53 protein-coding genes (2 of these 53 only partly in view) are annotated in these 57,516 nt (G+C 61.2%); 17 read left to right on the forward strand and 36 right to left on the reverse strand.

Annotated features, from left to right (window positions below):
• From cobT (BMZ35_RS08810) to BMZ35_RS08820, 3 genes are all read left to right on the forward strand, one after another.
• Positions 1–1,593 carry the 3' portion of a cobaltochelatase subunit CobT gene (gene cobT / locus BMZ35_RS08810; RefSeq protein WP_093093074.1) on the forward strand. The gene continues 282 nt to the left of window position 1, outside the view, so only the last 1,593 of its 1,875 coding nucleotides appear in the window; its start codon lies beyond the left edge, outside the window; its stop codon occupies positions 1,591–1,593.
• Positions 1,594–1,717: 124 nt separating this feature from the next.
• Positions 1,718–3,514, forward strand: a complete 1,797-nt coding sequence (locus BMZ35_RS08815; protein ID WP_093093076.1) for an aminopeptidase P family protein — start codon at positions 1,718–1,720, stop codon at positions 3,512–3,514.
• 77 nt (positions 3,515–3,591) lie between these two features.
• The gene (locus tag BMZ35_RS08820) at positions 3,592–3,936 is read left to right on the forward strand and encodes a DUF427 domain-containing protein (protein ID WP_093093078.1); all 345 of its coding nucleotides are present in this window, start codon (positions 3,592–3,594) and stop codon (positions 3,934–3,936) included.
• 9 nt (positions 3,937–3,945) lie between these two features.
• On the opposite strand, the gene BMZ35_RS08825 is transcribed toward BMZ35_RS08820, so the two are convergent.
• The 16 genes from BMZ35_RS08825 to BMZ35_RS08900 all read right to left on the reverse strand — a co-directional run bounded on the left by BMZ35_RS08825 (position 3,946) and on the right by BMZ35_RS08900 (position 21,471).
• Positions 3,946–5,634 (reverse strand): chloride channel protein, encoded by a 1,689-nt coding sequence (locus BMZ35_RS08825; RefSeq protein ID WP_093093080.1) that lies wholly within the window; start codon positions 5,632–5,634, stop codon positions 3,946–3,948.
• A gap of 93 nt (positions 5,635–5,727) precedes the next feature.
• Positions 5,728–7,374 (reverse strand): DNA repair protein RecN, encoded by a 1,647-nt coding sequence (gene recN, locus BMZ35_RS08830; protein ID WP_093093082.1) that lies wholly within the window; start codon positions 7,372–7,374, stop codon positions 5,728–5,730.
• Positions 7,375–7,403: 29 nt separating this feature from the next.
• Positions 7,404–8,258: an outer membrane protein assembly factor BamD gene (locus tag BMZ35_RS08835; RefSeq protein WP_093093084.1), complete on the reverse strand. Its 855-nt coding sequence runs from the start codon at positions 8,256–8,258 to the stop codon at positions 7,404–7,406.
• Positions 8,259–8,365: 107 nt separating this feature from the next.
• Positions 8,366–9,289 (reverse strand): UDP-3-O-acyl-N-acetylglucosamine deacetylase, encoded by a 924-nt coding sequence (gene lpxC / locus BMZ35_RS08840; protein ID WP_093093086.1) that lies wholly within the window; start codon positions 9,287–9,289, stop codon positions 8,366–8,368.
• A gap of 210 nt (positions 9,290–9,499) precedes the next feature.
• Positions 9,500–11,128, reverse strand: a complete 1,629-nt coding sequence (gene ftsZ, locus BMZ35_RS08845) for a cell division protein FtsZ (protein WP_093093088.1) — start codon at positions 11,126–11,128, stop codon at positions 9,500–9,502.
• 347 nt (positions 11,129–11,475) lie between these two features.
• Positions 11,476–12,810: a cell division protein FtsA gene (gene ftsA, locus BMZ35_RS08850; protein ID WP_093093090.1), complete on the reverse strand. Its 1,335-nt coding sequence runs from the start codon at positions 12,808–12,810 to the stop codon at positions 11,476–11,478.
• Positions 12,803–13,681 carry a cell division protein FtsQ/DivIB gene (locus tag BMZ35_RS08855; protein ID WP_093093092.1) on the reverse strand — a complete coding sequence of 293 codons (879 nt, stop codon included), beginning with the start codon at positions 13,679–13,681 and terminating at the stop codon, positions 12,803–12,805. Before BMZ35_RS08855 ends, ftsA begins: the two co-directional genes overlap by 8 nt.
• Complete coding sequence (locus BMZ35_RS08860) at positions 13,669–14,583, reverse strand: D-alanine--D-alanine ligase (RefSeq protein WP_207502938.1); 915 nt, start codon at positions 14,581–14,583, stop codon at positions 13,669–13,671. The genes BMZ35_RS08855 and BMZ35_RS08860 overlap by 13 nt, the downstream gene beginning before the upstream one ends.
• Before the next feature lie 108 nt (positions 14,584–14,691).
• On the reverse strand, positions 14,692–15,615 hold the full coding sequence (gene murB / locus BMZ35_RS08865) for a UDP-N-acetylmuramate dehydrogenase (RefSeq protein ID WP_093093096.1): 924 nt from the start codon (positions 15,613–15,615) through the stop codon (positions 14,692–14,694).
• A gap of 103 nt (positions 15,616–15,718) precedes the next feature.
• On the reverse strand, positions 15,719–16,036 hold the full coding sequence (locus BMZ35_RS08870) for a hypothetical protein (protein ID WP_093093098.1): 318 nt from the start codon (positions 16,034–16,036) through the stop codon (positions 15,719–15,721).
• Positions 16,033–16,278, reverse strand: coding sequence for a DUF2484 family protein (locus BMZ35_RS08875; RefSeq protein WP_093093100.1), 246 nt, complete (start codon positions 16,276–16,278; stop codon positions 16,033–16,035). The genes BMZ35_RS08870 and BMZ35_RS08875 overlap by 4 nt, the downstream gene beginning before the upstream one ends.
• Entirely contained in the window at positions 16,275–16,532 is a 258-nt protein-coding gene (locus tag BMZ35_RS08880; RefSeq protein ID WP_093093102.1) for a DUF2484 family protein, read from the reverse strand. The genes BMZ35_RS08875 and BMZ35_RS08880 overlap by 4 nt, the downstream gene beginning before the upstream one ends.
• Entirely contained in the window at positions 16,529–17,716 is a 1,188-nt protein-coding gene (locus BMZ35_RS08885) for an APC family permease (protein WP_093093104.1), read from the reverse strand. The genes BMZ35_RS08880 and BMZ35_RS08885 overlap by 4 nt, the downstream gene beginning before the upstream one ends.
• 81 nt (positions 17,717–17,797) lie before the next feature.
• Positions 17,798–19,207, reverse strand: a complete 1,410-nt coding sequence (gene murC / locus BMZ35_RS08890; RefSeq protein WP_093093106.1) for a UDP-N-acetylmuramate--L-alanine ligase — start codon at positions 19,205–19,207, stop codon at positions 17,798–17,800.
• Positions 19,208–19,210: 3 nt separating this feature from the next.
• A complete protein-coding gene (locus BMZ35_RS08895) occupies positions 19,211–20,308 on the reverse strand; it encodes a UDP-N-acetylglucosamine--N-acetylmuramyl-(pentapeptide) pyrophosphoryl-undecaprenol N-acetylglucosamine transferase (RefSeq protein ID WP_093093108.1) in 1,098 nt (365 codons plus the stop codon).
• Positions 20,305–21,471, reverse strand: a complete 1,167-nt coding sequence (locus BMZ35_RS08900; protein WP_093093110.1) for a peptidoglycan glycosyltransferase FtsW — start codon at positions 21,469–21,471, stop codon at positions 20,305–20,307. Before BMZ35_RS08900 ends, BMZ35_RS08895 begins: the two co-directional genes overlap by 4 nt.
• A gap of 133 nt (positions 21,472–21,604) precedes the next feature.
• Between BMZ35_RS08900 and BMZ35_RS08905 the strand changes: the two genes are divergently transcribed.
• The gene (locus tag BMZ35_RS08905; protein ID WP_093093112.1) at positions 21,605–22,798 is read left to right on the forward strand and encodes a BaiN/RdsA family NAD(P)/FAD-dependent oxidoreductase; all 1,194 of its coding nucleotides are present in this window, start codon (positions 21,605–21,607) and stop codon (positions 22,796–22,798) included.
• Here BMZ35_RS08905 and murD read toward each other — a convergent pair.
• The 8 genes from murD to mraZ all read right to left on the reverse strand — a co-directional run bounded on the left by murD (position 22,795) and on the right by mraZ (position 31,964).
• Entirely contained in the window at positions 22,795–24,198 is a 1,404-nt protein-coding gene (gene murD, locus BMZ35_RS08910) for a UDP-N-acetylmuramoyl-L-alanine--D-glutamate ligase (protein ID WP_093093114.1), read from the reverse strand. The genes BMZ35_RS08905 and murD overlap by 4 nt on opposite strands.
• Positions 24,199–24,343: 145 nt before the next feature.
• The gene (gene mraY, locus BMZ35_RS08915; RefSeq protein WP_093093116.1) at positions 24,344–25,426 is read right to left on the reverse strand and encodes a phospho-N-acetylmuramoyl-pentapeptide-transferase; all 1,083 of its coding nucleotides are present in this window, start codon (positions 25,424–25,426) and stop codon (positions 24,344–24,346) included.
• Positions 25,427–26,869, reverse strand: coding sequence for a UDP-N-acetylmuramoyl-tripeptide--D-alanyl-D-alanine ligase (locus tag BMZ35_RS08920; protein WP_093093118.1), 1,443 nt, complete (start codon positions 26,867–26,869; stop codon positions 25,427–25,429). It lies immediately after the preceding gene.
• Entirely contained in the window at positions 26,866–28,338 is a 1,473-nt protein-coding gene (locus tag BMZ35_RS08925; RefSeq protein ID WP_423227751.1) for a UDP-N-acetylmuramoyl-L-alanyl-D-glutamate--2,6-diaminopimelate ligase, read from the reverse strand. The genes BMZ35_RS08920 and BMZ35_RS08925 overlap by 4 nt, the downstream gene beginning before the upstream one ends.
• Positions 28,339–28,368: 30 nt before the next feature.
• A complete protein-coding gene (locus BMZ35_RS08930) occupies positions 28,369–30,153 on the reverse strand; it encodes a peptidoglycan D,D-transpeptidase FtsI family protein (protein ID WP_093093122.1) in 1,785 nt (594 codons plus the stop codon).
• The gene (ftsL, locus tag BMZ35_RS08935; RefSeq protein WP_165610033.1) at positions 30,150–30,497 is read right to left on the reverse strand and encodes a cell division protein FtsL; all 348 of its coding nucleotides are present in this window, start codon (positions 30,495–30,497) and stop codon (positions 30,150–30,152) included. The genes BMZ35_RS08930 and ftsL overlap by 4 nt, the downstream gene beginning before the upstream one ends.
• Positions 30,497–31,471 carry a 16S rRNA (cytosine(1402)-N(4))-methyltransferase RsmH gene (gene rsmH / locus BMZ35_RS08940; RefSeq protein ID WP_093093126.1) on the reverse strand — a complete coding sequence of 325 codons (975 nt, stop codon included), beginning with the start codon at positions 31,469–31,471 and terminating at the stop codon, positions 30,497–30,499. The genes ftsL and rsmH overlap by 1 nt, the downstream gene beginning before the upstream one ends.
• A 1-nt stretch (position 31,472) precedes the next feature.
• Entirely contained in the window at positions 31,473–31,964 is a 492-nt protein-coding gene (mraZ, locus tag BMZ35_RS08945; protein WP_093093128.1) for a division/cell wall cluster transcriptional repressor MraZ, read from the reverse strand.
• Between the two features lie 724 nt (positions 31,965–32,688).
• Between mraZ and BMZ35_RS08950 the strand changes: the two genes are divergently transcribed.
• The 6 genes from BMZ35_RS08950 (at position 32,689) to BMZ35_RS08975 (ending at position 39,409) form a co-directional block, all read left to right on the forward strand.
• Entirely contained in the window at positions 32,689–33,162 is a 474-nt protein-coding gene (locus tag BMZ35_RS08950) for an NUDIX hydrolase (RefSeq protein ID WP_242654744.1), read from the forward strand.
• A gap of 75 nt (positions 33,163–33,237) precedes the next feature.
• Positions 33,238–33,684 (forward strand): DUF1178 family protein, encoded by a 447-nt coding sequence (locus tag BMZ35_RS08955; protein ID WP_093093130.1) that lies wholly within the window; start codon positions 33,238–33,240, stop codon positions 33,682–33,684.
• 32 nt (positions 33,685–33,716) lie between these two features.
• On the forward strand, positions 33,717–34,361 hold the full coding sequence (locus BMZ35_RS08960) for an SDR family NAD(P)-dependent oxidoreductase (protein ID WP_093093132.1): 645 nt from the start codon (positions 33,717–33,719) through the stop codon (positions 34,359–34,361).
• A 142-nt stretch (positions 34,362–34,503) separates the two neighbouring features.
• The gene (locus BMZ35_RS08965; RefSeq protein WP_093093134.1) at positions 34,504–35,796 is read left to right on the forward strand and encodes an O-acetylhomoserine aminocarboxypropyltransferase/cysteine synthase family protein; all 1,293 of its coding nucleotides are present in this window, start codon (positions 34,504–34,506) and stop codon (positions 35,794–35,796) included.
• A gap of 240 nt (positions 35,797–36,036) precedes the next feature.
• Positions 36,037–38,448, forward strand: coding sequence for a hypothetical protein (locus BMZ35_RS08970; protein WP_093093136.1), 2,412 nt, complete (start codon positions 36,037–36,039; stop codon positions 38,446–38,448).
• A 106-nt stretch (positions 38,449–38,554) separates the two neighbouring features.
• The gene (locus BMZ35_RS08975) at positions 38,555–39,409 is read left to right on the forward strand and encodes a lysophospholipid acyltransferase family protein (RefSeq protein WP_093093138.1); all 855 of its coding nucleotides are present in this window, start codon (positions 38,555–38,557) and stop codon (positions 39,407–39,409) included.
• Between the two features lie 73 nt (positions 39,410–39,482).
• On the opposite strand, the gene hppD is transcribed toward BMZ35_RS08975, so the two are convergent.
• Positions 39,483–40,580: a 4-hydroxyphenylpyruvate dioxygenase gene (gene hppD / locus BMZ35_RS08980; protein WP_093093139.1), complete on the reverse strand. Its 1,098-nt coding sequence runs from the start codon at positions 40,578–40,580 to the stop codon at positions 39,483–39,485.
• 154 nt (positions 40,581–40,734) lie between these two features.
• On the opposite strand from hppD, the gene BMZ35_RS08985 reads away from it, so the two are divergent.
• Both BMZ35_RS08985 and BMZ35_RS08990 read left to right on the forward strand, forming a co-directional pair.
• Positions 40,735–41,190 (forward strand): Lrp/AsnC family transcriptional regulator, encoded by a 456-nt coding sequence (locus BMZ35_RS08985; RefSeq protein ID WP_093093141.1) that lies wholly within the window; start codon positions 40,735–40,737, stop codon positions 41,188–41,190.
• A gap of 22 nt (positions 41,191–41,212) precedes the next feature.
• Entirely contained in the window at positions 41,213–43,093 is a 1,881-nt protein-coding gene (locus BMZ35_RS08990) for a cation:proton antiporter domain-containing protein (protein ID WP_093093143.1), read from the forward strand.
• A 6-nt stretch (positions 43,094–43,099) separates the two neighbouring features.
• Here the strand turns inward: BMZ35_RS08990 and cobT (BMZ35_RS08995) are convergent, their stop codons facing one another.
• Positions 43,100–44,110, reverse strand: a complete 1,011-nt coding sequence (cobT, locus tag BMZ35_RS08995) for a nicotinate-nucleotide--dimethylbenzimidazole phosphoribosyltransferase (protein WP_093093145.1) — start codon at positions 44,108–44,110, stop codon at positions 43,100–43,102.
• Positions 44,111–44,192: 82 nt separating this feature from the next.
• On the opposite strand from cobT (BMZ35_RS08995), the gene cobS reads away from it, so the two are divergent.
• Positions 44,193–44,939, forward strand: a complete 747-nt coding sequence (gene cobS / locus BMZ35_RS09000) for an adenosylcobinamide-GDP ribazoletransferase (protein WP_093093147.1) — start codon at positions 44,193–44,195, stop codon at positions 44,937–44,939.
• A 3-nt stretch (positions 44,940–44,942) separates the two neighbouring features.
• Here the strand turns inward: cobS and BMZ35_RS09005 are convergent, their stop codons facing one another.
• The 6 genes from BMZ35_RS09005 to BMZ35_RS09030 form a co-directional block, all read right to left on the reverse strand.
• Positions 44,943–45,716 carry a potassium channel family protein gene (locus BMZ35_RS09005; RefSeq protein ID WP_093093148.1) on the reverse strand — a complete coding sequence of 258 codons (774 nt, stop codon included), beginning with the start codon at positions 45,714–45,716 and terminating at the stop codon, positions 44,943–44,945.
• Between the two features lie 103 nt (positions 45,717–45,819).
• Positions 45,820–46,329 carry a CarD family transcriptional regulator gene (locus BMZ35_RS09010; RefSeq protein ID WP_093093150.1) on the reverse strand — a complete coding sequence of 170 codons (510 nt, stop codon included), beginning with the start codon at positions 46,327–46,329 and terminating at the stop codon, positions 45,820–45,822.
• 290 nt (positions 46,330–46,619) lie between these two features.
• The gene (fdxA, locus tag BMZ35_RS09015) at positions 46,620–46,958 is read right to left on the reverse strand and encodes a ferredoxin FdxA (protein WP_093093152.1); all 339 of its coding nucleotides are present in this window, start codon (positions 46,956–46,958) and stop codon (positions 46,620–46,622) included.
• A 50-nt stretch (positions 46,959–47,008) separates the two neighbouring features.
• A complete protein-coding gene (locus tag BMZ35_RS09020; protein WP_093093154.1) occupies positions 47,009–47,386 on the reverse strand; it encodes an RNA-binding S4 domain-containing protein in 378 nt (125 codons plus the stop codon).
• A 3-nt stretch (positions 47,387–47,389) separates the two neighbouring features.
• Positions 47,390–50,185: a helicase-related protein gene (locus BMZ35_RS09025; protein WP_093093156.1), complete on the reverse strand. Its 2,796-nt coding sequence runs from the start codon at positions 50,183–50,185 to the stop codon at positions 47,390–47,392.
• 31 nt (positions 50,186–50,216) lie between these two features.
• The gene (locus BMZ35_RS09030) at positions 50,217–50,828 is read right to left on the reverse strand and encodes a tetratricopeptide repeat protein (protein ID WP_242654745.1); all 612 of its coding nucleotides are present in this window, start codon (positions 50,826–50,828) and stop codon (positions 50,217–50,219) included.
• 40 nt (positions 50,829–50,868) lie between these two features.
• Here BMZ35_RS09030 and BMZ35_RS09035 point away from each other — a divergent pair, with 40 nt between their 5' ends.
• The 4 genes from BMZ35_RS09035 (at position 50,869) to BMZ35_RS09050 (ending at position 55,117) form a co-directional block, all read left to right on the forward strand.
• Complete coding sequence (locus BMZ35_RS09035; RefSeq protein ID WP_093093158.1) at positions 50,869–51,159, forward strand: SCP2 sterol-binding domain-containing protein; 291 nt, start codon at positions 50,869–50,871, stop codon at positions 51,157–51,159.
• Positions 51,159–52,097 carry an alpha/beta fold hydrolase gene (locus tag BMZ35_RS09040; protein WP_093093160.1) on the forward strand — a complete coding sequence of 313 codons (939 nt, stop codon included), beginning with the start codon at positions 51,159–51,161 and terminating at the stop codon, positions 52,095–52,097. The genes BMZ35_RS09035 and BMZ35_RS09040 overlap by 1 nt, the downstream gene beginning before the upstream one ends.
• Before the next feature lie 138 nt (positions 52,098–52,235).
• Entirely contained in the window at positions 52,236–54,056 is a 1,821-nt protein-coding gene (locus BMZ35_RS09045) for a M3 family oligoendopeptidase (protein WP_093093162.1), read from the forward strand.
• Between the two features lie 134 nt (positions 54,057–54,190).
• Positions 54,191–55,117 carry an endonuclease V gene (locus tag BMZ35_RS09050; RefSeq protein WP_207502940.1) on the forward strand — a complete coding sequence of 309 codons (927 nt, stop codon included), beginning with the start codon at positions 54,191–54,193 and terminating at the stop codon, positions 55,115–55,117.
• Here BMZ35_RS09050 and BMZ35_RS09055 read toward each other — a convergent pair.
• The 4 genes from BMZ35_RS09055 to rpoH form a co-directional block, all read right to left on the reverse strand.
• Positions 55,080–55,349, reverse strand: a complete 270-nt coding sequence (locus BMZ35_RS09055) for a DksA/TraR family C4-type zinc finger protein (RefSeq protein WP_093093164.1) — start codon at positions 55,347–55,349, stop codon at positions 55,080–55,082. The two genes, BMZ35_RS09050 and BMZ35_RS09055, sit on opposite strands and share 38 nt — an antisense overlap.
• A 99-nt stretch (positions 55,350–55,448) precedes the next feature.
• Positions 55,449–56,420, reverse strand: coding sequence for a Gfo/Idh/MocA family protein (locus BMZ35_RS09060; RefSeq protein ID WP_093093166.1), 972 nt, complete (start codon positions 56,418–56,420; stop codon positions 55,449–55,451).
• A gap of 8 nt (positions 56,421–56,428) precedes the next feature.
• A complete protein-coding gene (locus BMZ35_RS09065; RefSeq protein WP_093093168.1) occupies positions 56,429–57,382 on the reverse strand; it encodes a capsular polysaccharide export protein, LipB/KpsS family in 954 nt (317 codons plus the stop codon).
• A gap of 87 nt (positions 57,383–57,469) precedes the next feature.
• On the reverse strand, positions 57,470–57,516 hold the final stretch of the coding sequence (gene rpoH / locus BMZ35_RS09070; protein ID WP_093093170.1) for an RNA polymerase sigma factor RpoH. 850 nt of this gene lie beyond the right edge of the window; only the last 47 of its 897 coding nucleotides appear in the window; its start codon lies beyond the right edge, outside the window; its stop codon occupies positions 57,470–57,472.

Consider the following 57,516-nt stretch of genomic DNA (forward strand, 5'->3'; position numbering starts at 1 on the left):
TACGAAGCCATGGAGACCGCCCGTTGCGAGGCGATGGGCGCGCGCGACATGCCCGGCACGGCCAGCAACATTGACGTCAAGATCGCGCATGAAGCAACCGGGCGCGGCTATGGCGAGATCACCTCGACCGAGCAGGCCCCGCTGCCCGTTGCCGCAGGCTATCTGATCCGCCACCTTGCCACCGGGCGCGACCTTCCCCCGGCGGCGGCCAATGTCATGGAGCTGTGGCGTGGCTTTATCGAGCAAAGCGCCGGTGAGCATCTGGATGACCTGCAGGAAATGCTGTCCGATCAACAGGGATTTGCCAAGTTTGCCCGCCAGATCATCGAAGACCTCGGCTATGGCGACCAGCTTGGGGACGATCCGGACGAGATCGACGATGAGGATCAGGACGACTCCGAGGAAAACGCCGAGGAACAGGACGATCCGGACAGCACCGGCCAGGATGAGAGCCAGGACGAGAGCGAGGCTAATCCCGAACAGGCGCAGGAAGAGCAGCAGGACATGTCCGAGGCGCAGGTCTCGATGGATGACATGGCCGAAGAGGAAATGGGCGATGAGGCCGAGATGCCTGATGGTGAGGCCCCTCTCGAGCCCCCGCCCCCGCCGCCAGTCTCCGAGGCCGACCCGGATTACACGGTCTATGACACGACCCATGACGAAGAGATTGATGCTCAGGAGCTGGCCGAGCCGGTCGAGCTGGAGCGTTTGCGCGCTTATCTTGATCAACAGCTGGAACCGCTGAAGGGCGCGGTGAGCCGTCTTGCCAACAAACTGCAGCGCCGTTTGCAGGCGCAACAGAATCGCAGTTGGGAATTTGACCGGGAAGAAGGCATTCTTGACGCCGGGCGACTGGCGCGCGTTGTCGCCAACCCGACGACGCCTCTTTCGTTCAAGGTCGAGAAGGATACCGAATTCCGCGACACGGTGGTGACGCTGTTGCTCGACAATTCCGGGTCGATGCGCGGGCGGCCGATTTCGATTGCGGCGATCTGTGCTGACGTTCTGGCCCGCACGCTGGAGCGTTGCAACGTCAAGGTGGAGATTCTGGGCTTTACCACGCGTGCTTGGAAAGGCGGTTTGAGCCGTGAGAAATGGCTTAATGACGGCCGCCCGCAGCAACCGGGGCGCCTGAACGATCTGCGCCACATCATCTACAAAAAGGCCGATGCCCCGATGCGCCGGTCGCGTCAGAATTTGGGTCTGATGATGAAAGAAGGGCTGCTGAAGGAAAACATCGACGGCGAGGCGCTGGAATGGGCGCATCGCCGGATGCTGGCCCGCCGCGAGGCGCGCAAGATCCTGATGGTGATCTCAGATGGGGCGCCGGTGGATGACAGCACTTTGTCTGTGAACCCGGCCAACTATCTTGAAAAACACCTGCGCGACGTGATTGCCATGGTGGAAAAGCGCAAGCAGGTTGAACTTCTGGCGATTGGGATCGGGCATGACGTGACGCGCTATTATGACCGCGCCGTAACGATCACCGACGTCGAGCAGCTCGCCGGGGCCATGACCGAGCAGCTGGCCGCCCTGTTTGACAGCGACCCACGCGCCCGTGCACGGGTGATGGGCATGCGTAAGGCCGGGTAAGGGGGCGCTGCACCCGCCGCCTTTTTTGGGCGACTCCCCCGGAGTATTTCCGGCGATATGAAGTCGAGAAGCGCTTGCCTTTGGGGAGCGCGTTGATAGCCTGCGGGTCAGCAAGAGGGACGAGATGTTTCAAGATTTCAGTGTTTTGGCGCGCCCCGAACAGGGCCCGGCGCGGTTGGATCGGTTGCGGCAGGAGATGCAGGCACAGGGTTTGCAAGGCTATCTTGTGCCACGCGCCGATGCGCATCAGGGGGAATATGTCGCGCCGCGCGATGACCGGCTTGCGTGGCTGACCGGATTCACCGGGTCAGCCGGGTTTTGCGTGGTTCTGATGGATCAGGCCGGGGTTTTTGTCGACGGGCGCTATCGCGTGCAGGTGCGCGAACAGGTGGCAGGGTGTTTCACCCCGGTGGACTGGCCCGAAACGAAACCGGGCCCGTGGATTTTGCAGGCGCTTGGGACCGGGCGCGTCGGGTTTGATCCGTGGCTCTACACGATCGGCCAGATCGCGGAACTGGAAGAGGCCCTGGCGGGTAGCGGGATCACCCTTGTGCCCGGCGACAATCTGATTGACCAAATCTGGGAGGACCAGCCCGGCCCACCAATGGCGCCGGTTGCGGAGCAGCCGCTTGAGTTTGCCGGCGAGGCCCACAGCGAAAAACGCGCACGGCTTGCAAGTGATCTGTCGGCGGCGGGGCATCGTGCTGCGGTGATCACGCTGCCCGACAGCATCGCCTGGCTGCTCAATATCCGGGGCAGAGACATTCCCCGCAATCCGCTGGCGCATGGATTTGCCATTCTGCATGATGATGCCAGCGTTGATCTATTCATGGCAGATGAAAAACTAGCATCGGTGCGCGGCCATCTCGGCGCGCAAGTGCGCGTGCACGCGCCGGATGCCTTTGTTCCCGGTCTCCGGGCGCTGCAAGGTCCCGTGCGGCTCGATAAGGTGAGCGCCCCGCTTGCGGTGCACCATGCGCTTGAGGGCGCCGGATGCGAGGTCGCCTTTGGTGCCGAACCCTGCGTACTGCCAAAGGCGCGTAAGAATGCCGCCGAGATTGCCGGAATGGCCGAGGCCCATTTGCGCGACGGCGCCGCCGTTGTGAATTTCCTGAGCTGGTTTGACCGCCACGCGCAGGGCGGGATCAGCGAAATCGACGTCGTGACCAAGCTCGAGGAATGTCGGCGCGCCAGCAATGCGTTGCTCGACATCAGCTTTGACACAATCGCCGGCACCGGACCGCATGGCGCGATCATGCATTACCGGGTCACAAACGAAAGCAACCGTGAGCTGGCCCCCGGAGATCTTCTCGTGCTGGACAGCGGAGGTCAGTACCAGGACGGTACTACGGATATCACCCGCACCCTGCCTGTCGGAGAGGTAGGCGAGGAAGAGCGCCGTGCCTTTACCCGTGTACTGCAGGGAATGATCGCCATGTCGCGCCTGCGATGGCCCAAGGGCCTGGCCGGGAGCCACATCGAAGCCATTGGTCGTATGCCCCTGTGGATGGCCGGACAGGATTTTGATCATGGTCTGGGGCATGGAGTCGGCGCATATCTCTGCGTGCATGAGGGACCGCAGCGTCTCAGCCGGGTCAGCGACGTGCCGTTGGAACCGGGCATGATCCTGTCCAACGAGCCGGGTTACTACCGCAATGGCGCCTTCGGCATCCGTATCGAGAACCTGATCGTGGTGGAACAGGCCGCCGCGCTGCCGGGAGGGGATGACCATCGCGACATGTTGTGTTTCCGGACCCTGACCTATGCACCGATTGACCGGCACCTGATCGTCGTCGACATGCTGAGCGCCGAGGAGCGTGTCTGGATCGACCGCTATCATGAAACGTGCCGTCAGGTTATTGGCCCGCGGCTGGAACCCGACGCGCGTTTGTGGTTGGATGCCGCCACCGCCGCACTCTGAGTGCGCGTGCGCCAATGTGACATGCCCCTGTCACACGCCGCGCTGATATAAGGGCGGCAAAACGAAGGATAAGACGGATGAACAAGCTGATCACCATTCGAAAGGCCGATGGAAAATGGAGCGTTCGCGCGGGCGGCGCAGTTCTGGGCGAAAGCAACAATGCACTGGAACTGAGTGAAGGCGATTTGGAACCCGTCATTTATTTCCCGCGCGAGGATATCGCGATGGCTTTCCTTGATACCAGCACGCACCGCACCCATTGCCCGCACAAGGGCGATGCGTCCTATTTCTCGATTGTCACTAAGAGCCAGACCATCGAAAACGCGGCTTGGAGCTACGAGTCGCCAATTGAAGACGTGGCGCGGATCAAGGATCACGTGGCATTTTACAAAAGCGACCTGGTCACGGTCGAGCGCATCTGAGCCCGCCTCTCAACTATGTTCTTCTGCCGCCGTCGCCGCCAGAGCGCGATTGTAGGCACGCAGGGCATCCACATGAAACAGCGCCCCCCAAAGCTCGGGGGGCGCATCCTCACCCGTGAGGGTAACGACCGGAAGAAATGGTGTTCCGGTGGTCTCGAAGATCGGCATCGCGCTTTCCAATGTGGCATTGCCATCAATATAGGTGCCCTCGGCGATCATCTCCCACAGGCGGTCTTCGGGCGCAGCGCGCGGATGATCCTTGGGCCGCATGACCTTGGCCACGCGGAACATGCTCAGGAGATAGGCCTGCGGGCCTGCCGCGACGTGCACATTGCGGCGTTCAAGCTGTGTAAGAAAGAACGAGCGATCCACGAGTCGCGAGCCAAGCGCGGTGGAGATCGACACGCTGACCATTACTGCAAGCCCGGTCTGCCAGTCACCGGTCAGCTCGAATACGATCAGGGTTGTCGAAATCGGTGCGCCAAGCACGGCTGCGGCGACGGCGCCGGTACCCGCCAGTGCGTATAGCGTGATGGTGCCCGACACGTCCGGGAAGACGGCTGTGGCGATCATCCCGAAAGCGAGACCAGTCAGCGCGCCAACCATCAGCGAGGGCGAGAACACCCCCCCGCCCATGCGCCCGGCCATGGTGATCGACACCGCGATAACCTTGAGCACGGCAAAGACAATCGCTTCGTGCAGGACGAGTTGCCCGGTGAGCGCTGCGGAGGTGGTTTCATATCCCACGCCGATGATATGCGGGAACCAGATCGCCAGCGCCCCCAAGAGTGCGCCGGACACCGCCGGGCGCAGCCAGCGGGGCATTTTCAAACCGGCCTGCACATGATTGGCCATGTCTTCGGCCCAGAAGATTGTCCACATCAACGCGACGGCAACGAAACCACACACACCGCCCAGCAGAAGAAAGGCTGGCAGTTCCTGGTAGAATTGCAGCGCCGAGGCCATCGGCAGGTGGAATTCTGTCACGTCTCCGAATTCCAGACGGTTGATCACCGTCCCGGCGACGCTGGCAATGACGATGGGGGCAAAAGCATGCACGGCGAAATGGCGCAAAACGACTTCGAGCGCAAATAGAGCTCCAGCTATGGGGGCGTTGAACGACGCCGACACGGCGGCCGCAACGGCGCAGCCCAAGAGATCGCGCCCGGTGATGCCGTCGGCCTGAATGCGATTGCTGACCCAACTGGCGATCACACCAGCCATGTGCACGACCGGACCTTCGCGCCCGGTCGATCCCCCCGAACTGAGTGTGATGAGCGAAGCGAGCGCCGAGGCCACCCCTTCGCGCCCCTCGACCCGGCCTTCGTGCAAGGCGGCGCCCTCGATCACGTCCGCAACCGAGCGCACCCGGCCATCCGGTGTGAAGCGATGCAGGATCAGGCCAACGACCAATCCGCCCATGATCGGGATCAGCAACAACATGTACCACGGCAGGGTGTTGGCGAAACTGTGCAGGTGGGTCAGGTCATCGGTGCCATAAAGCGTCGATTGCAGCCAAGCGATACCTTTTCGAAATCCAAGCGCGGCAAAGCCCGCCGCGATCCCGATAATCAGCGCAATCAGCCAAAACTGAAACTGGCTTGGCCCCTTGTCCAAGAGGATGCGCCAGCCCCCTTTGCAGGTGCTGACCGCCTGTTGCGCGCTTTCTGACAGGAAAGATCCGACCGACTTTGCCATGCCGCCCCGACTAGTTGGGTGTTTGTTCCAGATGTAGAGGGAAAGCCTTGGAAAGGCAAAGTGTTAAGGAATTTTTCGGCCCGTGGAGCCAGATCAGTCCAGAAGTGCCTTGGCAGCGGCACGGGCTTCGTTGGTGATCGTATCTCCAGACAACATGCGGGCGATCTCGTCCACGCGTTCATCCGGAGCGAGCGGGACAACGCGGCTAAGCGTCTGGTTTTCGACGACCTGCTTTTCCACGCGCCAGTGATGTGCCCCGAGGGCAGCGACCTGCGGTGAATGCGTGACAACCAGCACCTGCCCCTGCCCGGCCAAGGCCGCAAGTCGACGGCCAACCGCGTCGGCAGTCGCCCCGCCGACACCCCGGTCGATTTCATCAAAAATCAGGGTCAGCCCGCCCACGTCCTGTGTCAGACAGACCTTAAGTGCCAAAAGGAAGCGACTGAGTTCCCCGCCCGAGGCGATCTTGGCCAACGGACCGGCAGGTGCGCCCGGATTGGTCGCCACCACGAATTCGACCTGATCACGCCCATCCGGGCCAGCCTCGCCCGGTGCGAGGCGGGTTTCGAATACGGCGCGTTCCATCTTGAGCGGCGCCAGCTCGGCCATGACCGCGGCATCAAGCTTGCCCGCCGCATCCCGACGCGCCAAGCTGAGCGTGTCCGCCGCGCCTTCATACGCCGCCTCGGCTGCGCGCAGGCCTTGTTGCAACGCCGCGATGTTTCCTTCGCCCGCATCCAACGCGGACAGCCGTTCGCGCAGATCCTCGGCAAAGTCCCCCAATGCATCCGGCGCAACCCCGTGTTTGCGGGCCAGCCCCCGGATCGCAAACAGGCGTTCTTCAACCTGTTCAAGCTCGTGCGGATTGAACTCGAGCGCCTCAAGGCAGCGTTCAACCCCGTCCGAAGCCTCGGCGAGTTCGTTCATGGCGCGTTCAAGCGCTGCCAACGGCGCCTCCAGATGGCCTTCGGTCTCGGCCAGTGCCCCTTCAAGCCAGCGCAACGCATCACCCATTGCGCCCTCAGCCCCGTCAAGCCCCAGCGCGGCGTGCGCCCGCCCAACACTTTCACGCACCTTTTCGGCGCCCTGCATCATACGTCGGCGGCTATCGAGCTCGGCCTCCTCTCCCGGCTTCGGGTCCAGCGCATCCAGCTCACCAACCGCGTGGCGCAGGAAATCTTCTTCAGCGCGCGCAGCGGTAAGAGCGGCTTCGGCTTCGGACAGCGCCTTGCGCGCCTTGGCCATTGCCCCCCATGCCCTTCGTGTCGACTCGCGCGCGGCGTCGGTTCCGGCGAAGCTGTCCAGCAAGGCGCGGTGCCCCCGCGGGTTGAGAAGCCCCCGGTCGTCATGCTGTCCATGCAGTTCAACCAACGTTTCGGAAAGCTGCCGCAACACCTCGCCGGAACAGCGCCGATCGTTGACCCAGGCGGTCTTGCGCCCATCCTGACGATTGACGCGCCGCAGGATCAGTTCGTCTCCGCCGGGCAAACCCGCGTCTTCCAGAATCGCATGGGCCGGATGATCCGAGGGAAGGTCGAACACCGCTACCACTTCGCCTTGTTCGGCACCCGTGCGCACCAGTTCGGCGCGTCCACGCCACCCGAGAACGAAGCCAAGGCTGTCGAGCAAGATGGATTTGCCGGCCCCGGTTTCCCCGGTCAGCACGTTCAGACCCGGTTGGAAGCCAAGCTCCAACCGGTCGATGATCAACATATCCCTGATATCGAGCGTGCGCAGCATCGCCGCCTACTCCCAGACCCGCAGCCCCGTCAGAGCCACTTGCCCTGAACGGTCTGGCGATACACCTGGTTCAACCAGCTGCTGCCTTCAGCCTTCATTTCGAGCCCCTGCTGTGCCAGCAGGCGATAGCTGTCCTCGTACCATTCAGTCGACTGGAAGTTGTGACCCAGAATGGCCCCGGCGGTCTGTGCTTCGTTGGTCAGACCAAGTGCGAGATAGGCTTCCACAAGGCGGTGAAGGGCTTCGGCGGTGTGGGTCGTGGTCTGGAAATCCTCGACAACGACGCGGAACCGCTTGATCGCCGCCGCATAATGATCCCGGCGAAGGTAGTAACGCCCGACCTCCATCTCCTTGCTGGCGAGGTGATCAAAAGCAAGGTCGAATTTCAGGATTGCCGAACGGGCATATTCGCTGTCCGGATAAACCTCGATCACCTTGCGCAGCTCCTGTAGCGCCTGGAAGGTCAGCCCCTGATCGCGCCCGACCTCGTCAATCTGGTCATAATAGCTCAGCGCCAGAAGGTATTGCGCATAGGCCGCATCTTCGTCCGCCGGATAGAAATCAATGTATCGCTGCGCGGCGGCGCGGCTTTCCGGGTACATTTTGTCCTGGTGATAGGAAAACGCCTGCATGATCACCGAGCGTTTGGCCCATTCCGAATAGGGATAAAGGCGTTCGATCTCTGAGAAAAAGAAAGCGGCGTCTTCGCCCTTGTTGCGGGCAAGCTCGTATTCACCACGCTGATAGATTTGCTCGGCGGTGAACTGTTCCATGGCAACGTCGCCGCGACGGGCTTTCTCTGCCGTAGAGGTGGCACAAGCGGCCAAGGTGGCGATGGCCAGAACCGACCCGACAAACCGAATGCGCGCCCCGAAGCCTGTCATGCTGCTCAACCTCTTGTTCCCCGGCAGGCAAACCCCACCCTTTGACAAGCTGTTAGCATAGAAAATTCCGGTGCAAAATGACTTTGGAAGGATTTGTACGCCAAGGATCAGGCGACGGCAGGAAATTCCGCCATATGGACACCTGCGCCCGGCAGGCGGGCGGCCATCTGGTGATCGCACTCGACATAGCGCCAAGCGGAAGGATCGGCAAACAGGACTCGCAGAAGTTCATTGGTCAATGCGTGTCCGGCCCGTGTTCCAAGGTAACGCCCGAGGATCGGCGCACCTGCAAGTGCGAGATCGCCCAAGGCATCCAGCATCTTGTGACGCACCGGTTCGTCAGCGTACCGCAGTCCGCCCGGGCTCAGTACCTTGTCTCCGTCGAACACAACTGCGTTCTCCGCCGGATCGCCGCCAAGCGCGAGACCATTGGCCTGCATCGTTTCGACGTCGGCCTGACGGCAGAAAGTGCGGCTGTCGCACAATTCACGTACGAAGCTGCCATTGGCCATGTTCAGCCCCTTGGTCTGCTGGCCGATCGCCGCGTCAACGAAATCAATGTGGAAATCAATGCGCAACTCGTCCGCCGGAACCAGTTCGGCACGGGCATCGCCCCGTTCGACCGAGATCGGCTTGAGGATTTCGATGGCACGCACCGGCGTATCCTGCGCGACGACACCAGCCTTGAGAATGGCGCGCACGAATTCTGCAGCACTACCGTCAAGAATTGGCACTTCGGGGCCATCGATCTCGATCAGGGCGTTGTGGATGCCGCAGCCTGCAAGCGCAGCCATCAGGTGTTCGATGGTGGCGACCGACACACCGGCGGAATTCACGATCCGTGTGCACAGCGGGGTCTGCTCCACCACGTCCCAGCGCGCCGGAATCATGGTGTCGCCCAGAAGAATGTCAGTGCGCTTGAACCAGATGCCATAGTCGGCAGAAGCCGGGTGAATGACAAGGTGCACCGCCGCGCCCGAATGAAGGCCGGTTCCGGTAAATCGTACAGATGATTTCAGCGTTGCTTGCACGGTTTTCCCCAAATGACGCGGTGCTCCCCATTGCGCCGCAACCTTGAGGTAATCGTTTCACTTGTGCATCACAATTCAATCTTTGTAACGAACTGAAACATGGCTGAAACAAATCGGCAAAACACCGCGCACCAGCACTTAGGGCTTTGATAAACATAACAAAAAGGGCCGCCCTGCGGCGACCCTTACTAACAGGATATCCTGTGTTTATTAGTTCGCCTGACGGCGCAGGAAGGCCGGGATTTCAATCCGTTCCTGATCTTCATCGGCCTCGGGCTGGGGCTCGACGGCCTGCATGCTGGGCTGCTGGCGGGCTGTCTGTGCCCCGCGCGGAGCCGTTTCGCCACCATGGCCAGTCATGCGGTTGATCAGCGAGTTGATGCCAAAGCGGGCACGCTCTTCTGGCTGGGCCTGGCGGTCCACGGCAACAGGGCGCGCGGGAGCAGCAGCCGGAGCCTTGTCAACGGCAGCCTTGAGGCGTTCGATCATCTGCGGTGTCGGTGTCCCGGCTGCAGGGCGCTGCGGAGCAACAAAGTCTTGCGCTTCATCCTCATCGACCAGTTCCGGCTCGAACGGCTGTACCGGCGCGGGCTGATATGCAGGCGGCGGCAGGTCATCATCCAGGGAGGCCGCCGGGGCATAGGCCGGTGCGGTTTCTTCCTCGAAGATGTCCTCCATCTGATCCTCGGCAGCAGCAGCCTGAGCATCCAGCTCCGAGAACAGCGACGGTTCCTGGGCATTCTGGGCCACGTAGGCTTCCGGGGTCTCTTCCGCAACAACTTCAGCCGTTTCTTCGACGGTTTCCTGCGAAACCTGCTGGGTCAGCGGCTGTTTCAGCGAACGGCGCGGGATCGGCATGGGCGATGTCGCTTCGGCGGCGTCGATCCCGGTGGCAACCACGGACACGCGCATGCCGCCTTCGAGGTTGTTATCCAGGGTCGAGCCAACGATGATGTTGGCATCCGCGTCCACTTCCTCGCGGATGCGGTTGGCCGCTTCGTCCAGTTCGAACAGGGTCAGGTCGTGACCGCCGGTGATGTTGATCAGCACACCCTTGGCACCACGCAGGCTGATTTCGTCCAGCAGCGGGTTGGCAATGGCTTTCTCAGCCGCCTGGATGGCGCGATCTTCGCCCTCAGCCTCGCCCGTGCCCATCATCGCCTTGCCCATCTCGTCCATCACGGCGCGCACATCGGCAAAGTCGAGGTTGATCAGACCCGGACGGACCATCAGGTCGGTCACGCCCTTCACACCTTGATAGAGTACGTCATCGGCCATCGAGAACGCTTCGGTGAAAGTGGTCTTTTCGTTGGCAAGGCGGAACAGGTTCTGGTTTGGAATAATGATCAGCGTGTCGACCATCTTTTGCAGGGTTTCGACCCCCTCTTCCGCCTGACGCATGCGTTTGGCGCCTTCGAACTGGAAGGGTTTGGTCACGACGCCGACGGTCAGCACGCCGAGCTCACGCGCAGCCTGCGCGATGATCGGCGCGGCGCCGGTTCCGGTGCCGCCGCCCATACCGGCGGTGATGAAACACATATGCGCGCCGGCCAAGTGATCGACAATCTGTTCGATGCTTTCCTCGGCAGCAGCGGCCCCGACGCTGGCCCGCGCACCGGCGCCCAAACCTTCGGTGACTTTTACGCCAAGCTGAATACGGTTGGTCGCATCGCTTTGCTGGAGAGCCTGCGCATCGGTGTTGGCCACGACAAAGTCGACGCCATCAAGTTCCTTCGCAATCATGTTGTTGACCGCGTTGCCACCCGCACCGCCTACACCAAATACGGTGATGCGAGGTTTCAGATCCGCCTCTTCGGGCATCGTCAGATTCAATGTCATAGAACTGTCCGCCTGTTGTTTTACCCGCGTCAGCGGGGGTTATTCTGCCTACTCAACACCCATTATTAACTCTGCTTTCAGGAATCGTCATCCCCAAAAGGTATTTTCACCACAAAATATGGGTGAAAAAGCAATGATAACGGCGGCATCTTGCCAGTTTTGACAGATTTTGCGGAAATCTCGTACCGCGACACAACAAAGAAAAACGGGGGCGCTCTCCACAAGAGGCGCGTCGATGCTTATTTCGTTGTGTCAGGTGCCTACTGCCCGGCTCTCCCATCCGTCCTTTTCGGACGCGTTGGTAGAAGATTAGCGCGCCTCGCCGGGCGCGTCACCCCTCAAATTGCCTACCAGTTGTCGCGGAACCAGCGCACCGCGCGGCGTAACGAACGTACTGGATAGCGTTCCACCGGCAGGTCGAAATCCCACCATTCATCCTGTGGATGGGTCGCAAAGAGGCACATCCCCACCGCACTGGCAAAGCCCGGACCGGTTGCGGCCTGCGGCAGACCGTGCACCCGCATCGGGCGGCCAAGGCGCACCTGCTGGCCCAGAATCTTGGACGCCAACCCATCAAGTCCCGGAATCTGGCTGCCGCCACCGGTTAGCACGATCTGCTGACTTGGCAGGTGATCGAAGCCAGCCGCATCCAGTCGGGCGCGTACCTCTTCGAGGATCTCCTCGACGCGCGGCCGCATGATCCCGATCAGTTCTGCTCGGCTTACCGTACGCCGGTCATGTTCCCAATCGCCCGTGTCCCCTTCAAGCTCGATCATTTCCCGGTCATCCATGCCGGTCGCCACGACACCGCCATAGAACGTCTTGATCCGTTCCGCGGTCGCCATGGGCACCTGCAACCCCATCGAGATGTCCCCGGTCACGTGGTCCCCACCCATCCGCACAGTGTCGGCATAGATCATGTGTTTCTTCATGAAAATCGACAGGCCTGTCGCACCACCGCCCATGTCAATGCACGCCGCGCCCAGTTCCTGTTCGTCTTCGACAAGCGCCGCCATGCCCGACACGTAGGAGGAGGACGCAATCCCGGCAAGTTCGAGATCGCAGCGCTTGACACAATGCGCAAGGTTCTGCACCGCCGCTTCGTCAACGGTCAGCATGTGCATGTCCGTCGTCAGGGTCTGGCCCATTTGGCCACGCGGATCGGCAAGCCCGGAGCGATGATCGAGAGCGAAATTGACCGGCTGGGCGTGCAACACTTCGCGATGCGGACCGAAATCGGGCACATCACAAGCAGACAAGACGCGCGCCACGTCCTGTTCCGTCACGACATGGCCTTCGAGTTCGATACTGCCATCCAGTCCGTAAGACCGCGGATCCGCCCCGGCGAAACAGGCAATCACGTGGTCAACCCGGATCTTGGCCATCTTCTGAGCCGCCTGAATGGCGGTGCGGATGGCGCGCTCGGTTTCCTGCATGGCGTTGATCTCACCAAAGCGCACGCCGCGCGACCGGGTTGTCGCAGCGCCGATCACTCGGAACCCGCTTTGCCCGGCCATCGAGCCGACACCGTCCATTTCGGCCAGCCTGTCGGTGCCGTCAAAGCGCAGGACAAGGCAGGCAATCTTGGAACTGCCCACGTCCAGAACCGCGACGACACCGCGCTGCATGGCGGCTTTGCGCATGTTGCGCATGGCGCGCTGAGATTCATAAAGCTCAATCATTGTTGCTTTTCCCAAATGACAACTGGCTGATACGCCACCATTCTTCCACGGCGGCCTCGGCAAGGCGGATGGTCGGGCGTGCGGCCAAGCGCATGTCGACGACCAAGAGATTACGTTCGAGCAAATCCTGCGCCTCGCTGAGCGCGATCACCCGCTCAAGCGCCTGCACCGCTCCGATTTCCGGCAGAAGGATGCGTTGCCCGCGATCCAGAACCACGTCCCAGCGGCGTTCACCCACACGCACAAGGCCACGCACCCGCGCCGCCAGCGGTCCAGCAGCGGCATAAAGCTGAACCGCCTCGGCGACCTGGCGATCCGCCCCTTCGCCTGCCATCAAAGGCAAATCGGGGTGTAGGGTTCGGGCGCGGGCCGGGCCGGTAACATAGCCTTCGCGATCCACAAGGGCCAAACCGTCATAGGTACGCCACAGGATCACCGGGTCACGCTCCACAACCGCGACCTGGAGAATGCCGCCCGGACGCACCCGGACAGAAGCCTTTGCCACGGCGGGCAACTCGGACACGCGTTCCTGAATCTCTCCCAATTCAAGATCAAACGAGCTTGTCGGAAAGTCGATCGGCATGATTTCACGTATGTCTTCGGCGATCCCCTTGGATGCCCCGTCAATCGCCATCGCATTGACCATGAACTCTGGACGTGTCGCGATTTCGGTGCGCAGGTCGTTATAGGCCATGGCCAGTTGATCGCGCCGATCCTGATCCGAAAACCACAACAGGGTCAGACCGGCCACCAACAGAAACGGCACCACCACGCGCAGGGCAAACCGGAACAATGGTGTCAGCAACAGACGTTGCAGACGGTAGGCCCAACGGGACGGGGCCGGATCACAGCGTTGCCCTACCGATTGCACGATGCGTCCTCCACCATCCAGGCGCAGAACTGCGCAAAACTCATGCCAAGGTGGGCGGCCTGTTCGGGTGCAAGCGACGTCGGTGTCATGCCGGGCTGGGTATTTGTTTCCAAGAGCACCAACCCATCCAGTCCGCGCGCCTCATCCCAGCGGAAATCGGTGCGGCTAACGCCACGGCACCCAAGCGCCTGATGCGCGCGCAAGGCATAGTCCATGCACGCCTCGTAGATTTCCTGAGGGATGTCCGCGGGGACCACGTGACGCGACCCACCTTCCTTGTACTTGGCGTCGTAGTCATACCACCCGTCGGTGATGATGTCCGTCACTGACAACGCCCTGTCGCCCATCACGGTCGTGGTCATCTCGCGCCCGGGTGCATAGGCTTCGACCATCACCTCGGCGGGCATGTCATCGGACAATTGCGGCGGCCCATTGGCGGCCTCGTGCACGATATAGATACCGACCGACGAGCCTTCGTTGTTCGGCTTGACGACATAGGGCGGCGCCATCACATGTCCGGCGCGGACGTCTTCGCGGCTGCGGAGTACGCTTTCCACCACCGGCAGATCAGCGGCGCGGTACACGTCCTTGGAGCGCTGTTTGTCCATCGCCAGCGCTGACGCCAACACCCCGGAATGTGTATAAGGCAGACCCATCCATTCAAGGATTCCCTGAACGCACCCATCTTCGCCCCAGCGGCCATGCAGGGCGTTGAAACAGACATCGGGTTTGATTTCGTTCAGACGTGCAACAAGGTCGATGCCAGCATCGATCTCAACCACGTCATATCCCGCTTCCCGCAGTGCGGTTGCGCATTCGCGCCCCGACGTCAGCGACACCTCGCGTTCCGCCGAGGGGCCACCCATCAATACCGCCACTTTGGGGTTTGCCCTGCTCGACATACCCACCGTGCCTCAATGTCCCGGGTCAATTGTTGACGGTTTTCCGTCTTTCTGACCCTGATTTATTGTTCTTGATCCGACCTGATTTTGCCTGTGGCCGGAAGATTTTCACGCCGCCGGTTCGCCGACGCGCATGATTTCCCATTCTAGCTGTATTCCGCTGTTTTGGAAAACCCTTTTTCTTACATCTTCACCCAGATTTTCCAGATCCGCGGCGGTGGCGCCCCCGGTGTTGATCATGAAATTGGCATGCATCTCGCTCATTTGCGCCCCGCCAACGCGCGCACCACGCATGCCTGCATCATCGATCAGTTTCCATGCCTTGAGGTCGTGCACATCATCCGCCTGCCCGGTCGAGGAAAACCCCGCCGGATTGCGAAAGGTGCTCCCGGCGGAGCGGTCCTTGGTCGGTTGCGTCGCGTTGCGCTTGGCCAATTGCGTCTCCATCCGCTCGGCAAGCGTGTCCGGATCATCGGATGGCCCTTCGAACACCGCTTCGGTGATCACCCAGCCCTCGGGCAGATCAGTCTGGCGGTAACGGAAGTTCAGGTCTCGCGCACTCAAGGTCACGATTTCGCCTTTGCGTGTCACCGCCTTGGCTTCGACAAACACGTCCGCGACATAGGTGCCATAGCAGCCTGCGTTCATACGAACAGCTCCCCCGACGGCCCCGGGGATGGTGCGCAGGAAGGTCAGATCCACACCGGCCGCCCCTGCCCTACGCGCCACATGCGCATCCAGTGCGGCGACACCTGCACGCACGCGGTTACCTTCGATCTGGATGTCGTTGAAACCACGCCCCATGCGCACCACCACGGCGCGCAAGCCCCCGTCGCGCACGATCAGGTTCGACCCCACCCCCATCGGGAATACGGCCACATCCTTGGGCAGATCGCGCAGAAAGTCGGCAAGGTCCCGGGTGTCGGCGGGCTGGAACAGCCAGTCGGCGGGGCCACCCACCCGCAGCCAGGTCAACTCGGCCAGCGCCATGTCCTGTGTCAGCTTTCCGCGCGGTGTCGGCATGTTGGTCATGTAAGTCTCGCGTCCCCGGCGCTTTTCCTGTGCATCTCGCCCAAAGGCCCGGCACGGATACCGAAGCCCCGCCCGACACGCAAGCTCTGCGCCTGCGCGTCGCCTATCCCTTGCGCGCCGCCAATCTGCGCCCGACAAGGAACAACCCCCATCCCAATGCCGAAGAAATCGCCAGACAACCGATGACCCAGGGGCGATACGATCTCACCTCCGCCACTTCGGCGGCTTCCTCCGGCAAGGCAGTAAACTGCAACCCTTCGGAAACGGCGATCAACAGGGCAAGCAGGCACAACAGGATCAGCTGCGCCCGCAGCAGGACCGGACGTTGATCGTAATACCCCTTGGCAAAGCCGAAAGCCGGAAACAGCAATGCGGCGAACCAGATCACCGCGTTTAGCCCTAGCGCTACATCCAGCATCATCCCACCCGTTTCCTGACCCAACGCACCAGATAGATCACCGGCCAGCGCATCACCCATCCTGCCATGAAAAGGATCAGCAATGCCATCCAGATCCCATTCTGAATCGCAACGCCGATCAGGATCGGAATTCCGATCGCGATCATGACATAGGCAAACTTCCACAAATTGTCCCGCGACGGGAACATGGCCCGAAGGTTGGCGGCCAGAAGCCACAACAGGGCAAGGATCATCGAAATCGTCATCGGCGCGCCTCCGCCTCCGGAACGCCGCGCGCGCGGCGGTAGAAATAACGTAACGGACGGCGGAACATGCTTAGAAAGCCAAAGAGGGCCACGCCCCCCAGCCACGCCCCATGCTGAACCCAGATCACCCCAATCAGGATAGGGGCCGCGATCAACAGGGCCACACCGGGCAGGTATTGGTGGCGCATCGGCAACATTGCAACGATGGCTGCGGCAAGCACCCAGAGACAGGCAAGGATCAAGGCGAAACTCATAGGGCCGCTCCAATGTTAAAGGCCAATGCCCCTGCAGAAAGGACAAACCCCGCCACGGGCACCGCCATCGGCACCCGGAAAGGCGCCTCGGGCGCGCGGCGCTTGAGGGCGATCAGCGCGAGGTTCACGATCACGAAAACACCCAAGAGTATGGACGAGGTGACTTCGGCCAACGTGGACACCGGCAAAAGCAGCGCCGCCCCGATGACCGCCCCCCCGATAAGGACCGTCGCCAGCACCGGCGTGCCGCGTGTCGGATGCGCATGATAGAACACCCGGAGGACCTCACTGCGTTTACCAAGGCCAAACAGGACCCGGCTCGCCATAACGATCTGGGCCAACACACCATTCAGCGCCGCGAAAACGGCAATCGCGGCAAGAAACTGCCCCTCACCGCCGCGCCCAGCCTGCCATACCAGCGCCAGCGGTCTTTCGCTTCCTGACAAGGCATCCACAGGCACGGCCCGCACGGTCGCCACGGTCACAAGCGCATAGATCACGGTTGTCAACGCCAGCCCGATCAGGATCGCGCGCGGCATGGTGCGCTCGGGATTGGACACCTCCTCGGCCATGTTCACGATGTCCTCGAACCCGATGAAGGCAAAGAAAGCCAGTACCGCCCCGGCCCCGACACCGGCCCAGATCACTCCCGGCGGTGTGGCCCATTCGGCAACGGCGGGGGCCCCAAACCCGGCCCAGACCACAAGGCCAAGCCCCAAAAGCTCGATCACGGTAAAGATGGCGGCAAGCGCAAGGCTCTCCATGACACCATAGACGGCCACCGCGGTGAGAACTGCACCAATGCCGACAATGGCCCACAACTCGGGCCAGTCGAACACCACTAACAAATACCCCACACCGCCGCGCAACACGGCTGCAGCCGAGATCATACCCGTCGCGACAATCCCAAGCCCCACCAAAACCGCGAGGCCCTGACTGTTGAATCCCTGATGCACGAAAGCCGCCTCACCGGCGGCCTCGGGAATACGGGTGCTGAGTTCCGAATAGCTGAGTGCGGTCGGCGCCGCGATGACCCCTGCCAACAGAAATGACAGCGGCGCCCAGACACCGGCCTCTCCGGCCACGGCCCCGACCAGCACATAGATGCCAGCCCCCACCATGACTCCGACGCCATAAGCCGTCAGCAGGCCAAGGCCGATCCGTCTCTTGAGATGTTCCGCCACTCCCGCACCCCCGGCTTCATGTTGCCAAAAATACTCCCGCCGGAGGCTCCCACGTTCAAATCCGTTTGAAAAGCCTTATGTTTATCCCAATCGCTTGGGCAGGTTGTTGGCCCATGCACTGATTGTCCCTGCGCCGAGGCACACCACGATATCCCCCGGCTTCGCCTCAGCACGCACCAGCGCTTCGAGGTCGTCCTCGCTGTCGATTGCAACCGCCTTGCGATGTCCGTGCGCCACAAGACCGGCCACAAGATCGTCGCGGCTGGCACCAGCGATCGGGTCTTCGCCCGCGGCGAAGACCTCGGCAATCCCAACCACGTCGGCCTCGTTGAAACAGGCACAGAAATCCTCGAACAGGGAATGCAGGCGGGTATAGCGATGCGGCTGGTGCACTGCAATCACGCGCCCACCACCGTCTTGCCCAATCGCCTGCCGCGCCGCCTTGAGCACAGCGGCAATCTCGACCGGATGGTGTCCATAATCATCGATCACAGGCACGCCGCCGTTGACCTCACCCACCTTTGTAAAGCGGCGGTTCACCCCGCCAAACGCAGCCAGCGCTTCGCGGATTTCTTCGCGCTTCATGCCAAGGTGGCGCGCCACGGCCACCGCCGACAGCGCGTTTGAAACATTGTGATCCCCCGGCATCGGCAGGGTGCAGCCTTCGATCACCGTTCCCTCTGCCTGAAGCGCCACGTCAAAGTGCGCCACACCGGCCTCGTAGCGCAGATTGATGGCGCGCACGTCGGCCTGGGCATTGAAACCGAACGTGACCACGCGCCGGTCCGTCAGTCGCCCGACAAGCGCCTGTACTTCGGGGTGATCCGTGCAACAGACCGCGAGACCATAAAACGGAATGTTCGAGACAAATTCGTCAAACCCGCGCCGCAGGTTCTCGATCGAGCCCCAATGCTCCATGTGCTCAGGGTCGATATTGGTGACGATGGCAATCGTAGCGGGCAAACGGTTGAACGTGCCGTCGCTCTCGTCAGCCTCGACAACCATCCACTCTCCATCCCCTACGCGGGCGTTGGAATCATAGGCGTGGATGATGCCGCCATTGATCACCGTGGGATCGAACCTGCCATGATCCAACAGCGCCGCCACCATGGTTGTCGTCGTGGTCTTGCCGTGTGTGCCGGCCACGGCCACATTCGACTTCAAACGCATCAGTTCGGCCAGCATCTCGGCGCGGCGCACCACCGGAAGGCCGCGTCGGCGCGCCTCGTCCAGTTCCGGATTGCCCGGTTTGATCGCCGATGAAATCACAACAACTTCCGCGTTTTCAAGGTTTTCCGCCTTCTGCCCCACGAACAGAGTCGCACCACGGGCTACCAACCGATCGGTAATCTTGCTGGTTTTGAGGTCGGACCCCTGTACCGTGTAGCCATGGTTCAGCAGCACTTCGGCAATGCCAGACATGCCGATCCCGCCCATGCCGACAAAATGAATCGGGCCGACGTCACCGGGGAGTTTCGTTGCTGCATTCATGTCTCAGTCTTCCTTGCTTGCCAGCATCTCAACAAGCGCCACGAGGTTTTCCGTGGCATCAGGCTTGCCCACCGACAACGCTGCCCGCGCCATCTGGGTCGCCCCATCAGGATTGCTGAGAATGTTGGTGATCTGATCGGTCATGGTTGAAACCGTCAGTTTACTTTCCGGGATAAGGATCGCACCCCCGGCCTTGACCAAACCACGCGCGTTGGCGGTCTGATGGTCCGCCGTTGCGGCGGCATAGGGGATCAGAATCGAAGGCCGTCCGATCACGCTGATATCGGCCACGCTTGACGCGCCAGACCGAGAGATCACAAGCTGTGCTTCGCTCAGACGGGCCGGAACGTCGTTGAAGAACGGTTGCACATCCGCCGCAATCCCCTGTTCCGTATAAAAGGCCGTGACCCGGTCGAAATCTTCAGCGCGCGCCTGATGGCTGACACGCACATTGCGCCGAAGCCCTTCGGGCAGCGCGGCGATGGCCATCGGCACCGAGTCCGACAGGATACGCGCGCCCTGAGAGCCGCCGATTACGAGAATCGACATCGGGTAGTCCCCCGGCGGGATATAGCCCGACGCAGCCCGGTCCAGCACCGCCCGGCGGACCGGGTTGCCGGTATGGATGCCTTCGATCCCTTCGGGCAATGCGGTGGGCCAGGTGCCGCAGGCAATCGCATCGACGCGGCTGGCGAATTTTTCGTTCACGCGCCCAAGGACACCATTCTGTTCATGAATCATGCGCGGCAACTTCAAGAGCCACGCTGCTCCAAGCGCGGGAATGCTCGGATAGCCGCCAAAACCGACCACGACCTCGGGACGATCCTTGCGGAATTTCAACACACTCGACAGCACGCCGCCAAGAATGCGGAACGGCACCGCCAGCTTGGCCAATGCGCCGCCGCGCGCGAAGGTCGCACTTGAGACTTCCTCGATTTCGACCGTATGCGGAAAGCCACCCGTGTAGCGCGCGCCGCGCGCATCCGTGCTCAGCTTGACCCGCCAACCCTTGCGCAGCATGACCTCTGCCAGCGCCTGCGCGGGGAACATATGCCCCCCGGTGCCGCCGGCTGCAATCACCAGCAATGGCTGCTTGTTCATCTCACGTGTCCCCGCAGAATTTCACCGATCTCGCCCTGAGGCCGGGTGCGGGTAAACGCCAAAATCATGCCGACTGCAATCCCCCCCGCGATCAGCGAAGAGCCCCCGTAGCTGACGAAGGGCAAGGTCATGCCCTTGGAGGGCAGAAGGCGCACGGCTACACCCATGTTGACCATCGCCTGCACCCCGAAAATCGACACGAGGCCGGTGCCAGCGAGGCGGATAAAGGGGTCCCGTTCGCGCATCAAGCGGAAATAGCTGCGCAGCACGATCGTGGCGTAAAGCGCGATGATCACCATCACCAGGATCAACCCATATTCCTCTGCAGCAACGGAAATAATGAAATCCGTGTGGGCGTCCGGCAGGCTCCATTTCACCTGTCCCTCGCCCACACCGACGCCAAAAAGCCCGCCTTCACGAATGGCGTTGGTGGCGTAACCGATCTGGGTTGTCGGATCGAGCGACCGGTCAAGAAAGCCGTCAATCCGGCGGGCGAAATGTTCGGAGTTCGAATAGGCGAACTGTGCCGCAGGGTAGATCGCCAGCAAGATCCCGCCGATCAGCACCATTGGCGCGCCGGAAACGAAGTACATGACGCTCCAACCAAACAAGATCAGACAGGCCTGCCCGAAATCCGGCTGCAGCGCCAGCATGACCACGATGGTGATCATCAAGAGGAAAGACCACATGCGACCGGGTGGCCCGTTGATCTCTTCATTGGCCGCCATCAGCCACGCGGCCACGACCACGAAGCCGGGTTTGAGAAATTCGGAGGGCTGGAGCGAGCCGAACCCGAGCGAATACCAGCGCACCGCCCCCTTGCCGAAATCGGTTCCGAAAAACGGAAGCATCGCGGTAGCCAGAAGGGTGACGATGAACCCAATCACCGCAAGGCGCCGCACGAGGATGGGTGACATCATCGAGGTGAGCAGCATCGCGACCATCGCGGCACCGCCGAAAATCACCTGTTTCTTTACATAATGAAAGGCTTCGAAGCCGTTCTTTGCCGCCAGCGGTGGTGAGGCCGCCATGCCCAGCAGGATGCCGATTCCGAACAGCAAAAGAATGGACGTCATCGTCCATTTGTCCAGCGTCTGCCACCACTTGGGAAGCACTGGTTCGCGCTCCTGTACAGGAAGCGCGCCATAAACCATCTCTGTCATCGGGACCCGCCGATATCTGCCTCAAAACGCCCGTTTTCCGGGTCTGAGTGAGAGCATAGCATCGAAGCCCTGCCTTGGGAACCCACACTGCCCCCACTTGACCGAAAGCGCGGCATCAGGCAGGGGCGGTGCAATGCAGTACGACACGATCATTCTGGGGGCCGGCGCAGCCGGCATGATGTGCGCCACGCAATGTGGCGGCAAAACACTTGTGCTGGACCACGCCAAGGCCCCGGGCGAAAAGATCCGCATATCCGGCGGCGGGCGCTGCAATTTCACCAACATGTATGCCGGACCGGAGAACTTTCTGTCGCAGAACCCGCATTTCTGCAAATCCGCGCTCAGCCGGTACACCCAATGGGATTTCATTGACCTCGTAGCCCGTAACGGCATCGCCTATCACGAAAAGACTCTGGGTCAGCTGTTTTGCGACGACAGCGCGCGCGACATCATCGGGATGCTGCGCACCGAAATGGACCGGACCGGGGCCGAACTTCGGCTGAACACGCAGATTGTCAGCGTGTCCCACGACGGCACGGGGTTCGGCGTGGAGACCGAGACCCACGGCCAGCGCGCAACGCTGCGCTGCCAGAACCTCGTTCTTGCGACGGGGGGCAAATCCATTCCCAAGATGGGTGCCACTGGGCTTGCCTATGACATCGCCCGCCAATTTGGGCTTTCCGTCACCGAAACCCGGCCTGCCCTTGTGCCTTTCACCTTCTCGGACAATCCCTTCAAGGCGCTGTCGGGTACCGCGCTGCCGGTTCGTGCCGAAGCCGGGTCGACCCGTTTCGACGAAGCCATGCTGTTTACTCATCGCGGCCTGTCCGGTCCGGCCATGCTGCAGATCAGCTCGTTCTGGCGCGAAGGGGACGACATCACCATCAATCTGCTTCCCGAACACGATCCGTTTGAAACCCTGCGCGCACGCCGCCAAAGCGACGGGCGCCGCAACCTTTCGACGATCCTGGCGCAGATGTTGCCTGCGAAGCTGGCCGATCATCTCTCGTCCGACTGGCGGCTTTCGGGCAATATCGGAGATCAGAGCGACGCGTCGCTGCGCGCCCTGTCCGAGCGCCTGACCCACTGGACCCTTCGGCCGACCGGGACCGAAGGCTATCGCACCGCCGAAGTCACCTTGGGCGGAATCGACACGGATCACCTGTCCTCACGCACAATGGAGGCCAAAACCGTGCCGGGGCTTTACGTGATCGGAGAAGCCGTTGACGTAACCGGCTGGCTGGGCGGGTTCAATTTCCAATGGGCGTGGTCTTCGGGCTGGGCCGCCGGACAGGCGATCCGTACAAATCTCATCCCGGCGACCTAGAACCCAAGCGCGCGCTTCACCTCGGCGCCGAAATCCTCGCCGCGTTTTTCAAAGCTGTCATACTGGTCAAAACTCGCCGCCGCCGGGGCCAAAAGCACCGTATCCCCGGCCTCGGCCTCGGCGACAGCCTGGCGCACGGCCTCGGCCATCGTGTTGCAAACCACGGCCTCGACCCCTTTGAGCTGCATGGCAAAACCAGCTGCCTCGCGCCCGATGACATAGGCCTTGCGCACCGCCCCCGTTGCCTCGGCCAGATCACCAAGCCCGCCTTCCTTTTCCAGCCCGCCGCAAATCCAGCGGATGTTGTCAAAGGCGCCCAGTGCCTTTTTTGCAGCATCCACATTGGTGGCCTTGGAATCGTTCACATAGGTCACGCCATCCCGTTCGGCGATGATCTGGCTGCGGTGCGGAAGGCCGCCAAAGCTGGCAAATCCCTTTTCGATCACCTTCGGCGCAAGGCCCAGAGTGCGCGCCACCGCATAGGCGGCACAGGCATTCTGATGGTTGTGCGTGCCCGGCAGCCCCCGGATCGGACGCAGGTCGATCGACCCCACTTGCCGTCCCTTGCGCCACTCGCTCAGGAAGCCCTTGCGTGCAAAAACCTGCCAGCCCGGCCCCGAGAGCTTTTCCGCCACTGACACGCGGATCACCCGGTCATCACCTGGGCCTTCGGACAGCTGGTCGGCCAGAAACAGCCCCTCGGCCTCATCCACGCCGATCACCGCGCGATCCGGGCCACCTTCTGCGAAAAGGCGACGCTTGGCTGCGAAATAGCCGCCCATGCCTCCATGGCGGTCAAGGTGATCCGGCGAAAGATTGGTAAAGACAGCAACGTCCGTGGTCAGCGCGCGGGCAAGGTCGGTCTGGTAGCTGGACAGCTCCAACACGATCACGTCCCCGTCCACGGCCGGGTCCAGATCAAGCACCCCGCGCCCGATATTGCCTGCCAGCTGCGTGCCCCGCCCGGCCTGCTCCAACACGTGATGGATCAGGGCCGATGTGGTCGATTTGCCGTTTGATCCCGTAACCGCCACGACTTTGGGGGCGATGTCGAAATTCTGCCATTCAGCCGTGGCGAAAGAGCGAAAGAACAGTCCGATATCGTTGTCGACGGGCACCCCGGCCCGGAGCGCTGCTAAAACCACCGGATTGGGTTTCGGATAGAGATGCGGAATCCCGGGGCTGACAATGAGCCCGGATACGTTTTCGAATGCGCCCGGCCGGGTCAGGTCGGCACAGGTGAAGCCTTCGCTTTCAGCAACGTCCCGCGCCGCCGGATTGTCATCCCAACACAGCGCCTCTGCCCCCCCGGCGCGAAGCGCGCGCGCGCTTGCCAACCCCGAGCGGCCAAGGCCCAGCACGGCCACGGTTGCGCCTTCAAAACCCTGTACCGGAATCATCTCAAGTTCCCTTCCGCCGATTTCCCCGACAGTGCCTGTCTCGTCCCGCCGGGACAAGTGGTCCCGTCGGGTGCCTCCGGAGGTGGTGTTTCCGGAAAAAGAAAGATCGGGAGGCTCCGAGCGCGTCCGGCATGTGCCAGACGCCTTAGCGGATTTTCAGCGTGGCGAGACCGATCATGGCGAGGATCAACGAGACGATCCAGAAACGGATCACGATCTGCGGTTCGCTCCAGCCCTTCTTCTCGTAATGGTGATGGATTGGTGCCATGAGGAACACGCGTTTACCGGTGCGCTTGAAATAGAGCACCTGAATAATGACGGAAAGCGCCTCGACCACGAACAGGCCGCCGACGATCCCCAGCACCAGTTCATGCTTGGTGGCCACCGCGATCGCGCCAAGCGCGCCGCCAAGGGCCAGCGAGCCCGTATCGCCCATGAAGACGGCCGCGGGCGGCGCGTTGTACCACAGGAAACCCAGTCCGCCGCCCGCGATACCGGCGGTAAAGATCAGGATTTCTCCCGTTCCAGGAACGTAATGCAGGTCAAGATACTCGGTAAAGTCGACGCGCCCCACCGCGTAGGCGATGATGCCCAGCGTTCCAGCAGCAATCATCACCGGCATGATGGCCAAACCGTCCAGACCGTCTGTTAGGTTCACAGCATTCGCCGCCCCCACGATCACGATCATCGCGAAGGGGACGAAGAAGAAACTGAGATTGAGCAGGACATCCTTGAAGAAGGGCAGCGCCAAATGCATCTGCATCGCTTCGGGTTGCAGGAAGGTCGCCCACCAAGCGGCAATCGCGGCAATGACAAATCCCAGCAGCAGACGGATCTTGCCTGACACACCGTCGGTGTTCTGTTTGGAAACCTTGGCATAATCGTCGGCAAACCCGATTAGCCCATACGCCAGCGTCACGAACAGCACCAGCCAGACGAACCCGTTGTCCAGCCTTGCCCAAAGCAAGGTGGACGTCATCAGAGCCCCCACGATCAACAATCCGCCCATCGTTGGCGTGCCTGCCTTGACGAAATGCCCCTCGGGACCGTCGTCGCGGATCGGTTGGCCCTTGCCCTGCTTGCGCCGCAATACGTCGATCAGCGGGCGCCCGAACAGGAACCCGAACAGCAATGCCGTCAGGAACGCCCCACCGGCGCGGAAGGTAATGTAGCGGAACAGGTTGAAAATATCCCCGCCATCCGACAGCTCGGTGAGCCAGTAGAGCATTCAGGAGTCCTCGTCATTTGATTGCGGGGCGGGATGGCCCAGTTTGCGTACCGCGTCAACCACCTTGGCCAGGCCCATGGACAAAGACCCCTTGACCAGCAAACAATCGCCTGCATCCACCAGATGCCGTATCTCGGCCGCCATTTCCGCGCTGGTTTCGGTCCACATACCACGTTTCTCGGGTGGGAGTGCTGCATAGAGGTTCTGCATTAGTGGGCCGATGCAGTGCACCTTGTCGATACTAGCCATCGCCGGATGGTCGGCGAGCGCGGCATGCATCTTTGCCTCTTGCGGTCCCAGCTCCTTCATGTCCCCGACAAAGGCGGTCCGACGGCCACGCCCAATGCGCCCGACACCGTCAACCGGGTTGGCAGCAGCCAGAACATCCAGCGCAGCGCCCAGCGACGTCGGGTTGGCGTTATAGGCATCATCAATCAGATCAAGGGTGCGATCCGTTTCCACCGGATCAAGCCAGATCGTCTCGCGAACGCCGCGCCCTGCATAGGGTTTCCAACGCCCAAGATCGCCGGTCGCCATCGCGAGGTCGCCTCCAAGCGCCTGCACGGCAGCCAAGGCCCCCAGGGCATTCATCGCGAAATGCGCCCCGGCGCTGTTGATCTTGTAAACCGTCTTTTCTCCGTCGACCCGCGCCCGCGCCACGGTGATATCTCCGGTCAGTGTCACATCGAGAAGCGTCCAGTCCGGCGCTTGCCGGCCAAAATCGATGCGCGCCACCGCCAAATCGTCCGCGTGTTCACGCAACACATCCGCCGTGTCGATATCAGTGTTGACGATGGCCATGCCCCCCGGCTCCAGCCCATCGAAGATCGCCGCTTTCTCCGCGGCGATCCCGGCGACATTCTCGAAGGCTTCGAGATGTACGGCGGCCACGGTTGTGACCAAGGCCACATGCGGGCGCGCCATCCGCGCCAGCGGCGCGATCTCTCCGGGATGGTTCATGCCGATCTCGATCACGGCAAAGTCGGTCTCTTGAGGCATGCGTGCCAGCGTCAGCGGCACCCCCCAATGGTTGTTGTAGCTCGCGACGCTGGCATGGGTTTTTCCCTGCCCCGACAGCATCGCACGCAGCATTTCCTTGGTGGAGGTCTTGCCCACCGATCCGGTCACGGCCACCACGCGCGCCTGTGTCCGTGCACGCGCAGTGCGACCCAAGGCCTCCAGCCCGGATAGCACATCCTCGACAATAAGGAGCGGCGCATTTTCGGCTACCCCTTCGGGAATACGCGAAACCAGCGCCGCAGCTGCCCCGGCCTCCAGCGCCTGTGCAACAAAATCATGCCCGTCACGCGCCGCCGTCAGGGCCACGAACAAGTCTCCGGGTTCGAGCGTGCGTGTATCGATCGAAACGCCGGTGCACGTCCAGTCACAGGTTGTGCGGCCACCGGTTGCCTCGGCTGCCGCCGCAGAAGTCCAAAGGCTCATGCCATTCCCCCATCCAAGGCCGCCACAGCCACGCTGGCCTGCTCGCAATCATCAAAGGGCAACACGTCATCCCCGACGATCTGCCCGGTTTCATGCCCCTTGCCCGCAATCAGCAACGCATCACCGGCCTGCAACGCATCCACCGCACGCAGGATTGCTTCGGCGCGGTCACCCACTTCGGTTGCCTCGGGGGCGCCCTCCATCACCATGGTCCGGATCGCTGCCGGATCTTCGCTGCGGGGATTGTCATCCGTCACAAAAACCACATCGGCATTGCGCGCAGCGGCCTGTCCCATCAGCGGGCGCTTGCCCATATCGCGGTCCCCCCCAGCGCCGACCACAGCCACAAGGCGCCCCATCACATGCGGGCGCATCGCTTGGAGTGCCGTTTCCACCGCATCGGGCGTATGGGCATAGTCCACGAAAACAGCCGCACCGTTGGCGCGCGTCGCGGCCAGTTGCATGCGCCCGCGCACGGTCTTCAACTCTTGCAGGACTTCGAAAACCCGCTCGGGCTCGGCTCCGCAGGCAATGGCCAGCCCCGAGGCCAACAAAACGTTTTCCGCCTGAAACCCGCCAATCAGGTTGAGCCGCGCCAAGTAGGCCCGCCCGCGAAAGGTAAACCGGATATCCTGCCCGGTTGCGTCAAACCGCTGCGTTGTGAGCTCAAGATCGGCCCCTGACCGGCCCACGGTGATCACCTCCTGCCCACGCGCACGGGCAATCGCCGCCATATCCACGCCGCGCGGGTCGTCGATATTGATCACGGCGCCCCCTTCCTCCGGCAGGACACGGGCAAACAACCCGGCCTTGGCGTCGAAATACTCTTCGAAACTGTCGTGGTAGTCGAGGTGATCCTGCGTGAAATTCGTAAACCCGGCAGCGCGCAAATGCACTCCGTCAAGCCGCCGCTGGGCCAAACCGTGGCTGGACGCTTCCATGGCTGCAAACTGCACACCAGCGGCGCTGCACTCTGCCAGCACCCGGTGCAGGGTAATCGGTTCTGGCGTGGTGTGCTTCAAAGGGGCCTGATAATCGCCCTCCACCCCTGTCGTGCCAAGATTGACCGCTTCGAGCCCCAATTCCTGCCAGATCTGGCGCAGGAAAGTGGACACCGATGTCTTGCCGTTGGTGCCTGTCACCGCCGCCATGACGCCGGGCTGTTCGCCGAACCAGAGAGCGGCGGTATAGGCCAGCGTCTGGCGTGGGTCTTCGCAGACAACAAGGGCCGCCTCTGAAGCCGCCAGTTCCGCGGCAGCGATTTCAGCGCCTTCGGCGTCCGTCAGGATCGCAGACGCGCCCATACGCAAGGCGAATTGAATGAACTCCCCGCCGTGCACCCGCGTGCCCGGGAGCGCCGCGAAAAGAAAGCCGTCCTTCACGTCACGGCTGTCCACTGCCAACCCGGTAATAACGGGGTTGGCTCCTTTCGCGGCCGTCAGCCCCAGTTGTGAAAGCTGTCGTGCCATGCCTGCCATCTGCCCTGCCCTTGATCTGGCTTAATTCGATGTCAGCGTTATATCAGCCAGAAGCCCGGGTTCAATGTCGGGCCGCAGCCCCAAAAGCGGTGCCACGCGGGTGATCATTTCGGCAGCCACGGGCACTGCTGTCCAGCCAGCCGTCCGGCGCGGTTTCGGACCCGAGGTCTCGACCGGCTCGTCCAGCGACACGATCAGCACGTATTTGGGATCATGCGCCGGAAACATCGAGGCAAAGGTGGCAATCACCTTGTCCTCGTAGTATCCGCCGCCATTTTCCTTGGGCTTGTCTGCGGTTCCTGTCTTGCCGCCCACGGCATAGCCGGGCACATCGCCAAAGCTGGCCGTGCCTTCGGTCACGACGAGCCGCAACATCCGCCGCGCCGCCGCCGCGCTGTCTTCGGTCATGATACGCGGCCCGTCCTGCGCGGCATTTCGCTTGAGCAGGGTCGGCAACACACGTTTTCCGCCATTAGCAATCGCCGCGTATCCAGCGGCCAGGTGCAGTGGGCTGGCCGACAGGCCATGCCCGTAGGAAATCGTCATGGTCGAAAGCTCGGACCAGTTTTTGGGCAACAGGGGCTGTGCGCCACGCGCCTCGACCAACTCCACGGGTGTCGGTTCAAAAAAGCCCAGGTCACGCAGGAACCCTTGCTGGCGCACCGCCCCGATCAACTGCGCCATACGCGCCGTTCCGATGTTGGAAGATTTTACGATCACCTTGGTCAAGGTCAGCTGCGGTCCGTAATTGTGAAAATCACGGATCTTGAACTTACCCCACCGCAACGGCCCGGCTGTCTTGATCAACGTGGCCGGGTTGGCGAGCCCCAGTTCCATCGCCTGAGCTGCTGTGAAAATCTTGAAGGTCGATCCAAGCTCATACAGGCCCTGCACCGCGCGGTTGAACAGCGGACTGTCGCTGGCATGGCCCTTGGTAGGCGGGCGTGGACGATCATTCGGATCAAAATCCGGAAGGCTGACCAACGAGATGATCTCACCCGTATGCACGTCCATGAGCACTGCTGCGGCACCCTTGGCATTCATCAGCTTCATGCCCCCATAGAGCACGCGCTCAGTCGCGGCCTGCACCGTCAGGTCCAGCGACAGGGTCAACGCCTTGCCGCCATTCGCCGGATCGCGCAGCGCTTCGTCAAACTGTTTTTCGACACCGGCAACGCCGATCACCTCGGCGGCATGCACGTCTTCCTTGCCAAAACTCGCGCCACCCAGAATGTGCGCCGCTAGGCGACCATTGGGGTACAGACGCATCTCGCGTGCGCCGAACTGCAGGCCCGGATCACCGATATCATGCACGGCCTGCTTTTGTTCGGGACTGATTTTCTTCTTGATCCACAGGAATTTGCGCTTGCCCGTGAAATCTTTGACAAGCCGTTCTTCCTCAAGGTCTGGGAAAATGTCGACCAATTCCTTGGCGACCCGCTCCTTGTCAATCATGTGTTGTGGCTGAGCATAGAGCGAATGGGTTTCCAGGTTGGTCGCCAGAATGCGCCCCTTGCGGTCCACGATGTCAGCGCGCTGCGCAACGATCCGGTTGGCCGAATAGTTGGCGCGCGGCTCGACAGCCTCGGAATAGCTTACGATTCCCATGCGCGCGCCAACGGTGATGAAGGCGCCCAGAAACAGGATCGACATGATGAACAGGCGCCCCTCGGCGCGCGCGCGGCCCTTGTCACGCATCTCTTCATGGCGCTGGCGGATGTTTTCGCGCTCGATCACATCGGGGTTCTCCCCGGCGTCGCGCGCACGAAGGATCGAGGCCAGCGGGCGAAGCGGTTTGCGGATCATGGGCGCTCTCCTTCGCTGGACACATCCACGGCGCCGTCCAGATCAAATTGCAACCCACTCGGCGGATAGGCGACCTGATCGACCTTGCCGAATTGGTCGGGACGCAAGGGAAGAAGCTGCAGATCGTCATAGTTGATCTCGGCCAGATCCCGCAGGCGCTCAGGGCGGTTAAGATAGGCCCACTCGGCATTCAACACGGACAGCCGGGCGCGTGCCTCGCCGATCTGGCGCTGCAACTGGTGGGTTTCGGCAATCGCGTTCTGGGTACGGTAGTTTTCCTGATACGCCCAGACCGCCAGCCCGATTACCGCCAGCGCGGTCACGACAAACAAGATTGCCCGCATCAGTTTCGCCCCCCAAGTGTCGGCATTCCAATGTCTTTTCCTGAAATCTCACCTGCAGGCGCATCGGTGCGCCGTGCCACGCGCAGCTTGGCGGACCGGGCGCGCGGGTTGCGGTCCAGCTCTGCCTCATCCGGCCCAACGGCCTTGCGCGTGATCAATTCAAAGGCCGGCGCTTCGCGCTCTACCTCAGGCGCATAGCGATTCACATTGCCTTTACGCCCCGCGCGGGCCTGCAGGAACCACTTGACCATGCGGTCCTCGATCGAATGGAACGTCACAACAGCCAGCAACCCGCCCGGCTTCAGGGCGCGCTCTGCCGCCATCATACCCCGGAACAACTCGCCATATTCATCATTGACCGCGATCCGCAGCCCCTGAAAGCTGCGTGTCGCCGGGTGGCTCTGCCCCGGTTTGGCGCGTGGCAGGCACCCTTCGACAATGTCGGCCAGCTCCAATGTCGTGGTAATTGGCTGCGCCGTCCGCGCCCGCACAATCGCGCGCGCAATGCGTCGGCTGGCCCGTTCCTCGCCGTAATGGAACAGGATATCGGCAAGCTCCGCCTCGCTTGCTTCATTGACAAGATCCGCTGCTGAAGGCCCGTCCTGGCTCATTCGCATGTCCAGTGGGCCGTCCTTCATGAAGGAAAACCCACGCTCGGCCAAATCCAGCTGCATCGAACTCACCCCGAGATCGAGCACCACCCCGTCAAGGTCGGACGCATATTCATCCAGCCGGGAGAAAACCCCCTCGACCAGCGAAATCCGATCACCGTATTCGCCTACCCAGGGCGCCGCCATTTCGAAGGCCAGCGGATCGCGATCGACGCCGGTGACATGTTCCGCCCCCGCCTCAAGCAGCGCGCGTGTATAGCCACCGGCCCCGAACGTCCCATCCAGCCATCGCCCTTCGATGGGCGCACAGTGTTTCAGGATTGCGTCGATAAGCACCGGGATATGTGCTTTGTCCGACCCCATCTCAGTCCAGATCTCCGTCTAGATAGACCGACGGATCGACATCCGGATCAAAACCCTCTTCGTCCAGCGCATCGATCGACGCGTCATAGGCTTCGGGTTTCCAGACTTCGAACGTGTCGCCCGAGGCGACAAACCGTGCCATACCATCAAGGCCGATCTTTTCGCGCAGCTTGGCCGGAAGCACGATCCGGCCCGTATCATCCACCACGATCTCGACGGATTGCGCCGAATACAGGCGCTCCATTGCCTTACGCTTGGCGGATCCGCGGGGGAACTTGGAAATCTTGTCGTCGACCTCGTCCATGGCTTCGATGGTAAAGCCTTCGAGGAACTCACGCGTCGCGCCGCCATAGACAAGGATCAGGCGCGGCGGCAAACCTTCGGTCCAGTCGGGATCACAGCTTTCGATGACACGGCGAAACGAGGCCGGGATTGACACCCTGCCCTTGCTGTCGACCTTGTGGTCGCTTTCGCCTCTGAACCTGCGTGCCACGGCTTGCCGGTCCCCTCTTCACTGTCGCCCCGATGTCTGCCGGAGCCTTGAAACGAAACGGCGGATTGATCTGCTGCCACTGATCAATCCGCCGCCCTCGTCCCGCTCTAGCGGGTGTCCAGCTGCGCGCGCCACCTGGGGGGATGTCTGCTCGCCCGCGCGCCGGATCTCTCTATTCCGATGAAGGCGGATGCCTGTATGAAACCTGACTTGGGATTTTCTCATGGGGTCTTTAGCGCCCCTTTGTTCCCGTCCTCATCGTATTATTAGGGATGACATGGGAATTCATGGAAATCAACAGGAAATTTTGGGCAAGAACACAATATTTGGTTCCAAGGATCCCTGAAAAACAAGATGATGTGGCAAAATTTACGCGAATAGGCACAACATATAGACGATCTAATTAAAAACAAAACAACATACAGCGAAACTTCAGCCATTCTTCTTTGTCCCGCGTATTCCCAGAAATTTTTCACAGACCCTTCGACGAACACTCCGAAATTCAACCCTTCTTACCTTTTGCACACAGGTTTTTCAGGGACACCACCCGCGATTCGGCAAGCACCCGTCCAGCAAGACACTCCCGTCCCACGATTTCCCATACGCGTTCCCATTTGGTCCCATCCCTCGGTGGTGCCAACCTCATGTGCAAGGAATCATTGGTGAAACCGCACAGCCTTGATAATCTTGCTTACGAGCAGACGACACAGCGCGGAGGCCCCCAATGGGCATGCAGCAACCCGCCAACATCGCCGCGATGGTCAAAGCGGCCACCAAGAACGGACACGCACTGCAATACGGCGCGTTGGTCTATCGCATCATCAATGACAAGACACAGGTCCTGCTGATCACCTCGCGCCGGTCCCAACGCTGGATCACGCCAAAGGGCTGGGGTATTCCGGGACTGAAACCCCATCAGACCGCGGCCCAGGAAGCTTGGGAAGAAGCTGGCGTGCGCGGGCGCGTCTCCAAGCATTGCATCGGTGTGTATTCCTACGAGAAGCCAGACAAGGACAGCAGACTGCAAACCCGGTCCGTAATGCTGTTCCCGCTCGAAATGCGCAAACTGAGCAACCGCTTTCCCGAACGCGATGAACGCCGCCGCAAATGGCTGAGCTCGAAAAAGGCCGCCCTGCGGATCGACAATCACGAACTGGCGAGGCTCATAAAGAAATTCGATGCCCGACTGCTGCGATAGCGCGGCTTGAACGTTCCCATGACGCCAATTATGTTTTGATCAGGGACAAGACGACCCTGAAAGCACCGACGAGCCATGATCAACTACACGCTGAAATGCGCCAACGAACACCGCTTTGACAGCTGGTTCCAGTCTGCAGACGCCTTTGAGAAACTGAAGGAGGCCAGGATGGTGTCCTGTGCCATTTGCGGCGACAGCCACGTTGAAAAAGCGATGATGGCGCCGCGGGTTCGTCCGGCGCGCTCGACTTCGGAAACACAGCAAGGCGAGGCGCCCGAACGCGCCTTGTCAACCCCCGCCAGCCCTGCCGAACAGGCGCTGGCCGAACTCAAGCGGCATATCGAGAAGAACTCGGACTATGTCGGCAGCAAGTTTGCCTCCGAAGCCCGCGCCATGCACGAAGGCAGCGCGCCGGAGCGCGCAATCTATGGCGAAGCGCGCCCGGAAGAGGCCAAGGCGCTGATCGAAGACGGCGTGCCGGTAGCGCCCCTGCCCTTCAACATCACACGCAAGACCAACTGACCGCACGAAACCAAGGTATAAGGGAGACGCCCATGCATGTCGTGATCACAGGCGCCAATCGCGGCATCGGGCAGGCACTCGACAGAACCTTGCGCTCTCAAGGGCACGACGTCACGGGTACGTCCCGTGCCGGAGGAGAGTTCGAACCGCTGGACGTCACCGACAGCGCCAGCACACGCGCCCTGTCCCATCGATTGGATTCGCGCCCCGTCGACCTTCTGGTGTGCAATGCCGGCGTTTACCTCGACAAACACGAGAATCTTGCCGATGGCTACCCGGCCGAGATGTGGGCGCAAACATTCGCCGCCAACGTGACCGGTGTTTTCCTGACCGTTCAGGCGCTTCTGCCCAACCTGCAGCTTTCTCGCACCCCCAAGATCGCCATCATTTCCTCGCAAATGGCCTCTCAGGAACGCGCACCCGGCGGAAGTTACATCTATCGCGCATCCAAGGCCGCCGCGCTTAACCTCGGACGCAACCTCGCCACCGATCTGCACCATATCGGCATTGCAGTCGGAATCTACCATCCCGGATGGGTGCGCACCGATATGGGGGGAGTCTCCGCCGAAATCTCCGCCGAGGAGTCAGCCCGCGGTCTCGCCACGCGTTTCGCGGAACTTTCGCTCGAGACAACCGGCTGCTTTCAGACCTGGGACGGACGTCCCCACCCGTTCTGACCGATACCCCTGCGGCGGTGGGGGCAGCGCTCCCTCTCCCTTTCATACATTCGAATAGACGAAAGCGACGCAACGCCCGTTGCACCTGCGCGCGCGTGCCCCTAACACTGTTGCCAACATTGTCTCAGGGAGGTTTTTCCGAATGTCCGACGCACCCACACATGGTTTTGACACGCTGCAAATTCACGCGGGCGCACGCCCCGATCCGGCCACCGGCGCACGCCAGACGCCGATCTACCAAACCACGGCCTACGTGTTCCGCGATGCCGAACATGCCGCCGCCCTCTTCAATCTACAGGAAGTCGGCTTCATCTATTCCCGCCTGACCAACCCCACGGTGGCGGTGCTGCAGGAGCGCATTGCCACCCTGGAAGGCGGCGTGGGCGCGGTTTGCTGCTCTTCGGGCCACGCTGCCCAGATCATGGCACTGTTCCCGCTGATGGGTCCGGGCTGCAACGTGGTGGCCTCGACCCGTCTTTATGGCGGCACCGTCACCCAGTTCAGTCAGACCATCAAGCGCTTCGGCTGGTCGGCCAAGTTCGTGGACACGGACGATCTCGACGCGGTGCGTGATGCCATCGATGAAAACACCCGTGCGGTTTTCTGTGAATCCATCGCCAACCCCGGCGGCTACATCTCGGATATCGAAGCACTCGCGGGGGTCGCGGATGCCGCCGGTGTGCCGCTGATCGTGGACAACACCTCGGCCACGCCCTACCTCTGCAACCCGATCAGCCTTGGCGCGACGCTGGTGGTGCACTCCACCACCAAGTACCTGACTGGCAACGGCACCGTCACCGGCGGCTGCATCGTGGATTCGGGCAAATTCGACTGGTCGGCTTCGGACAAGTTCCCGTCGCTGTCCCAACCCGAACCCGCGTATCACGGGCTCAAGTTCCACGAAACCTTCGGCCCGCTGGCCTTCACCTTCCACGGCATCGCCATCGGGTTGCGTGATCTGGGCATGACGATGAACCCACAGGCAGCGCATTACACGCTCATGGGTATCGAAACCCTGTCGCTGCGCATGGAACGCCATGTTGAAAACGCCAAGACAGTTGCCGGCTGGCTGGAACAGCATGACCTTGTGGACTATGTGACCTATGCAGGCCTTCCCTCCTCGCCCTATCATGATCGCGTAGAACGCATCTGCCCCAAGGGCGCCGGCGGCCTGTTCACCGTGGCTCTCAAGGGCGGCTATGACGCCTGCGTCAAGTTCGTCGACAGCCTCGAGATTTTCAGCCACGTTGCCAACCTCGGCGATACCCGTTCGCTGGTGATCCATTCGGCCTCGACCACGCACCGCCAGCTCACCCCGGAACAACAGGAAGCCGCCGGTGCAGGCCCGAACGTGGTGCGCATTTCGATCGGGATCGAAACGGCTGCGGACCTGATTGCCGATCTTGATCAGGCGCTGGCCAAGGCTCACGCCTGATCCACTTCCCCAAAAGTGAGGCGCGCCAACTGAAAACGGCGCGCCTTTTTTGTTGAAGGACATTCGCAGAGCGCCCCGGGATCGGCTCCTGACCGCTGCCACCCCATCATCTAGTGGTCCACGCGCGACAACCCACAGGTGGCGCGGCTTTTTCTTCCCCTTTGGCAATAACTTGCTATAAATCCTTGAACTCCTCGCTGAGGACTCCTTTCTGCCCATTTCGGATGCTAGACCCGATACATGAAACCGGATTTCGCTCTATCGCTTTCATTTGAAGGGATCGGCCTGCTCACACGGCGTGCCGGGGGCTGGCATTTGCTGGGCGAAGTAACGCTGGATACCGAAGATCTCGCGGGAGATCTTGAGAAGCTACGCGCCAAGGGCGAGGCGGTTGCCAAGGGGCCGTTCGTCACGGCGGTGATACTGCCCAACGATCAGATCAAATACCTGTCCCTGGATACCGGGCGGGCCCGCGACGCCAAGCGACGAGATGCTGCACTTGTGGCGCTGGAAGAATCGACGCCCTACCGAGCAGACCAACTTGCCTTCGACATTCACGCAGTTGGCCGGAACACCCAAGTCGCCGCTGTTGCGCGGGAAACGTTGGAAGAGGCCGAAGCTTTCGCCACGGAACACGCATTCAACCCGGTCTGTTTTACCGCGATGCCGCCGGAAGACAATTTTGATGCGGCGCCAGATTTCGGCCCGACCAAGGCTGCGCCGGCTCTCCTGAAGAGCGCACAGCTCAAGCCGGAGCCTAATCCGATCCGCATCGTCTCCAGTGGAGACCTGCCTGACCCGGAACCCGCACCGCTTTCAAGCCCGCCCGTCAAGACGGAAGCCAGTGCTCGTGAAGTCGCTGAACCCGAAGCAAGCGCTTCGTTCGACAGTGCAACCACGCCAGCATCGAACGATATATCCGACGCCCCCCCTGCAAAAGCCGAGGAACAGTCGAAAGACTCAGCCCCCCCGGTCGCCTTTGCGTCGATCCGCGCACATCGAGAGACACAAGAGACGGCCTCGAAAACCACATTGGGGGGCGCGAGCCGCACCGCACAGGGCACCAACGCACCCGGCATACCCGGAGACTCCGGTCCCACCGCGAGCCGCAGCCTGCGGTTTGATCCGGCCAAGGTCATTGCCGGGCTGAAGGCAGACTCCGCTCAAACCGAGCCTCACGGCAAAGAAGAGACCGCAGAAGATGACGGCGGGTTTGTTAGCCGCCGTCAAAGGACCAAGATTGCGCCCAAGCCCAGGAAAAGGCCCGCTCCGCCTGTACATCACAGTGAGACGCAGGGCACTCAAAACACCGACAGCGAACAACAGCGACTGACTGTCTTTGGGGCACGCACCGGCCAGTCCGTGGGGGGCAAGCCCAAGTACCTCGGCCTGATCATGACCGCCGTGCTTTTGCTGTTCCTCGCCGCAGTCGCGCTTTGGGCCGCCCTGTTTCTGGAAGACGGGGTCGCCGGGTTGTTTGGCCGCGGCGACCGAAACCAGATCGTGCTACTTGATCCCGAAGCATCGGTGATCGCGGATGAAGACACTGCCCCGGTTCAGGGTACTGGGCCCTTGCAAACGCCCGCTGAAGAAAGCGTGGCGGGGACTGACACCAGTCCGCTGGTTTCTGATGCCCTCGCCACGGACATCCTGACGCCGGCCGCCCCGGACAGCATCACTGACAGCGCCGAAATTGAAGCGATGGAGGACAGCGTTCACCCGACGGCGCTGAGCGAAAACGAGGCTGAGGCCCGCTATGCCGTCACTGGCATCTGGGAACGTGCGCCGCAACCACCGGAGACCCCCACGGCTGGAAGCACGGATGACCTTTATGCCACCTCCATTGATCGGGTCCTGATCGCACAGGACGCCGTGGCTCTTCCCGACCCGAAAGGGTTTCTTGTGGACCAGCCGCTGAATGCACAGTTGAACCCGGTTGGGCCAGGCACCCGGTTTGATCTGGACGAGCGGGGCCTCGTAGTAGCCAGCGCGCAAGGAACGCTGAACCCGGATGGCGTCATGGTCTATCTGGGCCGCCCGCCTGTTCTGCCTGCGAGCCTGCCCAACCGCGCCGAAGCTGACGGGCGCGCCCTGTCACGTGAAGATGAGCAACGCCTCGCCTCGATCCGCCCGCGTTTCCGCCCCGGCGATCTCGTGGAGAGCAACGAGCGGGCAACACTTGGTGGGCGATCGCGTGCAGAGCTTGGGCGCATTCGCCCCAAACCGCGCCCGAGCACCGAGAAAGACGCTGCGGAAAACGACAACACCCCGACCGCGCTGGCGGTAGCCTCGTCGCTGCGTCCGCGTCAGCGGCCAAGCAACATCGCCCAACTGGCGCAGCGCAGCAAACCGACCGAAGCGGTTGTCGCCACGCCTGCAGCTGCCACCATCACCCCCAAGATTCCGACCACCGCGTCAGTTGCCCGTCAGGCCACGATCCAAAACGCGATCAACCTGAACAAGATCAACCTGATCGGCGTCTATGGAACAAGCAACAACCGCCGCGCGCTGGTGCGACTGGCGAATGGCCGTTATCGCAAGGTTCAGGTGGGAGACCGGATCGACGGCGGCAAAGTCGCCGCAATCGGTGAACAGGAACTGCGCTACGTCAAATCCGGTCGCAATATCGTTCTGAAAATGCCCAAGGGCTAGGGACCCGCATATTGGGGGATGCAGGCACGCAAACCGCCGTGCTAGTTTGCGCAGACCACATTGGAACGACGGCACGACCTTGGCACAACAGAAGCCCCCTTCCCCGATGGACGAACTCTTGCGCACGCGCTTGCGCCTGTCCCAAGGTGCCAACCTGCGGATCAAGGCGCTTCGGGTGCTCATGAGCGTGGTCGACATCGGCAACCGGGCCTTTACCGGCCAGGCTTTCTTTGCCCTGCGCGAAACTGAACAAACCCTGATCGCACTCGATGGGCGTGTCGGCACCGATCTGGTCTGGGCGCTTCTTGAAATGAAAGGGGGGACAACCATCAGGGCCCATGGCCTCCACCATGTTCCGCGCACGGGCCGCGTGGTCATCGGGGCCACCCATCCCGTCGGGACATTCGATTTCATTGCCCATGCCGGAGCCTTGCTGAAACACCGCCCCGATCTCAAAGTCGTTGCCAATCGCGAGGCCGAGCGATTTCTTGGTCCGGACCTGCTGATCCCTGTCGACCTGGATCGCAACAACAACGCGCTTTCCGCGCGTACAACACGCGCCGCCATGAAAGCCCATGTGGAGAACGAAGGCGCATTGCTGATCTTCGGGTCGGGGCGGGTGCCGGACATGCGCGACGGTCTGCTGGTAGAACCGGCATGGCGGATGGGTGTTACCCGCATGTCGCAGGACACAGGCGCTCCAATCATCCCTGCCTCAGCTGATTTGCGCAACTCGCGCCACTATTACCGCACACGTCGTCTTGGCCGGGTGCTCAGCGGCGGCAATGATGCCTTCGGGCGCGAGGTCGCATCGCTGCGTTACGTGTCCGAGCTGCTGTCCAAACTGGGCGGCGCCTATTCTGTCCATTATGGCGCGCCCCTTGCGCCCGGCACAGCCCCGGAAACGATCAAGGCGACTGCCGAAGGGCTGGTGCCCGGTCTCTATTGCCCCGTGCGCTGACGCTGAACCGCATAAAAAAAACGCCGCCCACCTCTCGGTGGACGACGCTCCCCTCCCTCCGGTTGGACCGGATTTATTCCGCGGCTTTAATCTCGCCGGATTCGATCTGTTCACGCTCGATCGACTCGAACAGTGCCTTGAAGTTGCCTTCGCCGAACCCGTCATCGCCCTTGCGCTGAATGAACTCGAAGAAGATCGGGCCGATCACCGTCTTGCTGAAAATCTGCAGCAGAATCTTTGTCTCGCCGCCATTCACAACACCTTCACCGTCGATCAGGATACCGTGTTTCATCATCCGATCCTTGGGCTCGTCGTGACCAACCACACGCTCGTAGCTGAGATCATAATAAGCCTCATTCGGGCCAGGCATGAACTTCAGACCCTTGGCCGCGATCTTGTCGGTGGCCTCGTAGATATCATCGGTTCCCACGGCGATATGCTGGATGCCTTCGCCGTTGTATTTCTTGAGGTAGGACACGATCTGACCGGTCTCGCCCCGGTCCTCGTTGATCGGAATACGGATCTTGCCGCAGGGAGAGGTCAGCGCACGTGAAAACAACCCGGTGAACTTGCCTTCAATGTCGAAGAAGCGGATTTCGCGGAAGTTGAACAGGTCGCCATAGAACTTGAACCACTTGTCCATGTTGCCCTTGAACACGTTGTGGGTCAGGTGGTCGAGGTAGTAGAACCCGTCCCCTTCCGGTTTCGACGTGGTGATCCAGTCAAACTCTTCGTTGTAGGGCGACGTGTCGAAATACTGGTCGGTGAAATAGAGCAGGCTGCCACCGATCCCCTTGATCGCAGGCCAGTTCAGCGTCTTGTCCCCGGCGTCATAGGCTTCGGCACCCTTGGAAATCGCATGCTCATAAGCTTTCTGCGCATCGACAACACGCCAGCCCATCGACGGGGCGCAGGGGCCGTGCTCTTCCACGAAACGCGCAGCAAAGCTGCCAGGTTCGTTGTTGAGGATATAGGTCACATCGCCCTGCTGCCACAGCTCAACCGCCTTGGCCTTATGGTTGGCCACGTGCACAAAGCCCATGCGCGCAAACAACTCGCGCAACTCCTGCGGCTCCGGGTGAGCAAACTCGACAAATTCGAACCCATCGGTTCCGGCAGGATTGAATTCGGAAATCTCGGCGCGCGGGGCGTCATGCGGGAAAGGTCCCATGTCGCGTCTCCTTTTGATGTGTGTCAGGGGCATGTTTGTTCGCTGATGGAAAGATACGTGCTTCTTCGCGCGGTTTCTCCGCGAAGTGACGTGCGTATTTGACATTGAATGCGTAAATTACGCATACTTTGAAAAAATAGCGCAAAGATGACGCATGCTCGATCAGATAGATATCCGCCTTTTGTCCGCATTGCAGAAAAATGCGCACCTGACCGCATTGGAACTCTCCGAGCTTCTCAACCTGTCGCCCAGCCAGGCGGGGCGCCGCCGTCAGCGCCTTGAGGCCGAAGGTTATATACAGGGCTATTTCGCCAGACTGGACCCGGACCGCGTCGGCCTGCATGTGCAGGCATTCATCCAGGTGCAATTGGGAACGCATCGCCCCGAACAAGGGCGCAGTTTTGCCACGTTGATCAGCACCCGCCCGGAGGTCGTGAGCGCATGGACATTGACGGGGGATGCGGATTATTTGCTGCGTGTCTATTGTAGCGACCTGAATGCGTTGAACAGGTTGATTCACGAAATCCTTTTGCCCCACCCGGCCGTCAGTCGCGTGCAAAGCCAGATCGTCATGGATCAACCCAAACGCGACGCCCCCCTGCCGACCTGATCGGCGCGACACAGGACTGATTATGGAAAGCGTACTCTATCAGGCGACGATCTTCCTGATGACGGCGGTCATCGCCGTGCCCATTGCGGCCCGCCTAGGGCTGGGATCCGTGCTTGGCTACCTCGCTGCCGGCATCCTGATTGGCCCGGTCTTCGGCCTCGTCGGCACACATCAGGCCGACGATCTGCTGCACTATGCGGAATTCGGCGTGGTGATGATGCTGTTCCTGATCGGGCTTGAACTTGACCCGCGAGCGCTCTGGGCCATGCGAGACAAGCTTATCGGACTGGGCGGGCTGCAGATCGGCCTCACCGGGGGCGCTGTTGTCGTAGTGGCCATGGCGATGGGCATGACCTTCAACTCCTCGATTGCGATCGGCATGATCTTTGCCTTGTCCTCAACCGCGATCGTTCTGCAGACCCTTTCCGAAAAGGGGCTTATGCAAACGGGCGGCGGGCGATCCGCATTTTCCGTACTTCTGACACAAGATATCGCCGTTATTCCGATGCTCGCGATCCTGCCATTGTTTGCACTGACCGAAGTCCACCAGATCGCGGCAGATGGCTCGATCATTAAACCTAGCGCAACACATGCCGAGCACGGAATGTCCCTCGTCGAAGGGCTGCCCGGCTGGGGGGTGACCCTCGTGACCATCGGGGCGGTCTCGGTGATCGTGATTGGTGGAATGTTCCTCACTCGCCCTGTGTTCCGCTTCATCCATGCGGCCAAACTGCCCGAGATGTACACCGCACTCGCACTACTGATCGTGGTTGGCATTGCTCTCTTGATGGAACTGGTCGGCCTGTCGCCTGCGCTCGGCACCTTTCTGGCGGGGGTTCTGCTGGCGAACTCGGAGTTCCGGCACGAATTGGAAAGCGACATCGAACCTTTCAAGGGGCTCTTGCTGGGGCTGTTTTTCATCACGGTGGGCGCACAGATCGACTTTCAGGTTCTCGCCCGTTCTCCGACCCAGATCATCAGCCTTGCCGTGGGCATCATTGCTCTCAAGGCCGCAATCCTCTTCCTGATCGGGCGCGCTTTTGGCCTACGGCGACGCGACCTCTGGCTTTTCACGCTAAGTCTCGCCCAAGCCGGGGAATTCGGCTTTGTCCTGATCTCCTTTTCCTCGCAGCAGAACGTGTTGCCGGGCTGGGCCGCCGAAAGGCTCTTGCTGGTGGTGGCGCTGACCATGCTGATCACGCCCCTTCTCTTCATCCTCTATGACCTGCTTTCCAAGCATTTTGGCGACCATTCCGATGCCCCCGCGCCACAAGAGGACGAGATCGACGAACGCGGCCCTGTGATCATCGCTGGCATTGGGCGTTTCGGGCAGATCGTGAACCGCCTTGTACGCTCAGCCGGGTTCCAGACCGTGGTTCTCGACCATGACATCCGGACCATCGAGAACATGCGGCGCTTCGGGGTCAAAGGGTTCTTCGGCGACCCAACCCGTCCCGAAATCTTGCATGCTGCGGGCTTGGGTGAAGCACATGTCCTTGTCGTGGCGCTCGACAATCCCGAAGCAGCCCTGAAACTCGTGAAATATGTGCGCCGTGAACGGCCCGATATCCACATCGTCGCCCGCGCCCGCGACCGTGCGCAGGTGTTCCGCCTCTATCAGGCCGGGGCCGATGACATCGTGCGCGAAATGTTTGACAGCTCGTTACGTGCGGGGCGTTACGTGCTCGAAAACATGGGGCTCAACGAATACGAAGCCGCCCGAGCTGAACAGATCTTCTACAAACACGACCGGTATTCGGTGCAGGAACTTGCGGAACTCTGGCGTCCCGATATCCCTTCGGCGCAGAACGCGGCCTATGTCAAACGCGCCCGCGAGCTCGAAACCGAGCTCGAGGCGCGCCTATTGGCCCAGGACGAAGAGAAAGACGAACAGCACCCCTAGAGGCGCTTAGCCGTCCGAAACGCCCGCCTCGGCGAAGGTGGCCATGCCTGAATGGCAGGCCACCGCCGCCTTCAACACATTGATCGCCACCGCCGCGCCCGAAGCTTCACCCAGACGCATGTTGAGTTGTAGAACCGGCGCCTTGCCCAGCTTTTCGAGCACGGCGCCATGCGCCGCTTCAGCGCTCGCATGACCGGCAATTGCATGGTCCAGCGCCCCCGGTACCGCAGCCTCAAGGGTCGCGGCTGCCGCCGAGCAGATGAAACCGTCAAGAATTACCGGAATACGCAGGCTGCGGGCGCGTGCAATCGCCCCTGCCATCGCCGCCAGTTCGCGCCCGCCAAGGCATCGTAGCACCTCAAGCCCTTCCTTGCCGGAGTTGGCAGCCACACCTTCACGCACCACGCGTGCCTTGTTGGCAAGCCCAGCATCGTCCACGCCGGTGCCGCGGCCAACCCAATCCTCTGCCGCCCCGCCAAAAAGCGCATGCGCAATCGCCGCCGCCGAGGTCGTGTTTCCGATCCCCATCTCACCCACGACCAGCAGGTCAGCTTTTTCGTCCACCGCGTCCCAGCCGGTGGCCAGCGCCACGACAACCTCTTCCTCACTCATCGCAGGACCTTGCGTAAAATCTGCTGTCGGTGTGTCAAGTGACAGGGCATGCACATCAAGCGACGCCCCGGCCGCCTTGCTCAGCTGGTTGATCGCCGCGCCGCCATGCTGAAAGTTCAGCACCATCTGCTCGGTTACTTCGGCAGGAAAGGCCGACACTCCTTGTGCGGTCACGCCATGGTTGCCTGCGAACACGATCACCTGCGGCGCGTTGATCTCCGGGCGCGGATTGCCGCGCCAGCCCGCATACCAGATCGCCATGTCTTCCAGCCGCCCCAGCGCACCCGGTGGCTTGGTCAACTGCCCATTGCGCTCTTCCGCCTCGCCCTGCGCCTTCTGGTCAATGCCCGGTGCGGCCTGAAGCAGGTCACGAAACGCGGCAAGGGTGGAAAAGTCGGCAGACATGGCAAAGCTCCTGTTGATCTCTTTGGTTCTGCGCTGTTTACCTGATTGCCAACGCCCGACAAGGCAGGAAATAGACACACCCATGTCCAGACCCGACACCACGTTCAGCGCAGGCGATATTCTCACCGCCATTGCTCTCCTGTCCCGACTGCCGGTCCGTGCCGATTTTTCGCGCGGCGCGCAGGCGGCGTGGGCCTATCCGCTGACCGGAGCTGTGGTTGCGGCCCTTGCCGCCCTGCCGACGGCGCTTGCTCTAACGCTTGGGGTGCCGCCAACGCTTGCCGCGCTGGTCTGGCTTGCCGCCAACGCCATCCTGACCGGGGCCATGCATGAAGACGGCCTTTCGGACTGCGCCGATGGGTTCTGGGGAGGCTGGGAACGCGCCCGGCGTCTCGAGATCATGAAGGATAGCCGGATCGGTGCCTATGGCGTGATCGCTCTCTGCCTGTCTCTGGCCGCACGCTGGAGTGCGGTGGCAATCGTCCTGCAGTCCGCCGACTGGGTCTGGTCACTTGTTGCCGTTGCGATGCTATCGCGTGCGGCCATGCCCGCCCTGATGACCAGCCTGCCCCATGCCCGCGAAACGGGCCTCAGCCACGCACAGGGGCGCCCCGCCCCCCTGACCGCCCTTGCCGCCGCCCTGCTCGCCATGGGTGCCACGGTGGCTTTCGCTGGCCTCACAGCCCTTGTTCTGATCCCGCTTGTTCTTGTGGCCGCCATTGCCTGCCGCGCAATCGCCCAGCGCAAGATAGGTGGGCAAACCGGAGATGTGTTGGGGGCAACGCAGCAAATCTGCGAAATCACCTTGCTGTTCGCTTTGGCCTCCTGACGCTCAGACAAGCCCATCGGTCTCTATATGAATCGTGGCCCCACAATGTTTGCAATGCACCGCGTCGGGATCGTGCTTCATCAACCCGCAGCTCGGGCATTCGCACCGTACCTTGCGCGGCTGGAAAATGGCCTGTGCCAGCCGTACGAACAGCGCAACGCCAATCGCCATCACTGCGACAGAAAACAGCTTCCCGCCCGGCGTCTGCATGGTGATATCCCCGAACCCCGTCGTGGTCAGCGTTGCAACAGTGAAATAGAGCGCATCGATATAGGGCGTCTCGGTTGCCTCAAGATCTAGGAAAAACACCAGAATCGTCGTGGTTGTCACCATGATGAACACGAACAGGTTCACCGACGCGATCACCGTTTCCTCGTGATCTCGGAAAAACCGGCTGTCCCGGCGTAGATCGTTCATCAACTGGTAGGAGTGAATTAACCTGAGCCCCCGCAACACGCGCAGGAACGCGACATTGCCCGACAGGAACGGATCGAGGAACAGCGTCACGATCACCACGAGATCGGCCAGGGTATAGAGGTGCATGAAATGCGCCTTGCGATCCTCGGCGATCCACAACCGCGCCATGAAATCGGCCAGAATGAAAAGACCGACAAACTGGCTCAACCCGATCAGCCACGGGCCATGGGGCAGATGCGCCGTACCGATGAAAAAGAATATCGTGATCGCATCAAACAGGATCAACGCATAGCGAAAGCGCACCGACACGATGCTTTCGCCAGTATATAGTTCGCAAATTCTGTCTTTGAGAGTCTCCATCAGGAAACTAAACAGGCCCGGGTCAATTCGCGCAAGTATTTGGCGGCAAAGAAAAAGGCCGTCCCGGTACCGGGACGGCCAAAATCTGTGGCTGCGAACGGACTCAGGCCGCGCGCGAGACCAGCACTTCGTCTACCTGTTTGGCAGCGGCAACCTCGTCACCACCGGCCACGGCTGCCACTTCGCGCGTCAGACGTTCCAGCGCGGCTTCATAAAGCTGACGCTCAGAATAGCTCTGTTCACGCTGATCGTCGTTGCGGTGCAGGTCGCGCACCACTTCGGCAATCGCGATCAGGTCGCCCGAGTTGATCTTCTGTTCATACTCCTGAGCGCGGCGCGACCACATCGCCCGCTTGACCTTGGCCTTACCCTTCAGGGTTTTCATCGCCTGGCTCACCACATCCGGAGAGCTCAGTCCGCGCATTCCGATCTCGGTCGCCTTGTTGGTGGGCACCCGCAACGTCATCTTGTCTTTCTCGAACGAGATCACGAACAGTTCCAGCTCCATGCCGGCCACTTCCTGTTCCTCGATCGACACGATCTGACCCACACCATGGGCCGGATACACAACATAGTCATTCGGGCGGAATTCGTTCTTCTTGGCTTTCGTCATGCTATCCTTCCTAAGATACGCACCATTCAAACCAGACAAAAATACGCGCTCGGGAAACTGGGTTTTCCGAAACGGTATGTCCTCTGGTAATAAAAGCCACCCTTGGCAAAAGCGCAGGGATGGCTCGTAGGCAGTTATTTCCTTTGTAAAGGTAGTATAACACAAAAAACGCCCCCCTTAAAGCTTAACAGCCAAAGGAAGGGCATTATTCCATTTTTTTCAGCCTTTTAGAGGCTGTTCCGTAGTGCCAAAGGACGAGAAAAGGCGCGAATCGGTTAACTGACCTTAGGTCAGCCACCCTCGCCCGGCGCTTCCGAGAAGTACTTTTCCATCTTTCCGGGTTCACCATCCCGTTCATCCGCGTCAGGCAGCGGATCTTTCTTGGTGATGATCACCGGCCAGATTTCCGAATACTTGCGGTTGAACTCGACCCATTTCTCCATGTCCGGCTCGGTATCCGGGCGGATGGCGTCCGCAGGACACTCGGGTTCGCAAACACCACAGTCGATGCATTCATCAGGGTGAATCACGAGAAAGTTCTCGCCTTCATAAAAGCAATCCACCGGACAGACTTCGACGCAGTCGGTGTATTTGCAGGCAACGCAATTTTCAGTGACGATATAGGTCATGGCTCAGCTCATTCCCATCTGGTTTGACAGCCTGCCTAAATCAGCCTGCCCTAATCTTCAAGACGCGAAGCGCGCAAAGAAACAAGACTGCGACGATCTCGCTTGGTTGGGCGCCCTTTTTCCCCTGCACCCGGCGCGCGCGGAACGCTTTCCTGTTCCGGCGTCAAATCTTCATACAGGGTTTGCGCCTCGCTCGCGGGGCCACGCCGTTCTCCAAGCGCCAAAACCCGGATCACACGCACACGTCTGGCTTGGGGAAAGGTCAGCACGTCGCCAGCCATGACACCATGGCTGGCCTTGGAGACCTTGGCGCTATTGACCCTCACATGTCCGCCCGTCACCAGCTTGGCTGACAGGCTGCGGGTTTTGAAGAACCGGGCCTGCCAGAGCCACTTGTCAAGGCGTTGCTTCGGACTCGGCGCGCTCACGCCTCAGTCCTTGGACTTCAGCCCCATCAGCGCTGCGGCAAAGGGGTTGTTCGGGTCGATCTTGTCCTGCTTTGGCGGACGCGCCTGATACTGCTTTGTCCCGCCATCACGGCGCGGCCCCTTGCCCTTGGCGTTGCCACCCTTGGCCTGTGGTTTACCGCCTTTGCCACGCGGCGCACCTCCCTGGTCACGGCGCCCCTGACCACCGCGGCGCGGGCCACGGGTGCTCTGGCGGCCTGCCCAGGTGAAGGTGTAGTAAACCTCAATCTCTGGTACTTCCGGCTCTGCGGCTTCCACTTCGGGCGCGGCTTCTACAACCGCCACCTCGGCCGCTGTGTCTTCGGCGACCTCTGCCTCAGGGGCCGCTTCTGCCGAGACATCTTCTGTCTTTTCGGCCTCGGGCGCAGCTTCGGCCAAGATCTTGACCTTCTCGCGCTCACCCTTCTCGGCCTTGTAACCCAGCCCCTGCATCAGGTCGGCGAACTGTTCCAGCGTCATGCCGGTGATCGACAGCATGTCGGCCTTGGCCTCGAACCCGCCACGGCTGTCTTCAACCCGCAGCATGTCTGCAAGGCGTTCCAACATGTCGATACGGATCGCCCGCTCACCTGCTGCACGATAGCCCGACATTGCGTGATAGCCACGTGGCAGGCCCTGCCCAGACGGCACCGTCACCAGACCCGGGGGCGGCGCTTCGGGGAATTCCTGCAGGCCGTTGGCCAGCGACCACAGCACCAGACGCAAACGCGTTGGGGCGGGTTTCAGCAGCAGAGGCATAAAGATCGTGAACTGACCAAAGCGGATGCCATGCTTGCGCAGCGCGCCGCGCGCATCCTGATCCAGCTCCTTGACCTCATCGGCCACGTCCCCACGCGGGATGATCCCGAGGTTTTCAACCATGCGGAAGGCAAAACCCCGCGCCAGCCCGGTCAGCTCTTCGTCCCGGCTCAGGTTCAACAGCGGCTCGAACAGTGCGGCGACCTTGCGGTCGATGAAATGTTGCAGGCGGCGCTGCACCTTCTGCGCAACATCGACCCCGGCTTCCTCGTCGACAAACACATCGACCATCGGCTTCATCGGCTCTGCGCCCGCAACCAGCTTGCCGACGGCATGCTCGCCCCACATCAGGCCACCCTGCTCGGTAAAGTCGATTTCGGTATCGGGCGCGTTATAGAACCGGTCTGCCCGCAAATGGAATTGCGGCACCAGCGCCTGTAGCGCTGCCTGGCGCAGCGTCTTGGCCTCCTGCCCGGTTTCTGCCTTGTCCGCGCTGAAACGGAACCCCTCGAGCCGTCCGACGAATTCGCCCTCGACGGTCACTTCACCCTTGTCGTTTACCTCGGCCAAAAGGGCCTCCTTCTGTTTGAGCCGGCGCAGCAACACAGATGTGCGCCGGTCCACAAATCTTTGAGTCAGACGCTCATGTAACGCATCCGACAGGCGGTCTTCTACAGCGCGAGTCTCGCCGCGCCAATGGTTTTCGTCATTTACCCAGCCTTTGCGCTGCGCGACATATGTCCACGTGCGGATAAACGCCAATCTTTTCGACAACGTGTCAATGTCGCCATCTGTCCGGTCCAATCGCCGCACCTGCCGCGCCATCCAGTCATCCGGCACCCGGCCCCGTTCATGCAGATCACAAAAGATATTCTCAATCATGCTGGCATGTTCCGCATGGCTGATGCCCCGGAAATCGGGAATCCGGCACATGTCCCACAACAGTTTGACCGAAGCTCCGTCACTGGCCCGTGCGCGGATCTCCGCCTGTTTCTCCAGCGATTTGAGCGCCATCAGGTCATCTGCCTCACGCGCCCTCATCAAAAGCATGTCGTCCGACGACACCTCCAGCGACGAAATCAGCGCATCAATACTCCCGAAATCCAGCCGCGCATTGCGCCAGTTCAGCTTGCGGATGGGTGTGAAGCGGTGCTCCATGATCGCCTCGGCCACCTCATCGGGCAAAGCCGGTGCCTCTCCGGTCACACCAAAGGTGCCGTGGCTCATGCCGCGCCCCGCGCGCCCGGCGATCTGGGCCAACTCATTGGGCGCAAGCGGGCGCATACGCCGCCCGTCAAACTTGCTCAGCGACGAAAACGCGACATGATCAATATCAAGGTTCAGCCCCATGCCAATGGCATCAGTCGCGACAAGGAAATCAACATCCCCGTTTTGATACATTTCGACCTGCGCGTTGCGCGTACGCGGGCTAAGCGCGCCCATCACCACAGCCGCGCCGCCTTTCTGGCGTCTGATCAGCTCGGCGATGGCATAGACATTGTCGACCGAGAAGCCGACGATGGCCGAACGCGGCTGCATCCGCGAAATCTTGCGCGGCCCCGAATAGCTCAGCGTCGACATCCGCTCGCGCCGCACGAATTGCACCCCGGGCACCAGTTCTGCAATCACGCCGCGCATCGTATCCGAGCCAAGGAACAGCGTTTCCTGCGTTCCCCGCGCTCGCAACAGGCGATCCGTGAAGACATGACCGCGCTCTGGGTCGGCGCAAAGCTGGATCTCGTCGATGGCAAGGAAATCCGGGCCGATCCCCTCTGGCATCGCCTCGACGGTACAGACCCAGTATTGCGTGCGCGGCGGCACGATCCGCTCTTCACCCGTCACCAGAGCGACCACCGACGGGCCTCGCACGGCGACAATGCGGTCATACACCTCGCGCGCCAAAAGCCGCAGCGGCAGGCCGATCACCCCGGTCCGATATCCCAGCATCCGCTCGATGGCGTAATGCGTCTTGCCCGTATTGGTCGGACCCAGCACCGCCGTGATTTGCCGTTCGCCGGCCATGATCTGCTGCCTGTTCTGGTCGTTGCGCGTCTTAGAGCTCGCTGCCCCGAACCAGCGGCTCGAGTCGCGTCAGGGCCTCTGTTAGGCCCGGTTGATGGGGATGTATAGCCTTGACCTGCAGGTACGCTTCATAGGCATCCGCGTTGCGCCCCATGGAATCAAGGATCACCGCCAACCCCATGATCGACTCGAAGTGATCCGGGTTGAGCGCCAGCGCCTGTTCCAAATCCCCCACGGCCGGACCGTATAGGTCGAGCGCGAAATAGGCCCGCGCCCGTTCTGCCCAGCCCTGCGCGAACCCGGGGGCATGATCGACAAGCGCCGTGAAATGCTCAACCGCAGTTGCAGCATCCCCCAGCTCCATCGCTTTGCGCCCGCGTCGCAGAAGATAGTCCGCCGATGCCGACCCCGACAGGCTCCACGCCCGGCGCACCCGCTCGGCAATGGTTTCCGCCTGCCCCGGCTCGGCATCACGCAGTTGAAGCAACAACGCCGGAACATCCTCGTCCACAAGCGCGCCTTGCTGCGAAAAAACAACCGAGGGTTGCAAAAATATTGCGGACAGGCTACATGCCGTGACGACAGGTTTGAGATAACGCATTAAGTTGACCATAACGTAAATCATTGTAGCCTGTGCACGCATGAAACCCAAGATGTGCACGACAAAGTGAAGGATCAAGCACATGAGCGATATCGTATCGGCCGCCGTGGCCGCCCTGCAAGAAAAACTGAGCGGTGACGCGTTCGACGGCTCCGCCAAGTTCGAGATTGAAGGCGAAGGCGCCATCGTGATCGACTCGGACGGCGTGCGCGCCTCGGATGAAGACACCGACGTGACCCTGTCGGCCGACGTCGAAACATTCCAGTCGATTCTTGACGGCGAACTGAACCCCACCGCCGCCTTCATGTCCGGCAAGCTGACCGTCGACGGCGACATGGGCGCCGCCATGCGTCTGGGCTCGGTTCTCGCCTGATGCACCTGCGCGACGCCCCCTTCTATCATGACGTCGCCGACGGCCCCGAAGCACGGGCCTGGTGGTTGCATTGCGAAGATGGCGTGCGCATTCGCATGGCCTATTGGGCCAATGAAGATGCGCGGGGGACAGTCTTCCTGTTCCCCGGTCGCACCGAATATATCGAGAAATACGGACGCTCCGCACAGGATCTTGCCACCCGCGGATACGCGCAGGTATCGGTCGACTGGCGCGGGCAGGGTCTGGCAGACCGCCTGATCGATGACCGCCGCTCCGGCTATGTCCAGAACTTCACCGACTACCAACAGGACGTGGCCGCAATTCTCGAAGCCGCCGAACAGTTGGACTGCCCCAAACCGTGGTATGTCGTGGCCCATTCCATGGGCGGCTGCATCGGCTTGCGCGCGCTGATGGAAGGCATGCCGGTCAATGCTGCCGCCTTTTCCGGGCCGATGTTCGGCATTCAGCTATCCGCCCTCATGCGCCCCGCCGCCTGGGCCATGTCTTGGGCAAGTTCCCGCACGGGTCAGGGACATCGCTATGCGCCCGGTACCAGCGCTCAAACCTATGTGCTCGATGCCCCTTTCGAGGGCAACACCCTGACCACCGATCCCGATATGTATCGCTACATGCAGGATCAGATGCACGCCTATCCCGACCTCGCGCTTGGCGGACCCAGCCTGCACTGGCTGCACGAGGCGCTGCGGGAAACCAAGACCCTGCGCACACAGCCCTCTCCGGACTATCCCTGCATCACCTTCCTGGGAGACGCCGAAAAGATCGTCGATTCCGCCGCCGTTCACGACCGCATGCAGCGCTGGCCCAACGGACGTCTCGAGCTCGTCCCCGGCGGCGAACATGAAGTGCTGATGGAAACGCAGGCCAAGCGCGATGTCATTTTCGACCAGATCCGCGACCTGTTTGACGCCCACAGCTGATCCCGGCTTACTTTTTCCCCAAATACCCTGGGGGAGTCGCAGTTTGTCAGTGACGGGGGCAACGCTCCCTTGCCCCTTGAACCTACCGCGCCCCTCTGCCTATCTGTCACGAAACAGTTGCCTGAACAGGAGCCCTTCATGCTGCACCTTCCCTTCCCCGTCCGTGACGCCAACCCGACCAGCGGTTCGGAGGGACTGGGCAACCTGCCCGAATGGAACCTGAGCGACCTCTACAACGGCGACGACGCGCCCGAGCTTCTGGCCGATCTCGAGTGGCTCGAATCCGAATGCGCCGCCTTTGCCGCCGACTACGAAGGCAAGCTGGCCGAACTCTCCGCGGCCGATCTTTTGACCTGCGTGCAGCGCAACGAGAAGATTTCGCAGGTTTCGGGGCGCATCATGTCCTATGCGGGCCTGCGTTATTACCAGCTCACCACCGATGCCGAACGCGCGCAATTCATGGCCAACTGTCAGGAAAAACTGACGAATTTCTCGACGCCATTGGTGTTTTTCACACTCGAACTCAATCGGCTCGAAGACGAAAAACTCAGCGCGGCATTTGCGGAAAACGCCGGTCTCGCCCGGTATGAACCAGTCTTCCGCCGCATCCGCGCCATGAAGCCCTATCAGCTTTCGGACGAGCTTGAACGATTCTTGCACGACCTCGGAGTGGTTGGCGACGCGTGGGAGCGTCTGTTTGACGAAACCATCGCCGGGCTGACCTTCGAAGTGGAAGGCGAGGAATACAATATCGAAGGCACGCTCAACTTCCTCACCGATCCCAACCGCGACAAACGTGAAGCAGCGGCCCATGAACTGGCGCGCGTCTTCAGCGACAACATCAAGATCTTCTCCCGCGTGCACAACACTGCCGCCAAGGAAAAGGAGGTCGTCGACCGCTGGCGCAACATGCCGACTGCCCAAACCGGGCGCCACTTGTCCAATGACGTCGAGCCCGAGGTGGTTGAGGCCCTGCGCGACGCCGTGGTCGCCGCCTACCCCAAGCTTTCGCACCGCTATTACGAGCTGAAACGCAAATGGCTGGGTCTGGACCGCATGCAGGTCTGGGACCGCAACGCCCCCTTGCCGATGGAAGACCCGCGCACAATCTCGTGGGACGAGGCGCGCAAGATGGTCATGGACGCCTACACAGCCTTTGACCCGCGCATGGGTGAATTGGCCGAGCCCTTCTTTGACAAGGGCTGGATCGACGCCGCCGTGAAACCTGGCAAGGCCCCCGGTGCCTTTGCCCACCCGACCGTGACCAATGTCCACCCCTACGTGATGCTGAATTACCTCGGCAAACCGCGCGACGTGATGACTCTCGCACACGAACTGGGCCATGGCGTGCACCAGGTCCTTGCTGCCGAGCAAGGCGAGATGCTGTCGTCCACCCCGCTGACGCTGGCCGAAACCGCGTCCGTGTTCGGTGAGATGCTGACCTTCCGCAAGATGCTGGAGACTGCTGAAACCACCGAACAGCGCAAGGTTATGTTGGCGGGCAAGGTCGAGGACATGATCAACACCGTGGTGCGCCAGATCGCGTTCTATGATTTCGAATGCAAACTGCACGCCGCGCGCCGCGAAAGCGAACTGACCCCGGACGACATCAACGCGCTCTGGATGTCGGTTCAGGCCGAAAGCCTCGGTGAAGCCTTCGATTTCATGGAAGGCTATGAAACTTTCTGGGCCTATATCCCGCATTTCGTGCACTCGCCCTTCTACGTCTACGCCTATGCCTTTGGCGACGGGCTGGTGAACGCGCTCTATGCTGTCTACGCAGAGGGGGGCGAAGGCTTTGAAGACAAGTATTTCGACATGCTCAAGGCAGGAGGCTCCAAGCACCACAAGGAATTGCTGGCCCCCTTCGGCCTCGACGCCTCCGATCCTAAATTCTGGGACAAGGGCCTGTCGATGATCTCGGATATGATCGACGAATTGGAAGCGATGGAAGCCTAAGACTCCAATCGCATATGCCTGGTGGCAAGTGCATTGCACAAATTGACCGAAATTGTCATGCCGGACAGGTTGAAATACCTGTCCGGTTTTTGCTTAATGACCGTCGCTTCTGAAAATGCCGCACCCTCTTCATTTTGAACCCATTCCGCTCTTTCCTCATCTGGCTTCTGGCCCCTTTGCCCCGCCTTCACGGCGCCCCTCTTCGCTTTCGAAAAAAACTCGACGCCCGCCATCACGGCACAGATTACTACGCCGGAACCATCACCACGGCGGACAAGCTCATGTCGAGCGAGCGCACTCCGCTGCCCGCACTCGTCTACCATGATTTTCGATTCACCTGGAAAGGTCAGGAGTATCGCCTCTACTGGAACGATCGTTTAAGAGCCCACGCACCGCGCCACCTTGCTCACCCCTACCCGGTCTGGATCGATCCGTGGGACCTCTCCACGGTCTGGTTCCTGACCAGTGAATGCAAAGTGACCCCTGTGCGCCAGGAGGAGGAAGAGGATGAGCCCGAAGAAGGTCCACTGGTGGCCATCGACGTGCACTATGACGGCGACAAGAGCGCCACCGCCGCCGCGGTTCTCTTCACGCATTGGCAAGCGGAGACCGCTTTCGACACAATTACGACAACTGTCTCGCCCATCGCTCCTTACGAACCGGGCGCTTTTTACAAACGCGAACTGCCTTGCATCCTCGCTCTTCTCGAAAAGATGGAAACGCCGCCCTGCGTTGTCGTTATCGATGGCTATGTCACCCTCGGACCCAACGCAGTCGATGGCCTCGGCATGCACCTCTACCGGGCATTGAATGAGGAAATTCCTGTCATCGGTGTCGCCAAAAACCGGTTCAAGGACACGCCTCAAGATGCGGAATTGCGACGCGGGGAAAGCAAACATCCGCTCTACGTGACAGCTGTTGGCGTCTCACAAGACAGCGCCAAGACCTTCATACGCTGGATGCACGGGGCGCACCGGATGCCCACCCTTCTTACGGCTGTTGATCGTCTGTGTCGCGACGGGACTACTTCAACTGGCTGTCCTTCGACCCCCGCCGATTGATCCCGCCCCGTGCCTTGAACGCGTTGTCGCGCTCCTGCATGCAGTCGATGCACAGCTTCACGCCGGGGATGGCCTTGCGCCGTGCCTCGGGGATTTCCTCTTCACATTCGGCACAATGGGTCAGGCTCTCGCCCACGGGCGCCTTGCGCGTCTTCATCCGCGCCAACTCGTCGTTGATCGATGCCTCGATCTGCTCACTCACCGCGCCATCGCGCGCCCAGCCTCCGGCCATGACGGTCTCCCTTCAGGATAAAAGGTAGTGCGCAGCCGGGGTTTGGGCAACGGGGTGGGCGGGCGGGCGTTGGCCAAACCCGGCACCGACACCGAATTTTTACACTGCCGTCGCCAGCACGTCGTCAATCATCGCCTGCGTGCCGCGCGCCTGCTCAAGCGTCCAGTCGAACGGCACCCCGTCCAATAAGGTCCGAACAAAGGCCTCGACCTGCAGAACATACTGATTCACCCCCGGGAACCGTTCGATCACGACACTCTTGTCATTCCGCGCAAGGCGCAGTTCCGCCTGATCGAACACCCCGGCATTGAACGGACATGTCAGGCTCAACACCGCCTTGTCCCCATGGAAGTGCACCTCCTGGCGCGGGGCCATTCGGGTCGAGACATAGCCCTGAAACCCGAATCCCGGAAACCGGAACGCCATCTCGGCAACAAGGTCGATCCCCCCCTGCATCGAAAGCCGTGCGTGATCCAGCTGCTCCGGTTCCTGCCCGGTCGCAAAGCGTGTCCCGCCCAGAATGTAGACACCGATATCGCGCAGCCCCCCACCCCCGGCAGTGGCCTGGTTGCGGATATTGCCTGCGTCGTCATTGAAATAACTGAACACCGCGTTGACCTGAATCAGCTCGCCGACTGCGCCCTCTGCCAGCAAGTGCTGCGCGCGTTTCCACTGCGGATGATGCACGATCATGAACGCTTCGGCCGCCAGCATCCCCGTCCGATCCCGTACAGCGATCAGCCGGTCGATCTCGTGCACTTCCATGCCAACGGGCTTTTCGCACAACACCGCCTTTCCTGCCTCCAGAGCCCGGATCGACCACTCCACATGAAGGTGGTTCGGCAGCGGAATGTAAACCGCATCAATCTCGGGATCGGCCAGCAAAGCCTCATAGCTCTCATGCACCCGCAGCCCCGGCGCGAAAGCCTGAAACCCTTTCGCCTTGTCGCTGTTCCGGGTCGCCAGCGCCGCAAGCTCTGCCCCCTTGGCCGCGTGAATGGCCGGTGCCATGTGATTCAGGGCAAATTGCGCGGCCCCAAGGACGCCCCACCGCACGATATCTTTTGACATGTCCTCGCCTATCCCCCGTTGCCGCGCACCAGTTCAAACCCGGTCGCTTCGATCCGCCGCACAGCCTGACCGGCCACATCCGCACGTCCCGCATCGACGCAATTCCGGCAAAAATACCAATAAAGATACTTGGCATAGACCCGTCCCGCCGGGGCCTTGCCCAAGAGGGCGATCAATTCGTCAGGTGCGCGCGCCGTGTCCGCAATGTGGTGGAAATCCGTCTGTCCACACAGGATCACCGGCTTGCGATGCATGTAGGCTTCGATCCCCACGGCCGAGTTGATGGTCACGACCCGCACGCAGGCCGAAAGAATGTCGTGAATGTTGCCCTGGCTGATCACCAGCCGGGGGTGACGCGCCTGAACCTCAAGCAAGCGGACAAAAACCGCCTCCTCCATCTCGCGCGGATGCGGTTTCACGACAACGGGCCCGGGCCATCCAAGCAGCGTGGCCTCCAGCATCTGCCAGCGATCCATGAAACAGGTCTCGTCAACGCCGCGATGCCCCTCGCTCTGAAAGAACACCGCGACGGCATTCTCCGGTATGTCCTCGCGGTCCTCGGGCTGCGCATAGCGCGACTGGCGCTGTTCGGCCCATCGGCCACGAAGCTTGCCCAAAAACGCCCTCGCCTTGTCGCCATCCACCTTATGCGCGCGGAACGGCATGTCCGCGATCGAGGAATGAGCCCGGATGCCCTGCGGATCAAGGTTCCAGAACGGATAGACATATGCCACGCCCGCATTGAGCGCCCTCGGATGCACGACGCGGCGATGATTGAAGATATGAAAATCCCGGTCCCCGGCAATCCGGGACTGCGGGTCGGACGCATCCACCTCTTCCAGCGTACACCGGATTCCCAGTTCCTCGAACCCATGTTGCAGCTTGTGATAAAACGGCGGCATCTCGCTGCGATCAAGCAGCCAGCCTTCCGGCAAGTGCAAAACCACCCCGCCGCTATTCATCACCGACCTCGCAATCCCACGCCAACAAAAAGCCTCTCCCGCCCGTTGCGGAAGAGGCTATGTGTTTTCGAACAAGCTGCCAAGCCGTCAGGCCGAGGTCAGCATCCCGCGCGACGCCGCCAGTTCGCGCATCC

It is taken from the genome of Shimia aestuarii, assembly GCF_900114635.1.
Lineage (GTDB): Bacteria > Pseudomonadota > Alphaproteobacteria > Rhodobacterales > Rhodobacteraceae > Shimia > Shimia aestuarii.

Coding starts and splice junctions, on each gene's coding strand:
- BMZ35_RS08815 (WP_093093076.1), top strand. CDS start 1,718: ATGTTTCAAGATTTCAGTGTTTTGGCGCGCCCCGAACAGGGCCCGGCG.
- BMZ35_RS08820 (WP_093093078.1), top strand. CDS start 3,592: ATGAACAAGCTGATCACCATTCGAAAGGCCGATGGAAAATGGAGCGTT.
- BMZ35_RS08825 (WP_093093080.1), bottom strand. CDS start 5,634: ATGGCAAAGTCGGTCGGATCTTTCCTGTCAGAAAGCGCGCAACAGGCG.
- recN (WP_093093082.1), bottom strand. CDS start 7,374: ATGCTGCGCACGCTCGATATCAGGGATATGTTGATCATCGACCGGTTG.
- BMZ35_RS08835 (WP_093093084.1), bottom strand. CDS start 8,258: ATGACAGGCTTCGGGGCGCGCATTCGGTTTGTCGGGTCGGTTCTGGCC.
- ftsZ (WP_093093088.1), bottom strand. CDS start 11,128: ATGACATTGAATCTGACGATGCCCGAAGAGGCGGATCTGAAACCTCGC.
- ftsA (WP_093093090.1), bottom strand. CDS start 12,810: ATGATTGAGCTTTATGAATCTCAGCGCGCCATGCGCAACATGCGCAAA.
- BMZ35_RS08860 (WP_207502938.1), bottom strand. CDS start 14,583: ATGTCGAGCAGGGCAAACCCCAAAGTGGCGGTATTGATGGGTGGCCCC.
- murB (WP_093093096.1), bottom strand. CDS start 15,615: ATGACCAACATGCCGACACCGCGCGGAAAGCTGACACAGGACATGGCG.
- BMZ35_RS08870 (WP_093093098.1), bottom strand. CDS start 16,036: ATGATGCTGGATGTAGCGCTAGGGCTAAACGCGGTGATCTGGTTCGCC.
- BMZ35_RS08875 (WP_093093100.1), bottom strand. CDS start 16,278: ATGACGATTTCGATGATCCTTGCCCTGTTGTGGCTTCTGGCCGCCAAC.
- BMZ35_RS08880 (WP_093093102.1), bottom strand. CDS start 16,532: ATGAGTTTCGCCTTGATCCTTGCCTGTCTCTGGGTGCTTGCCGCAGCC.
- murC (WP_093093106.1), bottom strand. CDS start 19,207: ATGAATGCAGCAACGAAACTCCCCGGTGACGTCGGCCCGATTCATTTT.
- BMZ35_RS08895 (WP_093093108.1), bottom strand. CDS start 20,308: ATGAACAAGCAGCCATTGCTGGTGATTGCAGCCGGCGGCACCGGGGGG.
- BMZ35_RS08900 (WP_093093110.1), bottom strand. CDS start 21,471: ATGACAGAGATGGTTTATGGCGCGCTTCCTGTACAGGAGCGCGAACCA.
- BMZ35_RS08905 (WP_093093112.1), top strand. CDS start 21,605: ATGCAGTACGACACGATCATTCTGGGGGCCGGCGCAGCCGGCATGATG.
- murD (WP_093093114.1), bottom strand. CDS start 24,198: ATGATTCCGGTACAGGGTTTTGAAGGCGCAACCGTGGCCGTGCTGGGC.
- mraY (WP_093093116.1), bottom strand. CDS start 25,426: ATGCTCTACTGGCTCACCGAGCTGTCGGATGGCGGGGATATTTTCAAC.
- BMZ35_RS08920 (WP_093093118.1), bottom strand. CDS start 26,869: ATGAGCCTTTGGACTTCTGCGGCGGCAGCCGAGGCAACCGGTGGCCGC.
- BMZ35_RS08925 (WP_423227751.1), bottom strand. CDS start 28,338: ATGGCACGACAGCTTTCACAACTGGGGCTGACGGCCGCGAAAGGAGCC.
- BMZ35_RS08930 (WP_093093122.1), bottom strand. CDS start 30,153: ATGATCCGCAAACCGCTTCGCCCGCTGGCCTCGATCCTTCGTGCGCGC.
- ftsL (WP_165610033.1), bottom strand. CDS start 30,497: ATGCGGGCAATCTTGTTTGTCGTGACCGCGCTGGCGGTAATCGGGCTG.
- rsmH (WP_093093126.1), bottom strand. CDS start 31,471: ATGGGGTCGGACAAAGCACATATCCCGGTGCTTATCGACGCAATCCTG.
- BMZ35_RS08950 (WP_242654744.1), top strand. CDS start 32,689: ATGGGCATGCAGCAACCCGCCAACATCGCCGCGATGGTCAAAGCGGCC.
- BMZ35_RS08955 (WP_093093130.1), top strand. CDS start 33,238: ATGATCAACTACACGCTGAAATGCGCCAACGAACACCGCTTTGACAGC.
- BMZ35_RS08960 (WP_093093132.1), top strand. CDS start 33,717: ATGCATGTCGTGATCACAGGCGCCAATCGCGGCATCGGGCAGGCACTC.
- BMZ35_RS08965 (WP_093093134.1), top strand. CDS start 34,504: ATGTCCGACGCACCCACACATGGTTTTGACACGCTGCAAATTCACGCG.
- BMZ35_RS08970 (WP_093093136.1), top strand. CDS start 36,037: ATGAAACCGGATTTCGCTCTATCGCTTTCATTTGAAGGGATCGGCCTG.
- BMZ35_RS08975 (WP_093093138.1), top strand. CDS start 38,555: ATGGACGAACTCTTGCGCACGCGCTTGCGCCTGTCCCAAGGTGCCAAC.
- hppD (WP_093093139.1), bottom strand. CDS start 40,580: ATGGGACCTTTCCCGCATGACGCCCCGCGCGCCGAGATTTCCGAATTC.
- BMZ35_RS08985 (WP_093093141.1), top strand. CDS start 40,735: ATGCTCGATCAGATAGATATCCGCCTTTTGTCCGCATTGCAGAAAAAT.
- BMZ35_RS08990 (WP_093093143.1), top strand. CDS start 41,213: ATGGAAAGCGTACTCTATCAGGCGACGATCTTCCTGATGACGGCGGTC.
- cobT (WP_093093145.1), bottom strand. CDS start 44,110: ATGTCTGCCGACTTTTCCACCCTTGCCGCGTTTCGTGACCTGCTTCAG.
- cobS (WP_093093147.1), top strand. CDS start 44,193: ATGTCCAGACCCGACACCACGTTCAGCGCAGGCGATATTCTCACCGCC.
- BMZ35_RS09005 (WP_093093148.1), bottom strand. CDS start 45,716: ATGGAGACTCTCAAAGACAGAATTTGCGAACTATATACTGGCGAAAGC.
- BMZ35_RS09010 (WP_093093150.1), bottom strand. CDS start 46,329: ATGACGAAAGCCAAGAAGAACGAATTCCGCCCGAATGACTATGTTGTG.
- fdxA (WP_093093152.1), bottom strand. CDS start 46,958: ATGACCTATATCGTCACTGAAAATTGCGTTGCCTGCAAATACACCGAC.
- BMZ35_RS09025 (WP_093093156.1), bottom strand. CDS start 50,185: ATGGCCGGCGAACGGCAAATCACGGCGGTGCTGGGTCCGACCAATACG.
- BMZ35_RS09030 (WP_242654745.1), bottom strand. CDS start 50,828: ATGCGTGCACAGGCTACAATGATTTACGTTATGGTCAACTTAATGCGT.
- BMZ35_RS09035 (WP_093093158.1), top strand. CDS start 50,869: ATGAGCGATATCGTATCGGCCGCCGTGGCCGCCCTGCAAGAAAAACTG.
- BMZ35_RS09040 (WP_093093160.1), top strand. CDS start 51,159: ATGCACCTGCGCGACGCCCCCTTCTATCATGACGTCGCCGACGGCCCC.
- BMZ35_RS09045 (WP_093093162.1), top strand. CDS start 52,236: ATGCTGCACCTTCCCTTCCCCGTCCGTGACGCCAACCCGACCAGCGGT.
- BMZ35_RS09055 (WP_093093164.1), bottom strand. CDS start 55,349: ATGGCCGGAGGCTGGGCGCGCGATGGCGCGGTGAGTGAGCAGATCGAG.
- BMZ35_RS09060 (WP_093093166.1), bottom strand. CDS start 56,420: ATGTCAAAAGATATCGTGCGGTGGGGCGTCCTTGGGGCCGCGCAATTT.
- BMZ35_RS09065 (WP_093093168.1), bottom strand. CDS start 57,382: ATGAATAGCGGCGGGGTGGTTTTGCACTTGCCGGAAGGCTGGCTGCTT.